This window comes from Banduia mediterranea (assembly GCF_031846245.1).
In the GTDB taxonomy this organism is placed as follows: Bacteria; Pseudomonadota; Gammaproteobacteria; order Nevskiales; family Nevskiaceae; genus Banduia; species Banduia mediterranea.
Genome location: NZ_JAVRIC010000006.1, coordinates 110,716 through 168,386, shown reverse-complemented (window position 1 = coordinate 168,386; position 57,671 = coordinate 110,716). Strand labels below are relative to the sequence as shown.

Below are 57,671 nucleotides of genomic sequence, written 5' to 3'. Positions count from 1 at the left end.
GCCCGGCTTCCTCAAATCAAGCCCGAAGGCCAGTGACGAGGCGGCTTTGCGCGATTTGCCCCGGGCTCGGCTTACAGCAGGCGAATTTCGCGCAGGCGCTGCATCAGGTAATCGTCCGCCGTGATCGGCCGGGGATAACGGTTCGGGTGCGCGGCATCGACGCACTGCGGCAGCGTCTCGATCAGCAGCTCCGGGTTCGGGTGCAGAAAGAACGGCACCGAGTAGCGCGAACGTCGCGCCGCCTCGCCCACCGGGTTCACCACGCGATGCGTCGTCGACGGAAACACATGGTTGCTCAGACGCTGCAGCATGTCGCCGATATTCACCACGATCGCGTCCGCTGGCGGCGCCACCGCCAGCCAGTCACCTTCGCGCGTCAGGATTTCGAGCCCGGCATCGCTGGCGCCGACCAGCAAGGTGATCAGATTGATGTCCTCGTGGGCGCCCGCGCGCACGTTCGGCGGGTCCGTTTCGCTGACCGGTGGATAGTGCAGCGCCCGCAGAATCGAATTGCCGTGGTCCACACGCGGCTCGAACCAGTCCGCAGTCAGCTCCAGGTGCAGTGCCAGGGCCTTGAGCACACGCCGTCCGAGCCCGTCCAGCGCCTGATACAGGGCATGACCCGTGGAACGCACCGCCGGCACTTCGGCCGGCCACAGGTTCGGCGGCAGCTTCTCCCCGTACGGGGAGCCCGGCGGCAACTCGCGGCCGATGTGCCAGAACTCCTTGAGATCGGCGTGCTGCGCGTGCCTCGCGGTTTCGGTCTTGTACGGGGTATAGCCACGCGCCCCGCCACCACCGGCCACGCGATAGCGCAGCTTGATCGCCTCGGGCAGCTCGAAGAACGTGCGAAAGGCCGCGTAGGCTTCATCGATCAGTGCATCGGGAATCCCGTGCCCCTGCAGACAGCAGAATCCGTACTCGCGATAGGCGCCGCCGAGTTCGGCCACGAAGCGCTCGCGATCATGTTCGAGGCGACCGATGTCCAGAACCGGAACGGAACGCGCGTTCATGCGTCCAGCTTGCGCTCCACGCAGGTCAGAATGCCGCGCAGAATGCTGAGTTCGTCGTCGTCCGGTGCGGCGCGCGAATACAGGCGCCGCAGGCGCAGCGGCAATCGCCGTGGATTGTCCGCGGCCATGAAACCGATGCGTATCGCCACACGGTTCAGGTGCTCGTAGAACAGCTCCATGCCGGCCTGCGGTGCCGGCCGGTGCGCCTCGGCCGGTGCCGGCCTCAGCGCCAGCGCGGCCTGCCGCAGTTCGTAGCTCATCACCTGCACGGAAGCCGCCAGGTTCAGCGAGCTGAATTCGGGATTGGCGGGAATTTCGATGGCCTCGTGGCAATAGCCGAGCTGCTGGTTGGTGAGGCCGACGCGCTCGGGACCAAACAGCAATGCGATCGGCCCGGGCACCGCTTGCGCGGCCACATCCTCGGCGAAGCGGCGCGGCGAGGTGAATGGCACCGACAGGTCGCGGCGGCGCGCCGTGGTGGCGTAGACGCGGGTGCAGTCCGCCACCGCGTCGGCAATATCCGGGTGCACGCGCGCCTGTTCGAGCACGCTGGCGGCGCTAGACGCCATGGCCACGGACTGCGCGTCCGGCAACTGGCGCGGCGCCACCAGGCGCAGGTCGGTCAAGCCCATCGTCAGCATGGCGCGCGCCGCGGCGCCGATATTGCCGGGGTGCTGCACGCCCACCAACACGATGCGGATTCGCGACAGCGCGTCGGCAATCTCCCCGGCGCGCGTGCCGTCGTCGGTTTCCATGGTCATTCTGCTATCCTACGCGGCCATTTACCGCATCTTTTCCAATGCATCCGTTGGTCAATATCGCCGTGACCGCCGCCCGTGCGGCCGGCAATTTCATACTGCGACATTCCGAGCGTGTCGAATCGCTCAATGTACAGACCAAGGGTGCCAGCGATTTCGTATCTGAAGTGGATCGCGGCGCGGAAGCGGAGATCATCCGCACGATCCGTCGCTACTATCCGGATCACGCAATTCTCGCAGAGGAGGGCGGCGGCAGCGAAGTCCACCCGGATGACGCCGAATACACCTGGATCATCGATCCGCTCGACGGCACCACCAATTTCCTGCATCGCGTACCGCAGTACTGCGTCTCGATCGGTATCGTCCGGCGCGGCGTGGTCGAACACGGCGTGATCTACGCGCCGGAACCCGGCGATCTGTACACCGCGTCCAAGGGCAGCGGCGCGCAGCTCAACAATCGCCGACTGCGCTGCAGCCGTACCAAGACGCTGGAAGAAGCGCTGATCGGCACCGGCATGCCGATCCGCAATCCGGAACGACGCGAGATCTACATGCCGATGCTGGGCAATGTGCTCGACAGCACTGCGGGGATCCGCCGCCCCGGTTCGGCCGCTCTCGATCTGGCCTACGTGGCAACGGGGCGCTTCGACGGCTTCTGGGAGCTTGGCCTCAAACCCTGGGATATCGCCGCCGGCATCCTCATGGTGCGGGAGGCAGGCGGAGTCGTCAGCGAACTGTACGGTCGCGATGACGTGCTCGCGACCGGTAATGTCGTAGCCGCCAACATCAAGCTGCACGACCCACTGGTTTCTCTGCTGCGTAGCGACGCCGCCTAGCACCGAGTCGCCGTATCCCCGATGGACAACTGGCAGCTGATGCTCGGCGCGCTGTTATTGGTGCTGCTGAACGGCTTCTTCGTCGCCGCCGAGTTCGCGATCGTCAAGCTGCGCCTGACGCAGGCCGAGGAGCTGGCCGAGGACGGCGGCATTTTTGCGCGCGTGCTGCGCAGCGTCCGCTCCAATCTGGACGCCTATCTTTCCGCATGCCAGCTCGGCATCACCCTGGCCTCGCTGGGCCTGGGCTGGATCGGCGAACCGGCGTTTGCGCGCGTGCTCGAACCGGCACTGGCCGCACTCGGCGTGACTTCGCCCGAAGCGATTCATGGCACATCGTTCGCGCTGGCGTTCAGCTTGATCTCCTTCCTGCATATCGTGCTCGGAGAGCTCGCGCCCAAGTCCATCGCGATCCGCCACCCCTCATCGATCTCGCTGTGGACGGCGACGCCATTATTTCTGTTCCACTGGCTGGCCTACCCCTTCATCCGCCTGCTCAACGGCAGCGCCAATCTGTTGTTGCGCCTGTTGGGCGTCGAGATCCTTCACGAAGGCGACGAAGCGCACTCCGCCGATGAGATCAAGAAAGTGTTGCTGGCCAGCCATCGTCACGGAGAACTCTCGCGCCAGGAAACGCACTGGCTGACCAATGCCCTGGAAATCTCCGATCTGGCGACCGGTGATCTGATGAGGCCCTGGTCCGACGCGGTGATACTCGATGTGGACATGCCGCTGCCGGACATTGCGCGCATCGCCGCCCGCTACCGCTTCTCGCGGTATCCGGTGTGCGAGGATGGACGCGAAAACCCGGTCGGCCTGCTGCTGTTCAAGGACTTGTTCGCGGCGCTACAGGAACGCCCGGAACTCACCGATGTCCGCGAAGTCATGCGCGACATCCCCGTGGTCAGCCGCGACGATTCGGCCGCCGGCCTGTTCCGCCGCTTCCTGCGCGGTCATCCGCACTTCGCGCTGGTGGTGGATCGGCGCGGCGGCCCGCTCGGCTTCGTCACCTTCGATCACGTGCTCGACGTGCTGTTCGGCCGTGTCCAGGATGAATTCCGCCGCGCACGCGACGACTGGAAGCTCGCGCCGGACGGCAGTTACGAAGGCCGGGGCACCCTGCCGATCATCACCCTGGAGCGACTGATCGGCCACGAAATCGAATCCGGCGAGGCCGACAGCGTCGGCGGCCTGGTCATGCAGCATCTGGACCGTGTGCCGCACGACGGCGACACCGCCGAGTTCGACGACATGCGCATCGAAGTCCTGGAAATGGAAGGCCCTCGGGTCGAACGCGTGCGCCTCAGAATCCAAGCCCGTAGCCGCAACGATTGAACCGTTCGGCGGTTCGGCTGGACTTTGGCGCCCAATGCGTTCACCGTAGTCGGGCATACGATTCAAGCAGTGTCGTCAGCGCAGTGTCTCGCCGCTGTCAGCGGCGGGTTCCAATCCCGGATGTGCTCTTGTTTCGTCTGTCCAGTACCGGGCTGGGTTCCCGTCTTCAATGCAATAGGATGTATTTCATGAGTAATGTTTCCAGCGGCAGTGTGAAGTGGTTCAACGACGCCAAGGGCTTTGGCTTCATCACACCGTCTGACGGTGGCGAAGATCTGTTCGCGCACTTCAAAGAGATTCAGGGTGATGGCTTCAAGAGCCTAGCCGAAGGCCAGCAGGTCGAATTCGTCGCCGCGCGTGGCCCCAAGGGCATGCAGGCAACGCAGATTCGCCCGGTCTGAGCGGAAAGCCAGAACAAAAAGAGCCGCGGCTACTGCCGCGGCTTTTTTTTCACCATGACTCCAGCACCGTACTTCGCTGGACTACGCCTAAGCTCGCTACAGCAAGTTTATCAAAAACTTAGGCTAATTCATCATATGCCGGTGCTTTCCGAAACTTGACCCGGCTTCCATTCGCTTGGCTCCTAACGGGCTCCTGGAAACGGGTCTTTCCAAGGAGTCAGCTATGGCCAAGATCAAGCTCACCAAGTCCGCAATCGATGCGGCAAAACCCCAAGCGCAGCCCGTCGAGCTGCGTGACACCCTCGTTCCCGGTTTCCTGTGCAAGATTACACCTGCCGGTCGCAAAGTCTTCATGCTCCAGTATCGGACGAACGCCGGCGAGCGGCGCAAGCCTGCATTGGGCTTGTACGGAGAATTGACCGTTGAGCAAGCCCGCTCATTGGCACAGAGTTGGTTGGCTGAGGTTCGCCGGGGTGGTGATCCGGGAGCTGCCAAGGCCGAAGCGCGCAAAGCGCCGACGGTCAAGGAACTATGTGTGAAGTTCATGGAGGACTACTCCAGGCACCGCAACAAACCCAGCACTCAGAGAGGCTACCAAGGCAATATGGTTGAGGCCCCCATGGTGTAGGCCACGTAGGAGGCCCTTTCGGGTAGCGCGGCTTCCATGTCTGCGTACACCGGATGGATGACCGGTATGAGCGCATCCCAGTCCTGTCGTATCCGCAACACTCGGGCGTGGGCGTACACCACCATGGGGTTCCGGCAGCCGAGTTGCTCGTAGAGATACCGGAAGGCTCCACCTGCGTCCCGGAATGCGTGTTTCGGCGGCTTCAAACCGAGTTCAACCGCGTCGTGCCGGCGTGGAAGTGGGTGAAGCCCACCTCGACCGCTTGCGCCGCGTGTGCGCCTTCACAAGGGGTCGAAACGTGCGTAGAGGATGCGTTCCGACGCCAGACTGGGGACGGTCAGATCCACCTTGGCGGCCTGCTCGTCGGCGCTGTTCACCAGGAAAATATAGGTGGCCGAAGCAACACTGAGCAGCACGGCACCCACTCCGATCAGTCGATTACGGTTTTCTTTGTTCAAGCGGATCTCCAGGATTCACACCTGACGCAACGGTGTGTTGAACGAAACAGCTCGCGGTAAGCCGTCAACCGGGCGCTCGCATCCGCGCCGAACGATAATCAGCCGGGCGCGACACCCTGTCCGCCCGCACCGGATTCAGTTCGATGTAGCGCTGACAGGTGAGCAGGTAGGCGTCCTCCTGCGTCAGACACGAACGGAACCGTCCTTCCCACAGGGTGCCGCTGCGCTGGTAGGTGCGATTGACGTATTGCACGTAACGCTGCCCAAGTGCCTTCATCAAGCTGTCCCGCAGCGTCGGCTCGGTCTGCCGAAAGCAACAGATGCACATGGTTTGTCATCAGCACGTAGGCATGTACCCGGCACCCGGCCTGCCGTGCATACTCGCCCAGCCACCGCAAATACCATGGGTAGTCCTCACCCGCGAAGAAGCACGGCTGGCGATTGTTGCCGCGCTGAATGATGTGCAGCGGGAGGTTGGGCAGCATGAGCCGGGCGCGGCGGGGCATAGGGAGCGACTCGGCCTAATAACGGGTGATGGAGTGTAGCGAACAACCGTGGCCTGTCCCCTATTTTACGTTGCGGCGACAGGCGGCTCAGCTTCGGCTGGTGCCGGGTGGCTCCAGAATCAGCACGGACAGCGGTGGCAGGGTGAGGTTCAGCGAGAACTTGCGTCCCATGCATTCGATGGCTTCGGCTTCCACCTCCCCGACATTGCCGAGATTGCTGCCGCCGTACATTGAGGAATCGCTGTTGATGCGCTCGCGCCAGCGGCCGGCGACGGGTACGCCGATTCGGTAGCCTTCCCGCGGCACCGGCGTGAAGTTGCAGACGATCAGCAGGCTGCGACCGTGACCGTGGTCGTGCCGCAGGAAGTTGATGATCGAGCGGTCGCGGTCATTGCAGTCGACCCATTCGAACCCGGATGGCGAAAAATCGTCGCGCCACAGCGGCGGTGAGGCGCGGTACAGACGGTTGAGGTCCGAAAGCAGGCGCTGTACGCCGGCGTGTCCCGGAAAGCGCAGCAGGTTCCAGTCCAGTTCGCGTTCCTCGTTCCACTCCAGAGTGACACCGAACTCACCGCCCATGAACAGCAGCTTCTTGCCGGGATAGGTCCATTGGTACGCCAGCAGCGCGCGCAGATTGGCGAACTGCTGCCATTCGTCGCCCGGCATCTTGTAGAGCAGCGGGCTCTTGCCGTGCACGACTTCGTCGTGTGACAGCGGCAGCACGAAGTTTTCGTCCCAGGCATAGGTGATGCCGAAGGTCAGCTTGTCGTGGTGCGCCTTGCGGTGGACCGGTTCCTGTTCGAAGTAGTCCAGGGTGTCGTGCATCCAGCCCATGTTCCATTTCATGGAGAAGCCGAGCCCGCCGAGTTCGACCGGCCGCGATACCAGGGGCCAGGCGGTGGCTTCCTCGGCGATCACCACCACGCCGGGGAAACGGCCATGCACCACGGTGTTGAGTTCGCGCAGGAAGTCGATCGCTTCCAGATGCTCGTTGCCGCCGTGTTCGTTGGGCGTCCACTCCCCGGCCTTGCGGGAATAGTCGAGCTGGATCATGGAACTCACGGCATCCACGCGCAGACCGTCGATATGGAATTCCTCGATCCAGTACAGCGCGTTGGCGAGCAGGAAGTTGCGGACCTGGGTGCGGCCGTAATCGTAGACCAGGGTGCCCCAGTCCGGATGCTCTGCGCGCCGTGGATCGGGGTGTTCGAACAGCGGCGTGCCGTCGAAACGCGCCAGTCCGTGTGCATCCTTGGGGAAGTGCGCCGGCACCCAGTCCATCAGCACGCCGATGCCGTTGTCGTGGCAATGGTCGACGAAGTAGCGGAAGTCCTCGGGCGATCCGAAACGGGAGGTCGGCGCGTACAACCCCAGTGGCTGATAACCCCAGGAACCGTCGAAGGGATATTCGGTGACCGGCATCAGCTCGATGTGGGTGAAGCCGAGTTCTCCCACGTAGTCGACCAGTTGATGCGCCAGCTCGCGGTAGCCGTACCAGCCCTGGTCGGGCCAGCGCCGCCAGGAGCCGAGTTGGACTTCGTAGACGCTCATCGGCGACACGCGCCAGTCGCGCTTGCGGCGCGCCTCGGTCCAGGCCTGGTCGCGCCACACGTAGCTGGACGGCGCTGCGACGCGGCTCGCGGTGGCGGGGCGGAATTCCTGGGCACGCGCCCAGGGATCGGCCTTGAGCACGACGCTGCCGTCGGCACCACGCACCTCGAACTTGTAGCGATCACCGGCGGCCAGACCGGGAACGAACAGCACCCAGATTTCATCCTGCGGGATCATCGGGTGGCAGCGCCCATCCCAGCCGTTGAATTCGCCGACCAGGCTGACATTGCGGGCATTCGGCGCCCACACCGCGAAGCGCACTCCGGCGATTCCATCGATGGAGATCGCATGCGCGCCCAGCCATTTCCAGGCATGCCAGTGGCGTCCCTGGCCGAACAGGTGCAGGTCGTATTCCGGCAGGCGTGCGTCGAAATGATAGGGATCACAGGTTTGCCACTGATTGCCCCCATCATCCCGGAAGTGAAGGCTGTAGGTCCGCGGCAGGCGGTCGGCCGGGCCGCGCCAGACGAACAGGTCACTGTGTTCGATGCGACTCAGCCTGTCTCCCCCGCTGAGCCGCAGCTCACGCAGGCCCGGCCGGAACACACGCAGCTCGACTTCACCGTTGTCCGTGGGGTGCACTCCCAGTACATGCTGCGGCGCCGCCTCGATCGCCGCCTCCAGCCGCGCCAAGGCCGCCGCCACTTCGCTTGTCAGCTCACTGCGTCTCATTGAACGGTTCCCTCGAACACCACAATTCCCGGACGCTCAGGCAGGCGCCTGACCCACCGGCTCACGAAATCGTTACATCGCCGCAATCGCGCCCCGCACATGGCACGAACTCCGCTAGGCTTGCCACGATCCTTCACTCGTCCAAGCGGATGTCGAACATGCCAGGAACCACCTTTTCGCTGGAACTGCGTCCCAATATCCCGCCTGCCCTGGCGCGATTGGAGCAGATCGCCTGCGATCTCATGTACAGCTGGGACCGCGACATTCGCGGTGTATTCTGGCGCCTGGACCATGAACTTTGGCGTGCCTGCGGCAACAATCCAAAATTGTTCCTGCGCCGCGTGGCGCAGTCCACGCTCGAAGCCGCATCCCGGGATCCGGACTTCCTGGAGGACTACAACCGCGCGCTGTCCGCCTACGACTCCTATCATGCCGCCGGCACGCGCCACGAGGTGCTGGAGCACCTGGACCCGGCCAAGGATCTGGTGGCCTATTTCTGCGCCGAATTCGGCCTGCATGAGTCGCTGCAGATTTACTCCGGCGGTCTCGGCATTCTCGCCGGCGATCATTGCAAGGCGGCCAGCGATCTGGGTGTACCGTTCGTGGCGATCGGCCTGCTCTACCGGCAGGGCTATTTCCAGCAGCGCATCGACAGCCTGGGCCGCCAGAACGCGCTCAATGTGCGTACCAATTTCGACGAACTGCCGGTATCGCCGGTCAAGACGGTCGACGGCAGCGAGCTGCTGATCCAGGTTTCGATCGCCGATCGCGAGGTTTGGCTGCGTGTGTGGCGCGCGCAGGTCGGCCAGATCGATCTGTACCTGCTGGATTCGGACGTGCCGGACAACAGCGAGGAAGACCGTCAGATCACCTACCAGCTTTACGGGGGCAATTCCGATACGCGCATCCAGCAGGAAATCGTGCTCGGCGTGGGCGGTGCGCGGGCGGTGCAGGCGCTGGGGCTCAAACCGACGGTCTGGCACATCAACGAAGGCCACGCCGCGTTCCTGATTCTGGAGCGCGTGCGTGAGCAGGTGCAGGCGGGTTTCGACTTCGAGACCGCCTTGGAGCTGGTGGCGTCCGGCACGGTGTTCACCACCCACACGCCGGTGCCGGCGGGCCACGACATCTTCAACCACGCGCAGCTCAAGTGGTTCTTCCAGCGCATGCTGCCGCAGCTCGGCGCCAGCGAGGACCAGCTGATGGCGCTGGGCGCCGACCCGCACGGCGCCAACCGTTTCAACATGACCTCGCTGGCGCTGCGCGGCTCGCGCTTCCACAACGGCGTGTCGCGGATTCATGGCGGCGTGGCCTCGTCGATGGAACGCTACGTCTACCCGGAGGTGCCGCCGGAGGACAATCCGATCAGCTACGTCACCAACGGCGTCCACCTGTTCAGCTTCCTCGGCCGCGCCTGGTCGCAGCTGTTCCACGATCAGTTCCGGGGCTGGCGCAAGGAAATTCTCAGCACCGAGTACTGGAACCGCATCGACGACATTCCGGACCACCTGTTCATCTCGATCCGACAACGCCTCAAGCGCGATCTGTTCGAGGATGTGCTGGAACGCGTCGAGCGGCAGCACCAGCGCAATGGCATGTCCGAGCATGTGATCGCCGAGGCCACGCGCAGTCTGCGGACCATGGACACCAGCATGCTGGTGTTCGGCTTCGCCCGGCGCTTCGCCACCTACAAGCGTGCCACGCTGATTCTCAGCGACCCGGCGCGGCTGTCGCGCATGCTCAACAATCCCGAACGGCCGGCGATCCTGATCTTTGCCGGCAAGGCGCATCCCAGCGACCAGCCGGGACAGGCGCTGATCCGCACGATCTACGAGATGTCGCTGAAGCCGGAATTCATCGGCCGCCTGTTCATGGTCGAAGGCTATGACATCGCGCTGGCGCGCAATCTGGTGCAGGGCTGTGATGTGTGGCTCAACAACCCCGAATATCCACTGGAAGCCAGCGGCACCTCGGGCCAGAAGGCCGGCATCAACGGCGCGCTCAATGTGTCGGTGCTGGACGGCTGGTGGGCCGAGGGCTACGACGGCAGCAACGGTTTCGCGGTGGAGCCGGTCTCCGATCCGAACGTTCGCGACGCCGAGGAAGCCCGCCAGATGCTGGATATCCTCGAACACCAGGTGCAGCCGCTCTACTATAGTGCGCCGGGCGTGGGCTATGCACCGAAATGGCTGCGGCTGTCGCGCAATGCGATGAAGACCCTGATCCCGCGCTTCAACTCGGGCCGTCAGGTGATGGACTACGTCAGCGGCTTCTACGGGCCGGCGGCTCGCCAGGCGGCGCGTCTGAGCGCCGACGACAGCGCGATCGCGCGTGAACTTTCGGCGTGGAAGCAACGCGTGCGCGAACGTTGGTCCGGCGTGTCGCTGCAACTGCTGGAAGTGCCGCCGAGCACGCTCAGCGCCGGACAGACGCTGCCACTGCGGATTGCCGCGCAGCTCAATGGCCTGTCGCCGGACGACGTAGCCGTGGAATGCGTGATCGGACGCCTGGATGGCAGCCAGCGCTTCCTGCCGAAGTCCAGCCTGATGATGACGGCACAGGCCGAAGGCGACCGCTACGTGTACTCGATCGACCTGGAACCCCTCGCCGGCCTGCAGCACTACCGGCTGCGCGCCTATCCCGGCCACAGCGCGCTCGCGCATCGCTTCGGCATGGGCCTGATGATCTGGCTGTAGGGTCTGTCTCTGGGTCTGGCCGGAAGGGGCGCCGGCCAATGCAATGCAATCCGTGGGCGCCGGTCTCACCGAACGAGATGGGGCTGACCGAGCATTTCCGCCGTGACCACGACCACACCGCCTGCGGACACGAAGTAGAGCCTGGCATCGGATTCGGCATCCACGCCGATCTGCATGCCATCCGGAATACGACAGCCTTCATCGAGGATCGTCTTGCGGAGCACGCAGTTCTTGCCGACGGTGGTTCTCGGCAGCAGCAGGGACTGCTCGATATGCGAACCCGGCTCAACCCGCACGTTCGAGAACAGCACGGAGCGATGCACCTCGGCGCCGGCCACGATGCTGCCGCCGGCGATCATGGAATCCACGGCGTAGCCGCGCCCCTGCGGATGGTCGAACACGAACTTGGCCGGCGGCGTCGATAGCTGGTAGGTCCAGATCGGCCACTGCTCGTCGTAGATATTGAGTTCCGGCAGCACGTCGCACAGTTCCAGATTGGCTTCCCAGAACGCGTCCACCGTGCCGACATCGCGCCAATAACTTTCCTGGGCGGGGTCGTGCACGTCGCGCAGCGGATAGGCATAGACGCCTTCGGCCTCGATCGCGTCCGGCAGTACGTCGTGTCCGAAATCGTGGCTGGAGCGCAGGGTACCGGCATCCTTGGTCAGCAACTCCAGCAGATACAGGGCGTCGAACACGTAGATGCCCATGGATGCCAGGGCGTGATCGTTCGAACCCGGCATCGGCTGTGGTTGCTTGGGCTTTTCGACGAAACGGACGACCTTGCCGACTTCGTCGACTTCCATCAGACCGAACTGGCTGGCCTCGTGCAGCGGCACTTCGACACAACCCACGGTGATCTTGGCGCCGGTTTCCACATGGCGCGCGAGCATGCGCCCGTAGTCCATCTTGTAGACATGATCGCCGGCCAGGATCAGCACATGCGAGGGCTCGTGGTCACGAATGATGTCGATGTTCTGATAGACCGCGTCAGCGGTACCGGCATACCAGGAGTTCTCGTCGATACGCTGCTGCGCCGGCAGCAGTTCGACGAACTCGCCGAACTCGCCGCGCAGGAAGCTCCAGCCCTGCTGCAGATGACGGATCAGCGAATGCGACTTGTATTGCGTCAGCACACCGACGCGGCGTATCCCGGAATTGATGCAGTTCGACAGGGCGAAGTCGATGATGCGGAACTTGCCGGCAAACGGCACGGCCGGCTTGGCGCGCCACTGCGTCAACGGCCCGAGGCGCGAACCGCGTCCGCCGGCCATGATCAGGGCAAGGGTGTTCTTGGTGAGGCGGCTGACAAAGCGCGGATCGGTTTCGGCCTGAATGCTCATCTCCTGAATGCTCATCTTGTGATCTCCGCCATGACGGTGTCGATGAAGGTCTATGGAAGTACTGAAACTCGCGTCGATAGACTATTTTTTTCAGCCTAGCGCGATGCATGCCATGTTCAGCGACACCGCACCACGTCTGATCGTATCCTTGCTTTCCATACTTGCCTTGAACGCCTGAACACTGCATGACGACTGAACGATGAGCACTGCCCTGTTCGCCGGAAGTGAGATCTGGCCGCTGGTCAAGACCGGCGGTCTCGCCGATGTCGCCCATTCACTGCCGGCGGCGATGCAGCGTGCCGGCATCGACATGCGCGTGACGATGCCGGCCTACCGCGGCACGCTGGAGCGGCTGCAGGATGCACAAGAAGTGGGGTCGCTGCAGATACGCGGTCAGCGATTCGGCGTGATCGAAGGGCGCCTTCCGGAGACCCCGGCGCCATTGTGGTTGCTGGACTGCCCGAGTCTGTACGCGCGGGAGGGCGATCCCTACCGAGACGCCGCAGGCCGGGACTGGAGTGACAATGCCTGGCGTTTCGGCTGCTTCTCGGAAGCCGTGGCCAAGCTTGCCTGCGGCGCCTTGGGCTGGCGTGCCGACGTCGTTCACGCCAACGACTGGCAAACCGGCCTGGTGCCGGCCTGGCTCAGCGTCGAGCCACAGCCGCCGCGCAGCATTTTCACGATTCACAACCTGGCCTATCAGGGCCGTTTCGCCGGTGAGCATGCGCTCTACCTCGGCCTGCCGGGCTCGCTCTGGCACGCCGATGCGATCGAGGAATTCGGCGATCTTTCGTTCATCAAGGCCGGCATCAATTGCAGCGACGCGGTGACCACGGTGAGCCCGAGCTACGCCGCCGAGATCCAGACGCCGGAGTACGGCTGCGGCCTCGACGGGCTGCTGCGCGCACATCGCGGCAAACTCAGCGGCATTCTCAATGGCATTGACGACGCGGTGTGGAATCCGGCCAGCGACGCCCTGCTGCCGCGTACCTATGGCCGGCGCGATTTCGTCTCCGGAAAACGCGTCAACAAGGCGGCGCTGCAGGCCGAATTCGGCCTGCCACTGGCGGCGGATGCGCCGCTGATGGGCTGGGTGGGTCGCGTGGCGCAGCAGAAGTCCAGCGACCTGCTGCTCGGCGCGCTGCCGCAACTGCTCGAATCGGGACTGCAATTCGTGCTGCTGGGTTCCGGTGATCGCGCGCAGGAACAGGCGCTGCTCGGCCTGACGCGGCGCTTTCCGCAGCAGATGGCGGTGCACATCGGTTTCGACGAAGGCCAGGCGCATCGCATCGAGGCCGGCGCCGATCTGTTCCTGATGCCCTCGCGCTTCGAGCCCTGCGGACTCAACCAGATGTACAGCCAGCGCTACGGCACGATTCCGGTGGTGCGCCGTACCGGCGGCCTCGCCGACACGGTGATCGATGCCAATGAAGAGACACTGGCCGAAGCTCGTGCCACCGGCGTGCACTTCGAGAACGCGGACGTTGGCGGGCTGCTCTGGGGCGTTCGGCGTGCGCTGGAACTGTGGCGCCAGCCCGCACTGTGGCGTTCGATGCAGCGCGCCGGCATGAAGCGCGATTTTTCCTGGGACAAGGTGGCGGCGGAGTACCTGGCGCTGTACGCGATTCGCTGAGCCGCGCTATTCGTCGCCGGCGGGGTCGTCGGGTCGCGTGATCTTGGTGATCACGCCGAAACGCGGACTGTCGAGGTGGTGCAGTTCTCCGGAGCGCAGCCGCCGCGATTCGCGCATGAAATAGCCGGCGACGGTGCCGTCCTGATGCTGGGCGTATTGCAGGTCCACATCCAGATGCAGGAAGCGGCCCAGCAGCAGGCTGATCGTGCCGTCCAGCGCGAACACCTGTGCCGCACCACCACCGTCTTCGCCGGGCGTGGTCGGGCCGAGCGTCGGTTCGTCGAAGGCGCGCTCGATGGGCAGCAGATCCCCGTAGTGCAGGCGGATTTTCGGTCCGCCGGACTCCGGCGGCGACTGCTGAATCCAGGCCATGCGGGTCAGCGGCTTGAAGCGCTTGGCATTGCCGAGCCGGTTCCAGACTTCGGCGAGGCGCGTATCGGCTTCCGGCAGCAGCTCGATTCCGGCGGCGGCGAGACCTGCGGTATCGTCCATGTCGATCGCCCCGGTCAGCGCCGGCAGGCGCGCTGCTTCGGTGTCCTGATTGGGCGAGCCGCGCTGATAGTTCTGGTCGAGGAACACCACCAGGTCCACGCGAAACGCCTCCGCAAACACCGCGCCCGGAATACCGGACAGCAGGACAAGCAGAACCAGCGCGCGCAGTGGGCTTCGAATCATCGGGATCACTCGGGTGATGAGAGCACCAGACGGTGCCGCTCGGTGCGACTAACGGTGGGCGACGCCGGCTCGGTCCGGTCGGGTCGATTACACAAAGCATAGATCAGCTTGGCGCACGCCATCCAGCATCACCGGTTACGGTCGGGATTCACTCAGACTCGACATGCGGCCATGATCCATCTTGACGACGTGACAGCCCGCGCCGCGAGGTGCTATATCGACCGGGCAATCACGGGGCAATCACGTATTGGGTGGTTGGGGGTAGTAAACTCGGTCATCGTGGCGCCGATCATTCCACGGCTACGCCGCTTGCCGATGTGATAACGAACCATGCGAGTCATTGCCAGCTTGCGTCGAAGCCGGCATCCGGAGAGTCAGTGAGAAAGGCCGTGCCCTGGGGATCATTGCTGATTGGCGTGTCGCTTGTGCTGGCGGCTTGCGCGACCGCGCCCGACTACGAGCTGCCGGGCCGGGTCCAGAATCGCGCAGCGGAGCCGCTTTCGGATCCGGACTTCGACGTCTACACCGCCTCGCCCGAACATCCAGCCGTTTATGTGTCGGCCCCCTCGGCGCCAGGGCAGCAAACAACGACCGCAGCACATTCTCAGCCCCGCCTTCGGTGACACAGGTGCAGACGCAGACCAGCCAGCCCGTGACACAAGCGCCGATGACGAGGCCGCCGACAACGCAGCAGCGTTACGCCGCTCCGGCGGCCGGCACGGACAGGGATTTGCTGCTGCCGCTGGGCCCTGGCGACGTGGTGACCATGACCATCGTCGGCTATCCCGAGCTGCGCAGCGTGCTCTACGTGGCCAACGACGGCAGCATGAGCGTGCCGATGGCCGGGGTGGAGCGGGCCGACAGCGCGGCTGAGTATCTGGTGAACCCGCAGGTCCGTCTGGAGGTGTCGGAATCACATAGTCAGCAGATTTCGGTACCGGGCGAGGTGCGCTCGCCAGGCTGCTTCCCGGTGCAGACGCATCTCGGCGTGTTCGACGGCCGCGATTACTTCGTGAAATTCGCATTCGTTACGGAAGGAGTCCGCTCATGGGCGCTGTAGACGTGAGCCTGCCACTGCCAGTGAACACCGCGACCATCGCCGACTACATTCGCGATTCCATCGCCGTCAAACAGAAGATCCTCGAAGACCAAGCGCTCCAGGCTGCCATCGTGCGCGTCGTGGAGGTCTGTCTCGATGCCTTCCGCAACGGCAACAAGATTCTGCTGGGTGGCAACGGCGGCAGTGCCGCCGATGCACAGCATGTGGCGGCAGAGTTCGTCAGCCGTTTCGAGTTCGACCGCCCGGGCCTGCCGGCCATCGCGTTGACCGTCGACACCTCGGCACTGACCGCGATCGGCAACGACTACGGCTACGAGCTGCTGTTCTCGCGCCAGCTCGAAGCGCTGGCGCGGCCTGGCGATGTGTTCATCGGCATCACTACCTCCGGCAACTCCAGGAACATCCTCAAGGGCTTCGAAGCCTGCGACAGGCTCGGCGTGATCAAGGTCGCGCTGTGCGGTGCCGGCGGCAAGGTGCATGAGCTGGCCGACCATGTTCTCGCCGCGCCATCCACACACACACCGCGCATTCAGGAGAGCCACCTGCTGATCGAGCACATGATCTGTGCCTTGATCGAAGAGCAGTTGTTCGCCAGCGAGTACAAAAAAGCCAAGAGCTGATGCCCCCTGTGCCAATGTGACCTGAGACAGCTACCTCTTCGCAATTACTGAAGGCTGCCTTCTCTCATGAAACCCGAAACCCAGACCTTTTCTTCCTCGGAGCAAGCCGATGTGCTGGCCGGACTGATGAGCCCTCGCTTCGTCGATCTGTCGCCGCACCAGGCCCACGCCCCAAAATCCGCGATTGCCACGAAAGCGAGGCCGAGGCCGGCCGGTCGCGCTATTTGATCGCTTGCGGGCCGATCGCGGCGCGGCGATGCGTGCGAAGAGTCACGCCGAGAAGCTCACCGACCTGGGCATCGAACCCAACCCTCCGCTCGACAAGGAGCCCATCAGCAGCCACGACAGCACCCAAAGCTCACTAAGGGCCATGCGCAAGCGGCATGGCCCTTAGGCCCCCAGCCGGCGCATCCAGTAGATCAGCGACGCGGCCGCGAACAGCAACAACGGAATCCAGGCATACAGCGTGGTACCCATGCCGAGTTCCTCGCGCCGCGCGCGCATCGTCTCATTGACCGACAGGAACACGAAGAACAGCAGGAAGATCACGGCAAAGTTGTTGTAGACATTCCAACCGTCCACCGGATACACGAAGAACGGCAGTGCGGCGCTGGCGGCCCACAGCATTGCCAGATTCTTGACCGTGACGATGTCGCGAGAGGTGTCGCGTGGTTCCTTGGGATCTCGGGTTTTCATGATGCGGAAGCCTGGCACGTTGCGAACACCTCGGCCGGACTGAGGCCGGACGAAGCTTCGAAAACATCTCGATCGCAATAAGTGGTTTGCGGAAAACAGTCACCCATGACGCTGGCCGGATCGTCTTCCGGATCGACCTGGTCGATCGACTGCGCAAAGCTGTCGGCAGCCAGCATCATGCGGTAGATCAGCAGTTCGGTGTCGCCCTTCCAGTTAAGCCAGACGAAGCCATTGTCGACGTCGGCATTGGCCGGGCGGTCCTCGTCTGTGGACACCACCACGTTGAAGAAGCCGTCCTCGTCCAGCGGCGTCGACGGGTCGACGGCATCCGGCTCGGTGGGCGCCAGTGCATACCAGTACCGGGCGGCGGTATCGCTCAGGGAATGGAACTGCTCGCCCTCGCGAAAGATTTCGCGCCAGTCGCAGCCGGTCGAGAATTCCAGATCCCCGAACTGATCGAGGCCGTCGTCGATCACCGGTTCCTCGCCGCTATCACCGCCGCAAGCGGCCAGACCCAGGCTCGCGCACAATACGAGGCACTTCAGGGGCAGATGTTTCAGGGGACTCATAGTTTTCATCATGATGCCGTTGCTCAGGCTGAGGCCGCGACGCGGTGCATACGCGATGCTCGGCCCAGCATCGACGATACGGTTCGGGCTCGCAAGCCTGATCCTGGTGCTGTGCGGCCTGGGTGCACCAAAAGCCTGGGCGCAGCAAGGTATCGAGGATCCGGACCCGGAGCTACGCCGCCAACTGATCGCGGCCGTGACCGCGGCCGACAGTTTCGAAGACCGCTTCGACGCCGAGGTCTGGTTGCTGGATATGTCGCAACGCCTGCGCCGCTTCATGCCGGAACGCGAGCAGCGCCTGGAATTCCTGCGCCAGGTGCACGCCGAGGCCACACGCGCCAAGCTGTCCCCCGAAATCGTACTGGCGGTGATCGAGGTCGAAAGTCACTTCGAACGCTTCGCCCTGTCGGTGGCCGGCGCCCAGGGCTACATGCAGGTGATGCCGTTCTGGATCCAGGAGATCGGCCGCCCCGACGACAATCTGTTTCTCGCCGCCACCAACCTGCGCTACGGCTGCACCATCCTCAAGTTTTACCTGGACCGCGAAAACGGCAACCTCGTCAACGCGCTGGCGCGTTACAACGGCAGCTACGGCCGGCCGCAATACCCGTACAAGGTGCTGGAGGCGCTCAATCGGCGCTGGTATCAGGGCTGAGTAAATGCTGGGCCTCGCGCAAAGGCGCGAAGAACGGCAACAACAAGATCAGATTCTTTGGCTTTGCCTTACTTGGCGCCTTTGCGTCCTTGCGCGAGGCAATATTCTTCTCGATCAGGCACGCACAAACAGCGCCATCGACTCGACGTGCGCGGTGTGAGGAAACATGTCGAGGATGCCGGCACGTTCCAGCCGATAGCCGTGCTCGTGCACCAGAATCGCTGCATCCCGCGCCAGCGTGGCCGGATGACAGGACACGTAGACGATACGGCGCGGCGCCTTCACCGCCACCAGCGGCAAAACCTCGCGCGCACCGGATCGTGGCGGGTCGAGCAGGCACAGGTCCACGTCGTCCTCCAGCCACGCTGCATTCGGCCGCGGCCTGAACAGGTCGGTCCTGGCGAAACGAATCTTGAGGCCAAGGCGATGCGCGTTGTCTTGCGCGCGACGCAGCAATCCGGCGTCGCCTTCGAGCGCCGTCACGCGCGCACCGGCCTGCGCCAATGGAATCGAGAAGTTGCCGAGGCCGCAAAACAGTTCCAGTACGGAATCGCCTGGCGCGGGTTCCAGCCATTCCAGCGACTGCCGCACCATGCGCTCGGCGACCGTGGAATTGACCTGGATGAAATCGGTGGGCTCGAAACGCAGACGTGCCTCGGAGCCGTCCGGCGTATAGCTCAGCGGCTCCACCCGGCCTAGCGGTCGCAGGCTGTCGAGGCCGCCAGGCTGAAGATAGATGTCGATCGCGTGGCGACGGCCGAAGGCTTCGAGCTTGAGCCGGTCCTCGCCCCCCAGGGGATCGAGCACGCGAAACACCAGGGCTACACGGTCGGTCGCGGCCACTTCGATCTGCGGAATCCGGTCGCGCAGTGACAGCTGGCTCACCAGCTGCGACAGGGGCCTGATCAGATTGCCGACCCGCGCATCCAGAACCTCGCAGCGTTCGATGTCGGCGATCAAGGCACTGTGGCGCTCGCGAAAACCCACCAGCGCCTGCTGCCTGGCCGCGACGAACTTGACGCTGAGCCGGGCGCGGCGGCGATAGCCCCAGGCCGGACCGGTGACGGCCTCGGCGATCGTGTCGGCACGGACGCGGCCGATGCGCTCCAGCGCCTCGATCAGTTGCTTCTGCTTGAACCGGACCTGCGCGGCCGTCGCCATGTGCTGCAGGGCGCAGCCGCCGCAAACGCCGAAGTGGGCACAGGCCGGCTCCACACGCTCCGGTGAGGGCCGCTCGATCACCAAGGCCTGCGCCTCATCCGCGTCGCGACCACCCCGGGTGCGCAAGAAGCGCACGCGCTCACCGGGCAGTGCATCGGCCACGAACCAGACCTTGCCGTCGACCCGCGCAACGCCGCGACCATCATGCGACAGGTCCGCAATCTCGGCGCTGTGTTCCGGCGCGAGGTCCAGCCCCGGCGGCCGCTTCAGGACGAGGCTCAAGCCTTGGCCTCCCAGGCCTCCACGAATTCCTTCCAATGGACGGCGCCGCTGTCGCGGCAGTAGGCCTTGGCGCGCTCGTGCTCGACCGCTTCCTCCTGCGCACTGATCTGACCACGCAGGCGCAGAAAACGCAGCGTCACCAGCCAGGTGTTGAGCACATCGGTTTCGCAGTACTCGCGGATTTCGCGGATTCGGCCCTCTTCAAAGGCCTGCGCCACCTTGGAACCGTCCATGCCGAGCTTGCCGGGAAAGCCGAGCAGGACCGCGATCTCCGTGAGCGGCGCGTAGTTGCGGCCGTTGTACAGCGCCAGATAGTCCATCAGGTCCAGGTGGCGCTCGTGATAGCGGCTGAGATAGTTGTTGTACTTGGACTCGCGTTCGCGCGCGCCGGTATCCCAATACGCCGGTGCGGCGATGCCGTGCAGCATCGCGCGGTAGTGCAGTACCGGCAGGTCGAATCCCGAACCGTTCCACGATACGAGCTGGGGCCGGTAGCGCTCCACGCCGTCGTAGAAACGCTGGATGATCTCGGCCTCATCGGCATCCTCGTCGCCCAGGGTCCAGCACTTGAAACGGTCCTCGCCGCTGCGCAGCGCCACCGAGATCGCGACCACGCGTTGCAGGTGCGGCGGCTGGAAATCAGTGCCGCGGCTCTGCATGCGAGCGGAGATCATCGCGGTGCGTACGTCGGCGTCATCGAAGCCGTCCAGTCCGAGGATACGGCGACCGCCGGCCACATCGGGAACCGTCTCGATGTCGAATACCAACATGGGGTCGAAGCTGGTCATCTGCTCGACGTCCTGTCCGTCCCGTTACAGCCGCACCGAGCAGCGCAAGGCGCGCAGAAAATCCCAGGATGGGCAAAGACCGCAGGCGGTGCCCACGCGTGGCCCAGTGCCTGTTTCCGCGTGGGCACGCTTCGCTTTGGCCTCCCTACGCCAGCTCCCTCGCGAGCCCGAGTCAAATCCGAACTCACGCCGGGAACACCCCGGTCGAGATATAGCGGTCGCCCCGGTCGCAGACGATGCAGACCACGGTCGCGTTCCCGACCTGCTTGCAGACCTGCAAGGCCGCCCAGATCGAACCGCCGGAAGACGGCCCGCAGAACAGGCCTTCCTTTTCGGCGACCAGCCGCATCGTGCCCTCGGCGTCCGCGGCATTGGCCTCGATGATGCGGTCCACGCGCGGACGTTCGAAGATCTTCGGCAGATAGGCTTCGGGCCATTTGCGGATGCCGGGGATGCTGGAGTCGCCGTCCGGCTGCACGCCCACGACTTCGATCTCCGGCTTGACCTCCTTGAAATAACGCGAGCAGCCCATGATCGTGCCGGTGGTGCCCATGGTCGCCACGAAATGCGTGATCGCACCGTCGGTGGCCTTCCAGATCTCCGGCGCCGTGCCCTCGTAGTGCGCGCGCGGGTTGTCCGGATTGGCGAACTGGTCGAGCACGCGGCCGCGTCCCTCGGACTGCATGCGCTGCGCCAGATCGCGCGCGCCCTCCATGCCTTCGTCCTTGGACACCTTGACGATCTCGGCGCCGAAGGCCTTCATCACCGCGCGACGCTCGGCGCTCATATGCTCCGGCATGATCAGCACCATGCGATAGCCGGCCGCGGCGGCGACCATCGCAAGGGCAATGCCGGTATTGCCGGAGGTGGCTTCGATCAGGGTGTCGCCGGGCTTGATCTCGCCGCGCTGCTCGGCGCGCCGGATCATGCTCCAGGCCGGCCGGTCCTTGACCGAGCCCGCAGGATTGTTGCCTTCGAGCTTGGCCAGCAGGCGGTTGTCGCCGATGCCCGGCAGGCGCGTCAGCGCGACCAGGGGCGTGTTGCCGATACAATCGACCAGGGACTTTGAAATCATTGCGCTTCGGGCTGTGGGCGAGACTGCGGGTTCGCCGGAACGGATGCGATCAGTACGACGCAATAGTGTATCGGACCGCGAAAACTTGAGCGCTCGTCAAACCTCTTCAGGCCGTATCCGCGGTTGGCCCTGGCTGCTGCTGGCACCGGCGCTGGCGCTGGCCGTGGGTCTGCTGCCCGCCTGGTTCGCTCCGTGGATGTATGACGATTATCCGCGATGGGTGCTGCTGTCGCTTGGCGTGGTGCTGAGCCTGATGGGCGTGGTCGCCGCCCAGCGCCGGCTCGCGGCACGGCTGCAACGGCTCGGACGGGTGCTGCGTCAGGCCATGCAGGACCGGCCCGAAAACCGTATCCAGGCGCGCGCCATGGGGGTTCCGGAGTCCGCCGCCACGGTGCTGAACGAGTTGATCGAGCAGCTTCATCAGTCCCGCAGTGCGTCCCGGGGCGAATCCGCCCGCCTGCTGGCCCATCTGCGCCAGGAGCTGTCCAATGAGCGCGCCGCGCGCGAACGCGCCCAGACCGATCTCACCGAGGCACGGGCCGCCGCGCAGTTCAAGAACGACCTGCTGTCCAACATGAGTCACGAACTGCGCACGCCGCTGACGGCGATTCTGGGCTTTTCCGAACTGCTCGAAAAAACGCCGCTCAACCGGCAGCAGGCCGAGTACGTCAGCACGCTGTCCAAGTCCGCGGAGAACCTCCTGTCGATGATCAACAGCCTGCTCGACTGGAACCGCATCGAGGCCGGGCGGCTGTCCTTGCAGCAGATCAGCTTCGTGCTCAGCGACTGCATCGAGGACGTCACCGGCCTGCTGTCGCCGCTGGCCTACGACAAGGGACTGCAGATCGCGCTGCTGATCTACCACGACGTGCCGCTGCGCGTGTCCGGAGACCCAGTGCGTCTGCAACAGATCGTGACCAATCTGCTGTCGAACGCCATCAAGTTCACCGAACGCGGCGAGATCGTGATCCGCGTGATGCGCGAGCAGGGCAAGGATGAACGCTGCTGGCTGCGCATCAGCGTGGCCGACAGCGGGCGTGGCATCAGCGAGGCGCAGATGGAGCGGCTGTTCGAGATGTTCACGCCGTCATCCACCAGCAATCGCACGCCGTCCAGCGGGCTCGGCCTGGCGATCACGCAGCGCCTGTGCGAACTGATGGATGGGCGTCTCGAGGTCGAAAGCGAGGTGGGCATCGGCACCACATTCAGCGCGGTGGTCGCGCTGCGACCGCAACTCGAACGCGACAGCGCCCTGGTGACCTGGGATGGGCTGCGCGGAGTACGCCTGTGGCTGTGCGATGCACGTTCGACCACACGCCTGGCACTGCTGCATCACCTCGAATACTGGGGTCTGGAAACACGTCTGTTCGAATCACCCCGGCGCCTCGCCACGGCACTGCTCGAAAGCGACACGCAAGGTCCGCGACTGGTGATCGCCGGCATCACCCCGGAGGCGCTCGACGATGTCCAATGGCGTGACGTGTTCGGCGCCTGTCGACAGACCCAGCGCCCTTGCGTGGCGCTGATCAGCTCCTCGGACACCGAGGTTCAGCACGCCATTACCGATGCTGGCGCCGCACGCTGCCTCCCGCAGTCGATCGGCGGCGGTCCGCTGTATCAGGCCTTGCTCGACACCCTGGCGGGGCAGCCGGCCGAACCCGGCCAAAAGCCGCTACAGGACCTCGAAGTGCTGGTAGTCGACAATACTGTCGCCAGTCGGCGCTATGTCTCGCTGCTGCTGGACAGTCTGGGGGCACAGACACAGGAAGCCGGTGATGGCCGTGAAGCCGTCCGGCTGTGGCGCGAGCGGCGTCCGCCGCTGATCCTGATGGACGTGCAGATGCCGGAACTGGATGGCCCCGGCGCAGCGCGCGAGATTCGCGCCGCCGAATCCGGCAGCGGCGCGCGCTGCGGAATCATCGGCATGTCGGCGCATCTGGAGCCGGAGGAGCGTCAGGAAGTGATCCGCGCCGGCATGGACGAAGTGCTGCTCAAACCCTTCGACGAACGTCAGCTGCTGCGGACCCTGAGACCCTGGGTTCAACAATGCAGACCGGCTGACCCGCCGCCGCAGGCAGCGGACGGGGCCGACGCGCCGGTAAGGCTGGCGCACGGTATCGCGCCGGAACTGGCGGAACTGCTGCTTGAGGAACTGCCGCTGCAGATCAAGGAGCTGGAGGAGATCTACATGCGCGGCGAACGCGATGCGATCCGCTCGGCAGCGCACCAGATCCATGGCACCGCGGCCTTCTACAAACTGGCCGAGCTGCGCGCCAGCGCGCGCCGCGTGGAACAGTCGCTGGCGGCCGTCGGCAAGGGCCTGCCGGAGAATCTGGGCGACGATATCGCCGAGATTCGCGAAGCCACCAACCGAGTATTGCGCGAGCTGCGCGGCGAATAAGCACGGCGCACGACCGCCACCCGCTCATTTCGGCATAATTTGCGCCCCCCCGAATTGGGCGCCGCCTCCGAGGCCGCACGCCACCGGTTCCGCGCGCCGAGCAACAGCCAGAGAACTACGATCAGCAACGTGAAACAACGAGGTCCGATTGCCCTGCCCCCGCTTCCGCCGTCCGGCGAACGCACACTCTGGCAGGGCCTGCCCGGCGCGGCCGCCGCTCTGGCACTGAGCGACGCTGCCGAACGGTTCGGACGCCCCGTCGTCGCGATGGTGGCCAACGAGGGTCGCGCCTACGAACTGGAATCCGAGCTGCGCTTCTTCGCCAGCGACGAAGTGCCGGTAGTGCATTTTCCGGACACCGAAGTGCTGCCGTACGACGGTTTTTCGCCACATCAGGAAATCCTGTCGGACCGCATGGCCGCGCTGTACCGCCTGCCGTCGATGACACACGGCATCGTCATTCTCACCGCCGATGCCTTGCTGGCGCGGCTGCCGCCGCGCGCCTGGCTGGACGGCCGCGCCTTCGAGCTGACGGTGGGGCAGCGCCTGGACCCGATCGCCTTCCGCGAACGCCTGGTGGCCGCCGGCTACCAGTCAGTCTCGGAAGTGCAGACCCAGGGCGAATTCGCGGTGCGCGGCGCACTGGTGGACCTGTTTCCGATGGGCTCCGCCGCGGCCTATCGCATCGATCTGTTCGACGACGAGCTCGAAACCATCCGCGTGTTCGATCCGGAAACGCAGCGTTCCACCGAGCAGGTCAAGGAAGTGCGCATGCTGCCGGCGCGCGATTTTCCGACCGACAAGTCCGGCATCGAGACCTTCCGCGCCAACTACCGCGCGTATTTCGCCGGCGACCCGAGCCGTTCGAGGATTTATACGCAGGTGTCCAAGGCGCTGATGCCGGGCGGTATCGAAGCCTATCTGCCGCTGTTCTTCGAGCACACCGAGTCGATTTTCGATTATCTGCCGGCCACGGCCTGGGTCGCCGAAGTCGGCGAACTGCACGCGGCGCTGGACGCCGACTGGCAGCAGATTGCGGAACGCCATGAACGCCTGGCCGGCGATATCGAACGACCGCTGATGAAGCCGCTGGACCTGTTTCATGCCCCCGGTGCTGCGCTGGAGCGGCTGGCGGAACACTCACGCGTCGCGATCTCGGCCGCGCCTTCAGGCTCGGCCATGTCCTGCGAGCTGCTGCCGCGCTCCCCCGACACCGTGCAGGCCTTGCTCAGCGAGGCACCACGCATCCTGTTCGTGGCCGAATCGGCGGGCCGCCGCGAAGCGCTCAACGGCTGGCTCAAACCCAAGGGCGTGGCCACGCGCGACTGCGCCGGCTGGCACGACTACCTGGCCGACAACCGGCGCTATTGCATCACGCTGGGGCCGATGCAGGACGGGCTCAAGCTGCCGGACGGCAGCCTGATCATCGCCGAGGCGCAGATCTTCGGCCTGCGCGCCGAAGTGTCACGCCGACGCAAGCCGGTACGCGACCCCGAAACCCTGCTCAAGGATCTGTCCGAGCTGTCGATCGGCAGCCCGGTGGTGCACGCCGAACACGGCGTCGGCCGCTATCAGGGCCTGACGCGGCTCGACGCCGGCGGCATCACCGCCGAATACCTGGTGATCGAATACGCAGGCGGCGACAAGATCTACGTGCCGGTGGCCTCGCTGCAACTGATTCACCGCTACACCGGCGCCGAGGAGCAGGCCGCGCCGCTGCACTCGCTGGGCTCGGACCGCTGGGCCAAGGCCCAGGAACGGGCCAGGAAACGCGCGCACGACGTCGCCGCCGAACTGCTGCAGATCCAGGCGCGCCGCGCCGCGCGGCCGGGCATGGCGATGGACGTCAACGACGAGGACTACCGGCGCTTCTGCGACGGCTTTCCGTTCGAGACCACCCCCGACCAGCAACGTTCGATCGAGGACGTGCTGGCCGACATGGCGGCCGACAAGCCGATGGATCGCGTGGTCTGCGGCGATGTCGGGTTCGGCAAGACCGAGGTCGCGCTGCGCGCCAGCTTTGCCGCGATCAACAACAATCGCCAGGTCTGCGTGCTGGTACCGACCACGCTGCTGGCGCAACAGCACTACAAGAACTTCGCGGATCGCTATTCGGGCTGGCCGGTACGCGTCGGCGTGGCCTCGCGCCTCAAGGCGGACAAGGATCTCAAGACACTGCTGGCCGAGCTGGAAGCGGGCCGGCTCGATGTGGTGATCGGCACGCACCGCCTGCTCCAGCCGGACGTGAAGTTCAGGAATCTGGGCCTGGTGATCGTCGACGAGGAACACCGCTTCGGCGTGCGCCACAAGGAGCGGCTCAAGAACCTGCGTGCCGAAGTCGATCTGCTGACGCTGACGGCCACGCCGATCCCGCGCACCCTGAACATGTCGCTGGCCGGTCTGCGTGACCTGTCGATCATCGCCACACCACCCGAGGCGCGTCTGGCGATCCGCACCTTCGTCGCCGACTGGGACCGCAATCTGGTCTACGAAGCCTGCCTGCGCGAACTCAAGCGCGGCGGCCAGGTGTTCTATCTGCACAACGAGGTCAAGGACATCGAACGCGCCGCGCAGTCGCTGGGCGAGATCGTGCCCGAGGCGCGGGTGCGTTTCGCGCACGGCCAGATGCGTGCCGCCGAACTCGAACAGGTGATGCTGGATTTCTACCATCACCGCTTCGACATCCTGGTGTCGACCACGATCATCGAATCCGGCATCGACATTCCCAACGCCAACACCATCGTCGTCAATCGCGCCGACACCCTGGGCCTGGCGCAGCTGCATCAGCTGCGCGGACGCGTCGGTCGCAGCCATCACCGCGCCTATGCCTATCTGCTGGTGCCGAGCAAGCGCGCGCTGAGCGCGGACGCCGAGAAGCGCCTGGAAGCGATTGAATCGATGGGCGAACTCGGCTCCGGCTTTCTGCTGGCCACGCACGATCTGGAAATCCGCGGCGCCGGCGAACTGCTGGGCGACGACCAGTCCGGCCAGATCGAGGAGGTCGGCTTCACGATGTACGCCGACCTGCTGGCACGCGCCGTGGCCGCGATCAAGTCCGGCAAGCTCGCGGATGCACCGTTCGAACACGGCAGCAGCGAGGTCGACCTCGGCGCCACCGCGCTGATTCCGGACGACTACGTGCCGGACATCGCCACGCGCCTGTCGCTGTACAAGCGCCTGGCCGAATCCGCCACCCAGCAGGCCCTGCTGGAACTGCGTTACGAGATGATCGACCGCTTCGGGCCGCTGCCGGAAGTGGCGTTCCGCCTGTGGCAGGCCGCGGCGCTGAAACTGGCGGCGCAGGCGCTCGGCATCACCCGGATTCGCGCCGGCAAAAGCTCATTGACCCTGGACTTCGGCGCACAGACACAACTCGACCCGGTGAAGCTGATCCAGCTGATCCAGAACCAGCCCAAGCGCTACCGGCTCGAAGGCCAGTCCAAGCTGCACTACCTGGGATCGATGGACCCGCCCGAGAATCGCCCGCAGGAAGCCGCCGCACTGCTGGAACGCCTGGGCGCGCCGCCGCTGGAGCTGGGCGCCTAGCAGCCTGTCGGACTCAGGATGATCGACTGCGACTTCGGCCCTCGCTACGACCCCCTAAGTCCGACAGGCCGCCAAGTCGTTTTCGTTTGGATACGGACCCATTGCAGTTCCGTAAGGCCTGTGTTCATCGGTTTGAAACGATGCCGGCCTTTTCGACAGAAATAGCGGGCGGCGGGTCAAATGTCCGCCTCGGCACATTGTCAGGCATACGCCTGAAAGAACGACTGTTTTGTGCTTTCCAGTCAGTAGAAAGGCTGCCGTTTCTGGTGAGCGACGGCGAGTATGCGTATGCCCTGCACCCTCGGGCTTGATGCTGAAGTGAACGGTGAATTGCCAACCTGATGTTGGCTGAACCACGATGGATCGTATATTCCCACGGGGGATTGCCTCGTAGTGAGCCACCGCCACGTCAAGCTCTTTTGCTGCGAGGGGCGGAATCGGCGGGCATGCCCAGCATCACGGTTCCAGCGGCGGCGCCGCACGGAATCATCGTCGCGCGCCGCAAGACTGCCAGACTGTGCAATTCAGAGCCCCTCTTGTATCGCCACCCGACCATATACCGAGCCCGCGCGTCCGACCGCATTCAGCCAGTGACCGTCTGCCGAAGCTGATCCAGTACCGCCTCGGCCTGTGCCGGAATCATCCGGGCGGTCTCGGCACGGCGATGGCGGTACTCGAACTGGGCCTTGGCCAGGCCTTTGTCGCCGATCACAATCCGATGCGGAATACCGATCAGCTCGGCGTCGGCAAACATCGCCCCAGGACGCAGCCCGCGATCATCCAAGGCAACATCGATGCCGGCCGCCAGCAGGTCGGCGTAGAGCGTCTCCGCAGCTTCACGCACGGACTCGGAGCGGTCCAGGCCAATCGGCGTGATGATCGCCGTGAACGGCGCGATCGCATCCGGCCAGATCATGCCCTGCGCGTCATGGCTCTGCTCGACCACGGCCGCCACCAGACGCGACACGCCGATGCCATAGCACCCCATGTGCAGCGTCACGTCCTTGCCGTTGTCGTCGAGCACGCTGACGTTCATCGCCTGAGTGTATTTCTGGCCGAGCTGGAAGATGTGCCCGCCCTCGATGCCACGCAGCAGGCGGATCGTGCCGCTGCCATCCGGCGCCGGATCGCCTTCGACGATCATGCGCAGATCGGCGGCCTCCGGCTCGGCGCAGTCACGCCCCCAGTTGGCATCACCCAGGTGATGGTCGTTCTCATTGGCGCCGCAGACGAAGTCGCTGAGCGCCAGCGCGGCATGGTCGGCAATGACTGGAATCGGACAGTTCACCGGCCCTAGATAGCCGACTTCGCAGCCGAAGGCCTGTTCCACGTCGCGAGCCGCCGCCAGTTCGAACGGACTGGCGATCTTCGGGTGATTGGCCGCCTTGATTTCGTTGAGTTGGTGGTCGCCGCGCAGGGCAATGCCGATGAGGCCACCGTCGGCCGCCTTGGCGACCAGCAGCTTGACCTTGGCATCGAGCCCGAGCTTGAGATACTCGGCCACCTGAGCGCAGGTCTTCTGTCCCGGCGTGCTGAGCCTGGCCAGCGGCTTGAGCACCGGCGGGCGCGTGACCGACACGGGCAGGGTTTCTGCCGCCTCGACATTGGCGGCGTAGCTGCCTTCGCTGGATACCGCGAGCAGATCCTCGCCGGCGCCGGCGAGGATGTGAAACTCCTCGGAACGGCTACCGCCGATGTTGCCGGAATCGGCTTTGACGATGCGGAAGTCGGCGCCGATCCGCGTGAAGATCCGCGCATAGGCGGCGCGCATGTTGTCGTACTCGGCGGCGAGCCCTTCGGCATCCAGATGAAACGAATAGGCATCCTTCATCAGGAACTCGCGGGCGCGCATGATGCCGAAGCGCGGACGCCGCTCATCGCGGAACTTGGTCTGGATCTGGTAGTAGTTGAGCGGCAACTGCTTGTAGCTCTTCACGTCCTGGCGCAGGTGATGGCAGATCACTTCCTCGTGCGTGGGGCCATAGCAGTAATCGTTGTCGTGACGGTCCTTGATGCGCAGCATCTCGTCGCCCATGAGCTGCCAGCGGCCGGACTCGCGCCACAGCTCGGCCGGATGCACCGACGGCATCAGCACTTCCAGTGCGCCGGCACGATTCATTTCCTCGCGCACGATCGCTTCGACCTTCTTCAGCGTGCGCAGGCCCACCGGCATCCAGCTGTAGAGGCCGCTGCCCAGCTTGCGAATGAAGCCGGCGCGCAGCATCAGCTGATGACTGACGATCTCGGCGTCGGCCGGCGTTTCCTTGGTGGTGGAAATCGGGAATCGGGACAGGCGCATGCGGGACGGTCGGAGCTGGGGTCGGGACGCGCGATTCTACCGGTCCGCAGCCGGGCATGGACACCGCCAAGCCCGCGAAGCGGGGCAGACTGACTGCGCGATGGCCCGGCCATTGCGTGAGGGGAAGGTCTATCCAGTCCGCGGTCCGGTCCGGGCTGATCGCACGGGCGCCGGACCTTGCCCATAACAATTTTGGAGAACACCTCGGTGGACGCAGTCATCGACGCCATCAACGGCATCATCTGGAGCCGCGCCCTGATCGTGCTGTGCCTCGGGGCCGGCCTGTACTTCTCGATACGTACGCGCTTCATGCAGGTCCGCTCGGTCGGCGAAATGCTGCGCCTGCTGTTTCGCGGGGAGAAATCGGCGGCCGGCGTGACGCCGTTCCAGGCGCTGGCGATGTCGCTGTCCGGCCGTGTCGGCACCGGCAACATTGCCGGCGTCGCCACCGCGATCGCCTTCGGCGGACCCGGCGCGGTGTTCTGGATGTGGACGGTGGCTTTCCTCGGCGCCTCCACCGCCTATGTCGAATCGGCGCTGGCGCAGATCTACAAGGAAAAGGACGATCAGGGTCTGTATCGCGGTGGCCCGGCCTATTTCATCGAAAAGGGCATGGGCCAGAAGTGGTACGCATGGATCTTTGCCATCGCCACCATCGTCGCCACCGGCCTGCTGCTGCCCGGGGTTCAGGCCAACAGCATTGCGCAGGGTCTGGAAACGGCCTGGGGCATCGCGCCGAGTGTGACCGCCGCGGGCGTGGTGGTGGCGCTGGGCTTCATCATCTTCGGCGGCGTCAAGCGCATCGCACACTTCGCCGAGATCGTGGTTCCGTTCATGGCGCTGGCCTATATCCTGGTGGCGCTGACGATCCTGTTTCTGAACATCGGCCAGCTGCCCGCCGTGGTTGCACTGATCTTCCGCAGCGCCTTCGGCGCCGAAGCCGCGTTCGGCGCAGTGCTGGGCCTGGCCGTCGAATGGGGCGTGAAACGCGGCATCTACTCGAACGAGGCCGGACAGGGCACCGGGCCGCACGCGGCGGCCGCCGCCGAAGTCTCGCACCCGGCCAAACAGGGCTACGTGCAGGCGTTCTCGATCTATGTGGATACCTTGCTGGTGTGCTCGGCCACGGCCTTCATGATCCTGTCCACCGGCATGTACAACGTGATCCGGCCGGCCGGTGGCATGATTCGCGAATCCCTGCCCGGCGTTGACCCCGGCCCCGGCTTCGCACAGAACGCGGTGGAATCGATGCTGCCGGGCTACGGCGCCGGCTTTGTCGCGGTGGCGCTGCTGTTCTTCGCCTTCACCACCATCGTGGCCTACTACTACATGGCCGAAACCAACATCGCCTACGTCAACCGCGAGGTGCACCGCCCGTGGATGACGCTGGTGCTGCGCATCGGCATTCTGGCGGTGGTGAGCTACGGCGCCGTCAACAGCGCCGGCTCGGCCTGGGCCCTGGGCGACATCGGTGTGGGGCTGATGGCCTGGCTCAACATCATCGCCATTGTGATCCTGCAGCGGCCGGCACTGGCGGCGCTACGCGACTATGAACGCCAGAAGAGGGCGGGCGTGGAACCGGTCTTCGACCCCGAGTCGCTCGGCATCCGCAACGCCGAATTCTGGAAGCAGCGCCTGCAAAAGCCCGATCCGGACTGAAACAATCACCTACTGCGGCAGCTTGAGTTCACACTCGTCGAGACGTCCGCCGTAGGCGCGCCAGCACCGCAGTTGCAGCACACCGCGAATATCCAGGGCGGCGACCAAGCGCAATCCGTCGCCGAGGCCTTGCACCTCGATGTCGGACGAACTGGCAATGCCCTGCGGGCAGGAATGAAAGCTCGCCCACAGCGTCTGACCGTGCGCCCGCAGCGCGCTGTGCTGCTGATGAACCTGCTCGGGGTCGACCGCGGCGGAGGCGATCGGGTCACTCGCGATGTTGTCCAGCGACCACAAGGCGGACGGCCCCCGCCCGTCGGCGCCGACAAGCCCGCAGACGCGCGCCTCTGGCGATTGCTGCGCGTAGGCCAGCAGACGCAGCACGAGTTCGCGCGGCAGGTATTCGGTCCGGTCGGTCGGGGTGTCAGTCATCGTGAAGTCCGCAAACGGGGCAGCCGGGATCGCGTGGCACGCGCCAGCGCTTCCAGTCCATGTTGAGCGCATCCCAGAGATGCAGGGTGCCGGCCTCGTCTGCGAGGCCTAGCAGCAATTTGATCGCGGCCAGCGCCTGCAGGTTGCCGACGCTACCGACGACCGGCCCGAGGATGCCGGCTTCCTCGCAGCGTTCGGCCGCCTCGCCGGCATCCGGGAACAGGCAGGCATAGCAGGGGCTGTCCGCGCGCCGCGCATCGAACACCGCGAGCTGGCCTTCGAAACGGATCGCGGCGCCGGACACCAGGGGTTTGCGGGCACGCACGCAGGCGCCGTTGATCGCGAAACGCGTCGGGAAGTTGTCGGTGCAATCCAGCGCCAGATCCACGCCGCGCAGCATCGTCGCCAGTCGATCCTCGTCGAGCCGGCCTTCGTGGATTTCGATCTCGACCTCGCGGTTGAACCCGGCCAGGCGCTCGGCGGCGGCCTCGGTCTTGGCTCGGCCGACATCACCCTGGCTGTACAGAATCTGCCTTTGCAGGTTCGACCGATCCACGCGATCACGGTCGGCCAGCACCAGTCGCCCGATGCCGGCGCCGGCCAGATAGAGACTGGCGGCGCAGCCCAGCCCACCCAAGCCGATCACCAGTACGCTGGAATCGCGCAATAATTGCTGGCCGTTGACGCCGACTTCACGCAGCACCACCTGACGGCTGTAGCGGGACAGATCACTCATGCGCGGATACCTCCGCTGGCGCGTTCGAGCCCGGCAAGGTCGCGGCGGGTTTCGATGGCGGTGAATCCGGCGGCTTCGAACAGCGCACGCACGGCGGCGCCCTGATCGGCGCCATGCTCGACCAGCAGTCGGCCGCCGGCCTTCAGATGCCCGGGTGCTCCGGCGATGATCGCGCGCAGCGCCGACAGGCCATCGCCTTCCGGCGTCAGCGCTTCACGCGGTTCCGCGCGCAGCGCGTCCAGATGCCGGTCATCGCCGGCGACATACGGTGGATTCGACACGACCAGCTCGAAGCGTCGGCCGGCGCAGGCCGCATACCAGTCACCGCGCTGGAATTCGACCGAGAGGTTCAGCCGGCTCGCATTGGCCCGGGCCACGGCCAGAGCACTCGCGCTGCGGTCGGTCGCCAGGATCTGCGCATCACCGCGTTCACTGGCCAGGGACAGCCCGATGGCGCCGCTGCCGGTGCCGAGATCGACCAGCGCCGGCTGCGCCACGTCGTGCACACACTGCAATGCCCATTCGACCAGCAGTTCGGTCTCGGGCCGCGGCACCAGGACGGCCGGCGTCACCTCCAGGTCCAGCGTCCAGAATCCTTTGCTGCCGCGCAGATAGGCCACCGGCTCGCCCTGACAGCGCCGCGCGACCAGAGCCTCGAACGCTTGCGCCGAGCTTGCGCTCAATACATCGGCGCCGCGAATCGGAAGCTGCGCGCGACGCAGCTTCAATATCTGCGCCAGCAGCAGTTCGGCGTCCAGCCCCGGCGAATCGGAGACCGCGGCGATACGCTTGCTCGCGCCCGTGAGCGCGTCGGCGACCGTCGTCACGCGATGACTGACTGGCGATGCCGTCACGGCGCCTCGGGACAGTTGAAATGGCAGCTGCGGACCGTCTCGATGTCACCACCGCAGTCCACGTAACAGCCGCGAAACTCGCTTTCGCAGTGGGCATCGTTGACGCCAGGATTCATGCACGGCCGGCGATAGCAGGACTTGGCATCTTCCGGCTTGGAGCGTGCGAGGCAACGCTCGTAGTCGCGTTCGGCTTCGAGTTCGCAGCGCGATTCCTGCAAGTCGGCACGCGACTCGGCAGCCTGTACGCAGTAGTTCCTGGCCGAACGGCACATCGAAACGCAGGCGCGGCCCTGATTGTCTTCCGGCGGAAAGAAATTGTAGTCGGTGCTGTAGATCGGCCCGCAGGCCACCAGCACGGTCGAGGCCAGCAGCCGCAGGAACAGGCCGCGCACGGTGGTCATGGCGCCTCCGCGGCTTCGGCCAGCAGTGCAGCCTGGTGCTCGGCCTGCAAGGGCTGGATCACCTCGTCGAGCGAGCCCTGAATCACGCGTTCGAGCTGGTACAGCGTGAGATTGATGCGGTGGTCGGTAATCCGGCCCTGCGGAAAATTGTAGGTGCGGATGCGCTCGGAACGGTCGCCGCTGCCGACCAGCTTCTTGCGCGTGGCCGCCGTTTCGCGCTCGCGCTGGCTGCGCTCCAGATCATTGAGCCGCGCCTGCAGCAGCGACATCGCACGTGCGCGATTCTTGTGCTGGCTGCGTTCCTCCTGGCATTCCACCACCAGCCCGGACGGAAGATGGGTGATGCGTATCGCCGATTCGGTCTTGTTGACGTGCTGGCCGCCGGCGCCGGACGAGCGGTAGGTGTCGACCTTGAGATCGGCCGGGTTGATGTCGATCTGCTCGGCATCCTCGACTTCGGGCATGACCGCAACGGTGGCAGCCGAGGTGTGGATGCGGCCCTGCGATTCGGTTTCGGGCACGCGCTGCACGCGATGACCGCCGGATTCAAACTTGAGCATGGAATAAGCACCCTCGCCGGCCACCCGCGCGATGACTTCCTTGTAGCCGCCGTGCTCGCCGGCACTGTCGGACAGCAGATCCACCTGCCAGCCGCGCGTCTCGGCGTAGCGCGTGTACATGCGCAACAGATCGCCGGCAAAAATCGCGGCCTCGTCGCCGCCGGTGCCGGCCCGAATTTCGAGGTAGACGTTGGCGTGGTCCAGCGGATCGCGCGGCACCAGAAAACCCATCAGCTCGCGTTCCAGGGCATCGCGCCGCTCGGTCGCGGCGGGCCATTCGGCATTGGCGAGTTCGCGCATCTCGGCGTCGCTGTCCTCACGCATCTGCGTGAGACTGGCAAGCTCCTCGCCAGCCGCGCGCCAACGGCCGAAGGTGTCGGTCAGCGACTCCAACTGCGCGTATTCCTGCGACAGGCGGCGGAAGCGGGTCTGATCACCGATCACGTCGGGGTCGGACAGTTCGCGGCCGACCTCGTCACGGCGTTCGACCAATCGTTCGAGTTTGGCAAGCAGGCTGGGCTTCATCGAAATCGGGGATCAGGGAGACTAGGGACAACACAGCGGGCACGACACGGTTGATCCCCGCTAAGGCTCTCCGACGACGACGCCGGTCGCCCTCCTGCGAAACATGCGCATCACTCGCCTCCCAAATCGAACAGCTTCTCGGCCGTGGACATCAGCATCGCCTGCTCTACCGCATCGGCCTTGCGCATCTGCGCCGATGGCGCGTGCAGCAGCTTGTTCGACAAGGTATCGGCAACGAAAGCCATCACCGCCTCGGGATCTTCGCCATTGGCGAGTCGCTTGCGCGCCCGCTCCAGCACCTCATCACGCTGCAGCCGCGCCTTGGCGCGAATCCGGCGAATGGTATCGCCGACATCACGGCTTTCGAGCCAGCGGTTGAACTCCAGCGCGTATTGCTGGACCAGCGCCTCGCCCTGTCGGGCGGCCTGCTCGCGGAACTTGAGGTTTTCGGAGATCACGGTCCGCAGGTCATCGACCGTATACAGATAGACATCCTCCAACGAACCGACACGCGGATCGATGTCGCGCGGCACCGCCAGATCGATCATGAACTGCGGCTTGTGCCGGCGGATCGACACCGCGCGCTTGACCACGGCGATGTCGAGCACCGGGTCACGGCTGCCAGTGCTCGCGATCACCAGATCGGCGCTGGCCACATAGGCCGGAAGGTCCGACAGCGGCACTGCGTAGCCGTGCAGCTCGCGCGCCAGCTTCTCGGCGCGGTCAAGGCTGCGATTGGCGACGATGATGCGCCCCACGCCCTGCCCGACCAGGTGCCGCGCGATCAGCTGCACCATCTCCCCGGCACCGATCAGCAGCGCCGTCTGTGCCGAAAGGTCCGAAAAAATGCGTTTCGCCATCGTCACCGCGGCGTAGGCCACCGACACCGGATGCGCGCCGATGTCCGTCTGGTTGCGCACCAGCTTGGCCACGGCAAACGAATGCTGGAACAGCCGCGACAGCACCGGCCCCACCGATTTCTCGGATTGCGCCACCGCGTAGGACTGCTTCATCTGCCCGAGTATCTGTGGCTCGCCGAGGATCATCGAGTCCAGCCCCGCGGCCACGCGCAGCTTGTGGATCACACTTTCGAGATCGCGATGGGTAAACGAATAGCGGCGGATCAGCTCGGCCTCGGCGTTGCGCTCGCGGCCCCACCAGGCGATCAGCTCACCCTCGACCGAGGGGTCGGCGACCGTCACCACTTCGGTGCGGTTGCAGGTGGAGACGATGGCAGCCTCGGAGACGCCCGGCAGCCGCCGCAGACGCGCCAGCGCGTCGGGCAAATCCGCATCGGTAAAGGCCAGCCGCTCGCGCACGTCCAGCGGTGCGGCGTGGTGGCTGAGCCCCAGTGTTATCAGGGCCATCGGGCTACCCGGTAAGCAATCCCGCCTAGTGTAGCGCTTTGTGCCGGGGAAACGTCGGCCGGCGCTGGCGTTGCGGGAGCCCGATCGACGGTCCCAAGGGCGAGATGCGGTATATTGAAACCTTGAATTTCCGCCCTCCTCGTCCTACTCGGTGCCACTTTTGAGACGAACTCTTTCGCTAGCCTCCCTGGCCTTGGCCGCCACCTGCGGCGGTTGCGCTCACCTGTCGGTCGACGAGCCGCCCGCAACCGAGGCCATGACGCCGCCTTCGGCGATCGAAATCGCCCAGGTCGAGCCCCGCGTCGATACCCCGTCAACGCGTCTGCTGTACCACATGATGGCCGGCGAACTGGCGGAAGGTCGCGGCATGCCGGGCGTGGCCGCACGCGAATTCAGGCAGGTGCTCGCGGCGCGGCCCGACGCTCAGCTGGCCGCACGCACCACGGCACTGTCGCTGGCGGCCAATGATATGGATCTGGCGGTCGAATCCGCCGAGACCTGGCAGTCGATCGATCCCGATGAACTCAGCGCCAACGAAGTTCTTGCCCGGCTCTATCTGCGCCAGGACCGGATCGACGACGTGCTGCGCCAGTCGCGACCGCTGATCGAGGCACATCCCGGCGGGCGCGGTGAAGGTTTCCGTGCGCTGGCGCTGCTGCTCAGCCAGGAGCCGAAAAATGCCGGCTCGGCTCTGAAAGTGCTGCAGACGCTGGCCGACGAGAACGAGCACGATCCGGCCGCCTATTACGCGGTCGGCCTGATCGCGGTGCGTTACGACGAACTCGGACTCGCCGAACAGTCCGCACGCCGCGCCCTGGAAATCGACCCCGCTCACAAGGAAGCGATCCTGCTGCTGGCCGGCGTGCAGGTCCGCCAGGGCGAAACCGAACAGGCCGACAAGACACTCAATCAAGCGCTGCGAGACAACCCCAACGCCGCCGAACTGCGTGTCGGCTACGCCAAGCTGCTGCTCGAAACCGACCAGATCGGACGCGCCCGCAAGCAGCTCGAACTGGCCTTGCAAAGTGAAAGGAACAACGCCGATGCGCTCTACGCGCTGTCGCTGATCGAACTGGATCAACGCAATATCGATGCGGCTCGCGGCCATTTGCAGCAGCTGATCAATAGCGGCCAGCGCCGCGATGAGGCCGCCTACTACCTCGGCCGTATCGCCGAAGTCGACAAGCAACCGCAGAAGGCGCTGGAGTGGTACAGCCAGGTCGAAGGTGGCCCGCAGGGTCTGGACGCGGTGATGCGCATCGCTGCCGTCGAGGCCCAGCTCGGACGGGTCGACGAGGCCCGCTCGCAGCTCGAACGCCTGCGCCGCGCCTATCCGCAGCTCAGCACCCGCCTGTACTCGGCCGAAGGCGAAATCCTCTACGCCTCCGAGGAATACCCGGCCGCGCTGGAGATGTACGAGCAGGCGCTGGACGAGCATCCGGACGATGCCGACCTGCTCTATGGCCGCTCGCTGGTCCAAGAACAGCTCGGCAATATCGGAGCGGCCGAGGCCGATCTGCGCCGGATCGTCTCACTGGACCCCGAAGATGCGCGCGCGCTCAATGCACTCGGTTACATGCTGACCACGCACACGCAGCGTTTTCAGGAAGCGCTGGGCCTGATCAAACGCGCCGCCGAACTGACACCCAACGATGCCGCCGTGATCGACAGCCTCGGCTGGGTGCACTACCGCCTGGGCGACCTGCAGCAGGCGCACGACTACCTGCAACGCGCCTTCGACCACATGCGCGATCCGGAAATCGCCGCGCACCTGGGCGAGGTGCTGTGGCAGATGGGCCGCCAGTCCGAGGCCCGCCAAGTCTGGGAAACGGCTCTGCGCGACGACCCTGACCATCCGGTGCTGCGCGAAACGGTCGGGCGTCTCGCCCGCTGATCCGCATGCGCCACGCGGCCCGCTGGATCGAGGCCCTGGCTCTCGGCGTCGCACTGCTGATCAGTGGTTGCGCAACGCTGGGCGGGCCTGCGCAAAGCGAGGCGCCGGCCGACTGGCAGGCGCGCCAGCAGGCGCTCGGCGCGATCGCCAGCTTCGGGCTCGAAGGCCGCGTCTCGGCGCGCGGCCCGGTGTCCGGAAGCGCGAACCTGCTGTGGAATCAACGTGACGCCGACTATTCGCTGCGACTCTCCGGCCCGTTCGGCGCCGGCGCGGTATTGATCGAGGGGACTCAGGAACAGGCCACGATCCGGCACAAGGACCAGACCCTGGTCACCCGCGATCCCGAAGCCACGCTGCGTAGTCAGCTCGGCTGGACGCTGCCGGTCGACAAGCTGCGTTGGTGGATACTCGGCCTGCCGGCGCCGAATGCGCCGGCGCAGACTCAATTCGATGCGCAGGCGCGCCTGCGCAATCTGACTCAGGCCGGCTGGACCGTGAACTACGAGGAATACCGCACCGCGCCGGCGCTGGCGCCGGTTTTCGACCTGCCGCGGCGCCTCAGCCTGACTCAGGGCGAACTCTCGGTGCGCGTGCTCGTGGATCAATGGGAGCCCGGCACTTGAGCTCGCGCCTGGGATTCAGTGCCTGGCCGGCACCGGCCAAGCTCAATCTGTTTCTGCATGTCACCGGTCGCCGCGCCGACGGCTATCACCAGCTGCAGACGCTGTTCCGGCTCGTCGACTGGGGCGACCGCCTGCACCTGCGAGTCCGCGACGACGATCGCATCCGCCGTACCACGCCGCTGCCCGATATCGCGGAGGCCTCCGACCTGAGCCTGCGCGCGGCCCGCGCCCTGCAGGCCGCCAGCGGCTGCCGCCTCGGCGCCGATATCGCCATCGACAAACGCCTGCCTTTCGGCGCCGGCCTTGGCGGCGGCTCCAGCGACGCCGCCACCACCCTGGTCGCCCTCAACCTGTTATGGAAACTGGGGCTGTCGGTGGACCGGCTGGCGGCGATCGGCCTGCAACTCGGTGCCGACGTGCCGGTGTTCGTCCGTGGCCACAATGCCTGGGCCGAGGGCGTCGGCGAAATCCTGCAGCCGGTGGCGCTGCCGTCGAGCTGGTACGTCATCGCCTGCCCCGAGTGCAGCGTGAATACCGGCACCGTATTCAACGACGCGTCTCTGCGCCGCGACCATCCAGTGGTGGATTTCGCCGACTTCAAGGCCGGCCGCTGCACTAACGTCTGTGAACCGGTGACGCGGCGCCTGTTCCCCCCGGTCGAGGAGACTTTCCGCCAGTTCCAAGGGCTCGGTGCCGCGCCCCGCCTCTCCGGCACCGGCGCCAGCGTGTTTGCGGAATTCTCGACTTTCGAGGCCGCCGAAACTCTGCGTTCGCGATGGTCCGGCCCCGGCCTGTGCATGGTCACGCCGGGGCTGGCCCACTCGCCGCTGCTCGATTTGGTGCAATAAGCACTCACTGCGCATTGCGCCGACGAAGGCGCTGGCGGGGAATTGTTCAGTTTGAGAAACCCGCCCGCGTCTCGGAACTGTCTGCACTTCGTTACATAAATCGATGAGAATTCGCCAATTTCCGCTGGCGGAGATGGACGGTCTTGGCTAGACTCGCGCCGTTGCAATCAGCAGATCAGCTAGTGTGTCACCGGCGATCCTGATTTCGACAAAGACCGGAAATAGGATTTTGGTTGGACCAAAAGGGAGCTGGCTATGAGGGGATTCTGGACGACGGTCGTGCTGTGCGCGGCTTTTCTTGCCGGTTGCGGCGGCGGTGTCAGCAGCCCGGATTTCACACCCAAACTCACCGGCCTCAGCGTCGACCCGCCCGTAGCGACGGTCCGCATTGGTGAAACCCAGACTTTCACGGCGACCGGGACGTTCACCACCCAGCCGGACAGCACTCCCGACAGCACCACCGAAACGGTATCCGCGAACTGGAGCGTCAGCGACGAATCGATCGCGACCATCGACGGGGAAGGCACGCTGACCGCCGTCGACGACGGCAGCGTCACCGTGACCGCGAAAAAGGGCGGTATCACCGCCACCGCCACGGTCACCGTGTCGCCACCGACTCTGAGCAGTATCACCATCACGCCCACCGACCCGACGATCACGATCGGCGACACGGTCAGCTTCACCGCCACCGGCACCTTCCAGGACAACCCGGACAACCCGGACAGCGAACCGTACGAAGACGACGTGGACGTGACCTGGGCCGGCGGCGACCCGGCCGTGGCCACCGTCGACGCCAACAGCGGCGTCGCCACCGGCGTCGGTGAGGGCTCCACATCGATCACCGCCACCAGCGGCGGCATCAGCGCCTCGGTGACCTTGACGGTCAACGGCATCCCGGTCCTGACCTCGATCGCGGTCACGCCGGAAATGGCGAGCGCGCCTCTGGGCCGCAACGTCGAATTCACCGCCACCGGCACCTTCATGACCGAAGCCGGCACCACCAACACCGGCCCGGTCGACGTGCAGTGGAGCAGCCAGAACGAAATGGTCGCCACCATCGACGAGGACAACGGCGTTGCCCATACCGTGACCCAGGGTTCGACCGAAATCCGTGCCACCAACGGCGACGTCGTCGGCACCGCCATGCTGTCCGTGACGGCGCCGGTACTGGATCAAATCGTGGTCGAACCCGACAGTGCCGACATCCCGGTCGGCGGTGAACAGGATTTCACCGCGATGGGCGTCTACAGCGACGACCCGCTGCCGCGCCTGATCGCCGACCCCGTGAGCTGGAGTTCCGAGGACACGGCCGTGGTCACCGTCGACCCCGCAAGCGGTGCCACCACCACGGCCACCGCCGTGGCCGAAGGCAGCACCGCCATCACCGCCAGCAGCGGCGACATCAGCGGCAGCGCCAGCGTCACCGTCAGCACGCCGGTGCTGACCGATCTGGTTCGCGTGGAACCGCCGGTGGGCCGCGTGGTGCCGGGAACCTCGACCGAGTTCAAGGCCATCGGCAGCTTCAACAACGGCAACGAGGCGACGATCGACGACAGCAAGATCGAATGGTCCAGCAGCAATGTCACGCTGGCCACCATCGACGACAACGGCGTCGCCACCGGCATCGCCGAGGGCGAAGTCACGATTACCGCGATCCTCACCGACTGCGACGCCGGCGCCATGTGCGAGGCCACCGCGCAACTGGTGATCGCCAACGCCGTCTGCTCGATTCCGCTGCTGGCCAGCGAGGGCGCCCAGGTCGGTTCCGATGTCACGGTCGGCTGCCTGCTGTGCTCGGTCGACGACGAGGAAAACCTCATCAACGACGACCAGACCGACGCCGCGTCGATCACCATTCCGGTCGGCCTGCTCGGCGCAGGCGGCTCCATCACCACGGCCGCCGGCTCCTCGCCGCCGTACGCGGTGCCGTTCGCCGCCGGAACCCAGCCGGGCTTCATCGTCGGCCACCCCAACGGACAGCTGCTGACCTTGGAACTGCTGTCGCAGATCCAGGTCAGCACGCTGCTCAACAGCACCGAACAGGAGTCCACCGGCGATACCACGCCGCTGCGGCTGGACCTGCTGGGTCAGAACCTGATCGGCGACGAAGCCAGCCTGCTGTCCTTCACCGCCACCAAGCCGTACAACGCGATTCGCCTCACGTTCAATTCCGGTCTGGCCACGGCATTGAGCAGCATCGATGTGTACCAGGCCTGCGGCGCCACCGAACTGCCGCCGCCGGTGTTCGATCTCGAGGCAGTGATCGGGGTCGAACCGGACACCAAATCGGTGCTCGAAGGCAGCCGCTCGGAGTTCGTGCTGATCGGCCGCTTCAGTGACGGCAGCGAAGGCCCCATCGACGACTCGCTGATCGACTGGAGCAGCGCCGACCCGGCGGTCGCCACCATCAACGCCGAAGGTTTCGCCACCGGCGTGGCGGTCGGCACGACCACCATCACCGGCACGCTGAAGATGGATGCCGCGCCGGAAGTGTCGATGCGCGACGCCAGCGCCACGCTCACCGTCATCACCGATGCCCAGGCCTGCACCACGCAGCTGATCGCCGCGAAGGGCGCCGTCGTTACCAACGACACCGGCGGCGTGTGCCTGCTGTGCAGCGTGTCCAACACCGACAATATCGTCGATGAACCGCTCGACACCTACTCCACCATGTCGGTCCCGGTGGCGCTGCTGCAGGGCGAAGCCTCGGTGACGGTGTCGCTGCAAGCGGACAACGCCTACGAACTGCCGTTCGAGGGCGGCGACGACGCCGGCTTCCTCATCAGCCGCCCGGCCGGTGTGCTGCTGACGGCGGAAATCGGTTCCCAGGTCGAAGTCTCCACGCTGCTCAACGGCATCGTGCAGGAAAGCAGCGGCGACACCCTTCCGCTGCGGCTGGACCTGCTCGGCGCCCAGCTCACCGACAACGTCGACAGCGACGCGGCGCTGGCGACGATTCCGACGACGATGCCCTACGACTCGCTGCGGCTGACTTTCCACGCCGGCCTGGCCACGGTCTTGTCGAGCGTTCAGATCAACGCCGCCTGTGCAACCGCGGCCATACCGTCGGCGCCGTAGCGGCGATCCGACGGCCCGCCGTCGGTTGGTGAAATCCGAAGGGCGCCGCGCGGCGCCCTTCGTTCATTTCGGGGTGGCGCAGGACGGCACGAGCACGGATAATGCGCACCCGCTACTGGGGCGTAGCCAAGCGGTAAGGCAACGGGTTTTGATCCCGTCATGCGATGGTTCGAATCCATCCGCCCCAGCCATTTCCAGCACCGTGGTCGATGTTTCCGGCATCCGACAAGGCCCCTGATCCATGAGCCGTCAAAAAGTCATAGCGAGTGCCACGGGAAACGCACTTTCCCATGTCAACTCGCAGTCGCTGTCGTCCACGGGCAATCCGCGCCTCGCCGATCCGGAAGTGACCGACGGTCAACTGATGCTGTTCGGCGGCAATGCCAATCCGGTCCTGGCGCAGGACATCGCCAACTATCTGAAGACGCCGCTCGGCAACGCCACCGTAAGCCGCTTTTCGGATGGCGAGGTCTATGTCGAGATTCTGGAGAACGTGCGCGGCAAGGATGTCTTCATCATCCAGCCGACCTGTACACCGACCAACGACAGCATCATGGAACTGCTGTTGATGATCGATGCGCTCAAGCGCGCTTCGGCCGGCCGCGTCACCGCGGTGATTCCCTACTTCGGCTACGCCCGTCAGGACCGGCGCACACGGTCCTCGCGCGTGCCGATCTCGGCCAAGGTGGTGGCCGACATGATCGGTGAATGTGGCGCCGACCGCGTATTGACGGTCGATCTGCATGCCGACCAGATTCAGGGCTTTTTCGACGTTCCGGTCGACAATGTCTACGCCAGTCCGGTGCTGCTTGGCGACATCTGGCGCCAGAAATACGAGAACCTGATCGTGGTGTCGCCGGATGTCGGCGGCGTAGTGCGCGCGCGCGCACTGGCCAAGCGCCTCGACGATGCCGATCTGGCGATCATCGACAAGCGCCGCCCGCGCCCCAACGAAGCCAAGGTGATGAACATCATCGGGGATGTGCGCGGCAAGTCCTGCATATTGATCGACGATCTGGTCGATACCGCCGGCACGCTCGGTCAGGCCGCTGGCGCGCTCAAGGCTGCGGGTGCGATTCGCGTGGTCGCCTACGTGACACATGCCGTGCTGTCAGGGCCGGCCGTGCACAACATCACCAACTCGCAACTCGACGAACTGGTGGTGACCGATACCATTCCGCTGACACCCTCGGCCGCCAGCTGCCCGAAGATCCGGCAGCTGCGCATCGCCGGCCTGCTTGCCGAAACCATCCGCCGGGTCAGCGCGGAAGAATCGGTTTCTTCCCTCTACGTCGACTGAGGCTGAGGCCGGAAAACGCCTGGTTTCGCGCCAAGACGCCAAGGCGAAAAAGAAAAGCCAAAGAAGTCGTTTTGCTTGATAGCCTTCAACTTGACGTGAATCACGCGCGGCGTGATGCCGAGCTACCCTCGCCCGCCTGCGGGAGAGGGAGCACCGCTCGCGACTGCGAGCGGTGGGTGAGGGCAACGGCCATGCCGCAGGCGATTCATTCTGCGGGGTGCCGCTCGCGGCATGGCTGTTAGCGTCTTCGCGTCTTGGCGCGAGAAAACGCCGTTCGATTCACGGCTTCGACCGCACGATCCGCAGATTTCCCTCGCCGTCGCGTTTGGGCGCTGGCGGCGGCATGCGGGAAACCCGTTGCGGATCGCTCAGGCGCGCTTCCAGACGCTGCAGGCAACGGTCCAGAGCCTGGCTGATCAGGATCTGGTTTCTCACCTGGGACATCCGTGACCAGGTGGCGCGTTCGCCTTCCAGGATGAACCGCTTGACGTCGTCGATCCGCGGATTGGCCGTGACCTTCATGTACCGCCACAGGCTTTGCTGCGGAACGATCGTGACGTTGCCGCGATAGTCCTGATCGAGGATCGAGGACAAACCTTCCAGCTTGCGCTGGATGCCCGGCACCGGCGTCACCGCGCGAGCGAGGTTGACCAGTCCGCGCGCCTGCGCCAGTGCGCTGGAGAACGCATATTCGCGCACGCCGCCGACCACACCAAGGCGCTCGCTCGGATCCTGTTTGCCGAGAAACGGCAGCACGTGCGGATTGGTCTGGCTGACGATGAAGTGGTTGACGTTGTGCAGGCGCCGAAGACGCAGCACCGGCAGATCGGATTTGAGCGAACCGTCATTCCACTTCAGCAAGGGCATGAACGGCTGGTGTTCGCCGTGCTCGTCCCTGCTCATCAGCATCACCGGCGGGAACAGCAAGGGCACCGAACAGGAGGCCTGTACCGCCTCGCGCACGAACAGATACGGGAAGGTCAGATAGTTGAGCAGGCGCGGCGGCTGGTTGCTGCCGGCCGGCGATACCGTGATGTTGATCGCACGCCCCGACACTTCAAAAGCCTCTTCGAAGGTGAGATCGCGCACGTTCTTGTTGATCGCCCGGCGAATCTGCACGGGGTCCATGACGGTGCGACGCTTGAGCATCTGCGCCAAACCAAGGGCGCGCCAGAACCGGTAGTACGAGGTCTCCGGATCCAGCAGCTCTTCGACCTCGGTCGGTTTGCGCGTACCCACCGCCGCCGCCACCACGGAACCCGCACTGGAGCCGCTCAGCACCAGCGGCATCGCATCCTCCAGATACAGCGCCTTGACCACGCCGACGTGGAACAGCCCCAGGGTCGCCCCGCCCGACAGCAGTAGAGCGGAACGGCCGTAGGACAAGGCCACCTCATGAAAGAATTTCAGCTTCTCGTGATACGGGAAATCCTCGAATTCATTGTCGGCCAGGTATTCGAGAACGCCGGTGACCTCGGCCACGTAGTCATGAATCAGATGCTTGGTGCCGACCCGCGAATACGAGTACAGGCGCGGATTGCCGATGTTGGCCAGATTCCAGTGCAGGCCCTGACGCAGGTGGTGAACCAGTTGGCGCACATCGCGATCACCACGCATCTGGCGCAAGTGCTTGAGCCGGCTACGCACCAGGCGCCAGTCATAGTCCTGCGAGGTCTCGTCTTCCTTCCACTCGTCGCGGCCCTCGCGCCGGTCGAGCTCGGCTGCGGCATCGCGCCAGGTGCGATAGTCCAGCGCATGACGCATGGCTTGCTCGCATTCCCGCGAAATTCGATCCATGCGGCAACTCCGAAATATTTGAACGACCGGTATGTTGACGCATGCGCAGCAACGGCCACAAGCACAGACGCAAGCCGTTCGACAGGTAAACTCAGCCCCAAATCCGATCAAATGCGTTAAATGCACCCTGAACTGAAACCGGCGCTGGACGCCATCGGCAGCATCATGCTCGGCAAGCCCGGACAGATCCGTCTCGCCCTGGCCTGCTTCCTGGCACGCGGCCATCTGCTGGTGGAAGACATTCCGGGTGTCGGCAAGACCACCTTGGCGCTCAGCCTGGCGCAGACCCTGGGCCTGCAGTTCCAACGCTTGCAGTTCACCAGCGACCTGTTGCCGGCCGACATCCTCGGTGTCTCGATCTTCGAGCCGCAACAAGGCACATTCCGCTTCCATCCGGGTCCGATCTTCTCGCAACTGGTGCTGGCCGACGAAGTCAATCGGGCCAGCCCCAAGACCCAGTCGGCCTTGCTGGAAGCGATGGAGGAGCGCCAGGTGACCGTCGAGGGTGAAACCCGCGCCCTGCCTTCACCGTTCTTCGTGGTTGCCACCCAGAACCCGCTGTTTCAGATCGGTACATTTCCCCTGCCCGAATCACAGCTTGACCGCTTCCTGATGCGGATTTCGCTGGGCTACCCGCCGCAGGCAGCGGAACGCGAGCTGCTGGCCGGCGGCGAGCGCCGCGATCTGGTCGACGACATCCGCGCCGTGCTCGACACCGAGAGCCTGCTCAAGCTGCAGGCACGCGTTCGAGAAGTCCGGACCAGCCCGGCCCTGGTCGACTATCTGCTCGCGCTGGTGCAGCACACGCGCGAACACGGCGGCCTGCGTCACGGCCTATCGCCGCGCGGCGGGCTGGCGCTGCGCCGCGCGGCGCAGGCCTGGGCGCTGCTCGACGGGCGCAATGGCGTGGTACCGGAAGACGTGCAGGCGGTATTCGCGGCCGTGGTCGAGCACCGCCTGGTGGCCAAGACCAGTGGCGTCGCGGCACCGAGCGCCGCGCAATTGCTCGCCGAAGTCGCGATTCCGTGAGGCGTGAGGCGTGAGGCGTGAGGCGTGAGGCGTGAGGCGTGAGGCGTGAGGCGAAATAGCGTATGCGAATCTGGTTGATCGGCAAGATCCTGTTGCATCCCTTGCGTTCCGTTCAGACGCGCATCGATGCCTGGGTGCTCGCACGCGTGCGCCGCGAGGCCGGGCCGGTGGTGATCTCGCGGCGCCGCGTCTACATCGTGCCCTCGCGCTACGGCTATGTGTTCGCCGTGCTGTTGCTGGCGATGCTGCTCGGTTCGATGAACTACTCCAACAGTCTCGGCTTTCTGCTGACCTTTCTGCTGTCCGGGGTCGGTCTGGTGGCCATGCACCTGACGCACGCCAATCTGGTGAATCTGCGCCTGCGCGTCGGTGAATTGGAGCCTGTGTTCGCCGGCGAGACAGCGCACTTCCCCGTATTGCTGAGCAATCGCGCGCCCAGCGCGCGCTGCGCCGTGACCCTGAGCTGGCCGCACGCGGAGCCGAGCGGCGACACCTTCGATGTACCGCAACAGACGGAAACGCGTGCCGAATTGCGAAAGTCCGCGCCTGCACGCGGGTGGATCCCGGCCGGGATCTTTGCGGTGTCCACCGAGTTTCCTCTGGGTCTTTTCCATGCCTGGACCTGGGTGGAACTGGAAATGCGCAGCCTGGTTTATCCTCAGCCCGCCCCGCCGGGCCTTCCGATGCCAGCCGGACACGGCCGCGGCGGACACGGCACCAGCACGCGCAGCGGCCAGGAGGAGTTCGCCGGCCTGCGGCCCTATCAGCGCGGCGACACCGCGCGCATGGTTCATTGGAAGAGCCTGCCCAAGCTCGCCAACCCGATGGTCAAACAGTTCGCGGACAGCAGCGACGAGCAACTGTGGCTGGACTGGGACGCGCTCGGCGCCCTGGATACCGAGGCACGACTTTCGCAGCTGACGCGCTGGGTGCTCGACGCCGATAACGGTTCGGCGACCTATGGTCTGCACCTTCCGGGCCTGCGGCTGGCTCCGGATCGCGGGCCCGCACACCGCCAGCGTTGCCTGCAGGCACTGGCCCTGTTCGGGGCGGCGTGATGGCCGCGGTTGCGGCCGACGACTACCTGAGTCGCAACGCGCTCCTGCGTCTGCTGGCGGTGATGTTTCTGGTGATCGCACCGCATGCCCCGCACCTGCCGCTGTGGGCCGGCCTGGTGTCGCTGCTGCTGCTCGTGTGGCGTGCCACGGCGACGTTCCGCCAGTGGGCACTGCCCCCACGCTGGGTGCGGTTCGTGCTGAGCTTCGCCGCGTTCGCCGGGATCTGGGCGAGCTACGGTCGGGTCAACAGCCAGACCGCGGGCACCGCATTGTTCGTGCTGATGCTGAGCCTGAAGCTGACCGAGATGCGCTCGCGACGCGACGTCACGGTCGTGGTGTTCCTCCTGTATTTCGTGCTGCTCACTCATTTCCTGTATTCACAGGAATTGTGGACGCTGCCCTACATGCTGGGCTGCGCGGTGGCGATCACGGCGGTGCTGGGTGATGCCAATCACCCGGGCGCCGCCCTGCCCTGGCGGACCAGTCTCGGTCTGGGCGCCCGCGTCATCGCCTTGGCGCTGCCGCTGATGCTGGTGCTGTTTGTACTGTTTCCGCGCATTCCGGGACCACTCTGGGGCCTGCCTTCGGACAGCGGGGCCGGCCGCACCGGTCTGTCCGACTCACTGTCGCCCGGCGACATTTCCTCGCTGATCGAATCACACGAAGTCGCATTCCGCGTCAGTTTCGACGGTGCGCCACCGCCGCCGGCACAGCGCTACTGGCGCGGACCGAGCTTCTGGAGCTTCGACGGCTATCGCTGGGAACCGGGTTACCGCGGCAACGAACACGAGCATCCGCCGCTGGAGTGGTCCGGCGATCCGGTGGATTATCTGGTCACGCTCGAACCACAGGCGCGCCCCTGGCTCATGGCCCTGGAGATGCCGGTACCGTCGGCGCTGCCGGCCACCAGCCGGCTGGGGCCGGACTACCAATTGATCGCCACCAAACCGGTCTCCGGGCGTCGCGCCTACCGCCTGCGCTCATACCCGAACTATCGCTTGCAGCCCGAGCTTCCGGACCTGGTGCGGCGCCTCAGCCTGCGCCTGCCGCGCGACGCCAACCCGAAGACCCGGGACTACGCGTTGCGGCTTCGCACACGCGGCCTGTCCGATCGCCAGATCGTCGATCAGGTGCTGAACCGGTTTCGCGAGCAGGAATACTTCTACACATTGAATCCGCCCCGACTGGGGCGCGACAGCGTCGACGACTTCCTGTTCTCGACAAAGCGTGGGTTCTGCGAGCACTACGCGAGCAGCTTCACCGCACTGATGCGCGCGACCGGCATTCCGGCTCGCGTGGTCACCGGCTATCTCGGCGGCGAAATCAACGAAATTGGCGGCTACATGGTAGTCCGTCAGTCGGACGCCCATGCCTGGAGCGAAGTCTGGTTGGAGGGGCAAGGCTGGGTGAGGGTCGACCCGACGGCGGCGGTCGCCCCATCGCGCATCGAAACTGGCGTCGAAGGCGCACTCGATGCCGTCGGAGAGCGCATGCCGGGTTCGCTGTTCAGCACCACCCGCCTGCGTTACTGGATCGAAGCGCGCTGGGATTGGGTCAATGCCAGCTGGAATGGCCTGGTGCTGGGTTATGGTCCGGAGCTACAGCGTACCCTTCTGTCGCGCTTCGGCGTGGACAGCCTGCGCAGCATGATCCTGGTGCTGACGGGAATGGTCGTCACCATCCTCGCCGTCATCAGCCTGTTCACCTTGCGACGCCTGCACCCGCCTGCGGCGAAGGATCGCGCGCAGCGTCTGTGGCGCGGCCTGCAGCGACGTCTGGCGCGCATCGGACTGGTTCAGAGACCCGACGAAGGCGCCGGCGATTTCGCGCGCCGTGTCGCAAAGGAGCGCCCGGAACTGGCCGCGTCAGTTGGCCGCATGGCGGCGCTCTACCAGTCTTTGCGTTATCTCGACGGCGAGGATGCCGCCACCGAAAAGGCGCTGCGTCTCGCCATCAGTCGGTTCCAGCCTTGAGCCTCAAACCGCTGGAGCGCTCACCGAATCGGGATCGGGAACGCGCGCCGGCAATATGGCGCCGGCCGCGAACAGGATCAGCAGGCTCAGAATCGACAGGCGCGGGCTGGCGCTGACGACAGCGGTGACTCCGATCTGCAGGAAGCAGGTCCACAAGGTGACCGCAGCGCAGATCGTGATCGCCACGAAGATCGCGCAGCGCGTCCCGATGCGCCGGCCGAGACAAGCGAAGCGGGCTACGGCGAGAGTTTGCTGATTTCCAATCTCGCCCGAATCAATTCGGACGTTTTGTATGCTGTCACCGTAATCCGAGATCACACATTACGATCCGAGGCTGGAATGCGATCCGGCGGATGTGGGCATGCGCCGCGACAACGTGGATGTCATCTGGTCCGCCACCGAAACCCTGTACCAAACCGGACTGCACCCCGGCATTTCCCTGGTGATCCGGCGCCGCGGCCGAGTCGTGCTGCGGCGCGCCATCGGCCATGCCCACGGCAATGCACACGGCAATGCACCGGGCCGCCAGGGCAGCGTGCGCAAATCACCGCTCGAAGCCGATACGCCGGGATTCCGCGCATTCCGTCTAAGCATGCCGATCCGGAACTGCTGTTCGACTGGGACCGGGCCATCCAGGCGTTGTGCGAAGCACGGCCGCTGCGCGAGGTCCTGCTGCAACGTTTCACGCGTCCGCTGGGCCTCAATCACATGAGCTACGGCCTGCCCTTGCAGCAGCACGCTCTGGCGGCCGAAAACGCCTTCACCGGGCCGCGCCTGGTGCCGCCGATCGGATATATCGCCAAACGCATACTCGGAGTGCGCTTCGAAGATGTTGCGACGATTTCCAACGAGCCAGGTTTCCTATCGGCCACGATCCCGGCCGGCAATATCTACGCCAGCGCCGACGATGCCTGTCTGTTCTTCCAGATGCTGCTCAACGGCGGCGAACTCAACGGCACCCGCGTGCTGGAACCGGAGACGATCGCGCGCGCTGTGGCACCGATCGGCTATCTCCGACTAGACAGCTCGCTGCTGCTCCCGGTGCGCTTCTCTGCAGGTATGGTTTCCGGCGAGCGCCTGCTGGGCCTCTATGGCCTGAACTGCGCGGAAGCCTATGGCCATCTCGGCTTCATCAACATCATCTGCTGGGCCGATCCGGCGCGGGACATTTCGGTGGCCTTGCTCAACACCGGCAAGAGCATGGCGGTGGACGGTGTGGCCCGGCTGGCGCAACTGGTGGGGGCGATTAGCAGGCACTGCCCGCGCACCTAACGCCCAGATCCGGCCGCAAAGGCTCTTGTTCCCCCCAATCAGGGCTGACGCAGGCGGCGCGACACCGTGACGTACCGGTACAGACCAAAGCCAGAAACCACGACGCCGCCGATCAGCAGCGCGGCCACACCCAAATGCAGCGCCGCGCTGTCCGGATAGAAATGCAGCAGCGCGGCAGCAGCCGCGAACAAGGCCAGCGCGGTGCGAATATAGGCCAGTGCCGTGCGTTCGTTGGCCAGGCGGGTTCGCTCCAGCGCCATGTCGTCCCGTAGCTGCGTATCGCTCATGCGCTCAGCTGCCTTGTACCGGACTCAGGCGTAAGGACCATTGTTCCGCCGCGGGCTGCAGGGGCGCCGGCGTTCCGTCCACCCAGTCCTGATGACCCGTCCGGTAGTACGGCGACAGCGGATGCCCGCTCTGACCGCCCGGCATCTGGAACAGGCTCTGGTTCTCGCGTCCCGGCGCCAGCGTCATGCGCTGCGAGGCGCCGAAATCCCGGCCCTGCACGCGCGGCATCCAGCTATCGCCCGGCATGCCCTGCACCGGCATGTCCAGTAACTTGGACAGCATCGGCACGAAGCGGCTCAGCGGATGCTGCATCTGCAACTGGTTGCGCTCGCCCCAGGGGTGACCGACCAGGGTTCCGCTGTCCGCAGCGATATCCGTCAGCGACTCATCCAGCATCTTCAGCAGAAAGTCTTCCCAGGATGCATAGCCGGCATCGAGCAGATTCATCGGCCGCTGACTCAGCAGGGCATAGACCGCCGCCTCGGACTGCGCGAATCCATTCCATTCGAATCCGGGGTCTCGCTCAAGGGCCGGAGCCGTGAGCCAGCCGATCACCGCGGCATCGACGCGGTCGTGCCAGGCGCGCACCACACGATAGCCCACCGAATCCACCGCTGCGCGTCCGCCCCAGGATTCGAGCGCGTCCCGGGCTTCCGCGCGCAGCCGCTGTCCGGCCAGCGCCGGCCCGTCGAGCAGTGCCAGCAGTTGCTCGCGCCAGCCCGCCAGCCAGATCGCACGATCATCCAACTGAATCGCCAGCAGGTCTTCGGGCGTGAAACGGTCCGCCGCCATCAGATCATCGCGTATCTGCCGCGCGCGCGCGCCGAACGCATAGCCACCATCACCCAGCACCGCCAGCGCCTCGCCGTCGACGGTTCTCGAATTGGCCGTCCACAAGCGTCCGGATTCAGGATCCACGACGCGCGGATAGTCGCTGCTGGGCAACCAGCCGTCCCAACCCACGCCGTCGAGCCAGGCCACCGGATGGCTGCCATCGAAACCGCTGCGGCGCGGAATCCGTCCGGCGATGGTCCAGGCGATGCGTCCCGTGCTGTCCGCGATCAGCACGTTCTGCGGCGGTATGCCGGCGCCGTTGGCGACGACGATGGCCTCGTCCACGGTCTGCGCCTGCTCCATGCGCATCAGGTCCAGATTGATCGCCTCGGCTTCATGCGCGAGCCAATGCACCGCATAGCGATGTCCGGCGCGCTCAACGACCGGGCCCCAGATACTCAGTGCGATATCCAGAGTCTGCGACTCCTCCTTGTGCACGCGCACGGTTTCCGTTTGGTATTCGAGGTTCCGCCAACCGTCCGGACCGCGATAGCGTTCCGGGTCTTGCGGGTCGAACTCCAGTGCGACGAGATCGGTCCAGTCGCCGTAGCTGTTGGTGAAGGTCCAGGCGACATGGCCATTACTGCCGGCGACCAGAGCCGGCACCCCCGGCAGCGTCACTCCCACCGCGTCGAGCCCCTGCGCGGCACCGTCCACCACCAGACGCATGCGGTACCAGATGTTCGGGACCGACAGCGACAGATGCATGTCGCCGGCCACCGCAGCACCGGCACTGCCGTGTGCCGCGTCCACGGCGAAGCTGTTGCTGCCCACCGCGTATTCGTCGAACGCGGGTATGGCCGGCTCCGCCGCCGCCAGGTGCGAGGGCTGCTGCCGCAGGTCGATGACCTCCGCGCCGGGTATCGGCGCCGGCGGCATCGCCTCGCCCAGCAGCGGAGCGTCCCATTCACTGCCCGGCGGCAGCAGGAAGGCCAGCAATTCGGGCGGCAAGGTCTCGGTCATCGTGGCCAGCGCAGATTCACGCCGTCCGTCCTCGTCATTCAGGTCAAGGAACATTGCGTACAGCACGAGCAGACTGTCCTCGGCGCGCCAGGGCTGCGGCTCGCCGCCCAGCAGGAAGTACTCGAAGGGCTTGGCCAGCATCGCGTCCAGGCCTTCGTTGACGCCGTGGGTATACGCGAACAGCACGCTCTGCTGGTTCGGCGTGGCCGTGGCCACGATGCGTTCCGCCCGGCTGCGCAACTGGTGCAGGCGGCGCCGCTTGTCCAGGGAAACCGCGCCCGCGCCGACCAGCTCGGACAACTCGCCAGCCGCCGCACGGCGCTGCAGGTCCATCTGAAAGAAGCGCTCCTGCGCATGCAGGAATCCGGTGGCGCGCACCAGATCGAGCCGCTCGCGCGCCGTCACCGTGGGCACGCCCTGGGCGTCTCGCGTCACGCGCACTTCGTGATCCAGCCCGTCCACCACAAGCTCGCCGTCCAGCCTCGGCAGACTGGCGCGCAACAACAGCCAGGCGGCCCCGAACACCACAACGACCAATATCAGCCCGAGCAGCAGCAGTCCGCGCAATGCCTTGAGCATGTCCCAACCCGTCCCTGTAGGAAGCGGCGCTAGTCTGCCGTGCGCCCGGCGCGGCCGCCACCCGCGCGGCGGCCCCAAGCTTGCTTCATATTCCGCCGCGCCCCAGCATCACCAGGCCTGTCCCTAACCCGCAATCAGCCCATGATCATCCCGACCGCCGACCCGCGCCTGCGCATCGTACTGGGCTGGCATATGCACCAGCCTGAATACCGCGACCCTGCCAGCGGCGAATTCCGCCTGCCCTGGACCTACCTGCACGCGATCAAGGACTACGCCGACATGGCCGCGCACCTTGAGCAGCATCCCCAGGCACGCGCGGTGGTCAACTTCGTGCCGCTGCTGCTCGAACAGATCGAGGATTACGCACAACGCATCGAACGCTGCTTGAACGACGGACAGCCTATCGGTGACGAAACCCTGGACCTGCTGCTGGCGGCATCCATTCCGGCGGATGCCGATGTCCGACGGCGCGCCATCGAACATTGCCTGCGCGCCCATCCCGAACGGCTGATCGGCCGTTATCCGGTCTATCGCCGGCTCGCCGCCGAAGCCCTGCGCCTGCTCGATCACGACGACGAACTTCGCGCCACGCCCGAGGTGTTCTTCACCGACCTCGCCACCTGGTATCACCTGGCCTGGACCGGCGAAGCACAGAAACGGCAGGACCGTTTCATTCAGTCCCTGATCGCCCAGAACCGCATTTACACCGTGGCGCAGCGGCGCGAACTGCTGCGCCTGTACGGCGAGTGCATGGGCGGACTGGTGCCGCGCTATCGCGCGCTGGCCGAATCCGGCCGTGTCGAACTCTCATTGACACCGTACGGTCACCCGATCGTGCCGCTGCTGCTGGACATCGGCAGCGCGCAGCAAGCGATGCCGCAGGCTCCGCTGCCCTCACCGCCCCACTATCCGGGCGGCCAGCAACGTAGCCGCTGGCATTTCGCGCAGGCGCTGGATGCCTTCAAGCAGCGCTTCGGCTTCATTCCGCAAGGCGTGTGGTGTTCCGAAGGCGGCGTCTCCGACGCCACGCTGGACCTGCTCGGGGAATTCGACTTCAGCTGGACCGTCACCGGCCAGGGCGTACTCGGCCACAGCGGCGCCGACGACCCGCACCGTCCCTACACCGTGGGCGGGCGTACCCTGGCCTGCTTCTTCCGCGACGACGGCCTGTCCGACGCGATCGGTTTCAAATATTCGAACTGGCATGCCGACGATGCCGCAGCGGACCTCGTCGCCCATCTGGAATCGATCGCCGCGCAAGCGCGTGCGGCCGGAGACGCCGAACGTGTGGTCACGATCTATCTGGATGGCGAGAACGCCTGGGAATACTTTCCGGACAACGGCTACCACTTTCTCGACGCCCTGTACGCCCGGCTCGAAGATCACCCGCAACTGCGCATGCAGACGTTCTCGGACATCGTCGCGCAGGCCGCGCCACGCGCCAGCCTGCCGCGCCTGGTCGCCGGCAGTTGGGTCTACGGCACTTTCTCCACCTGGATCGGCTCGGCCGACAAGAATCGGGGCTGGGAACGCCTGATCGAAGCCAAGCAGGCTTTCGATCAAAAGTCGCACGCACTGGATGAAGCGAGCCTCGCCCGCGCCGAACGCCAGCTCGCGGTCTGCGAAGGCTCGGACTGGTTCTGGTGGTTCGGCGACGACAACCCGGCCAGCGCCGTCGCCTCCTTCGACCGGCTCTACCGCCAGCAACTGGAGCGCCTCTACGACATTCTCGGCCTGCCTGCGCCAGCCAATCTGGAGCAAGCCCTGAGCCGGGGCGGTGGCGCCGCCGCAGCCGGCGGCACCATGAAAGCCGGCAGCGCCGACGACCAGCCGCCGCCGATTGCCCCGGACCAGATCGCGCCGGCCAAGGTGCTGATGGCCGCGCGCGGCGCCGGCGTGCTGCTGCACATCAGCTCGCTGCCGGATGCGCCCGGCAACGGCGATTTCTCGCACAGCGCCTACCGTTTCATCGAGTTCTGCGCCGAAGCCGGTTTCGACGTGTGGCAGTTGCTGCCGCTGGGCGCCACGCATGAAGACGGATCGCCCTACCTGTCCCTGTCCGCCAACGCCGGCAACCCCTTGCTGATCAGCCTGGACTGGCTGGTCGATCACGGCTGGCTGCCGGGCTACGAGGCCACGGCAGACGACGCCAAAACCATGCGCCGCGAAGCCCTGGTCGCCGCCTGGCATGGTTTTCAGGAAAAAGCGGATGCGCAATGGCGCGTGCGTTTCGACGCCTTCCGTGACGCCCAGGCCGACTGGCTGGACGACTACTGCCTGTTCGCCGCCCTCAATGCGCAACACGGCGGCCGCAGCTGGATCGAATGGCCGCAAACCCTGCGCGACCGCGAAGCCTCGGCACTGTCAGAGGCGAAAGGCCGCCTGGACGAGCAGCTGCAACGCATCGCCTTCGAACAATTCGTGTTCTTCACGCAATGGCACGAGATCCGCGACTACGCACAACGCCACGACGTACGCCTGTTCGGCGACCTGCCCTTGTTCGTGGCGCATCACAGCGCAGACGTCTGGGCGCACCGCGAACTGTTCCATGTGGACGCACACGGCCAGGCCGAACTGGTGGCCGGCGTCCCGCCCGACTACTTCGCGGAAGACGGACAGATCTGGGGAAATCCCCTGTACCGCTGGTCGAACCACGAACGCGAGGGCTACGCCTGGTGGGTCCGCCGCATGCGTACGCAATGGTCCCTGTTCGACATCGTGCGCATCGACCACTTCCGCGGCCTGTCCGCCTACTGGGAACTGAAAGCCGGCTCGCAGACCGCACGCGGTGGCCGCTGGGTGCCGGCGCCGGGCGACGCCCTGCTCACGCAACTGCACCGCAGCCTGTACCCGCTGAACCTGGTCGCCGAAGACCTCGGCGAAATCACACCGGACGTTTACGAACTAAGGGACCGACACCATCTGCCCGGCATGCGCGTCCTGCAATTCGCCTTCGACGGCGACCCGAACAATCTTCATCTTCCGCAGAACACGCACGGGCCGCTGCTGATGTACACCGGCACCCACGACAACAACACCACCTGCGCCTGGTGGGAAGAACTCGACCCAGCCACGCAGGACTACGCACGCTTCTACCTGCTGCACCCCGAAGAACCCATGCCCTGGCCGATGATCCACACCGCCCTGGCCAGCACCGCTCCCCTCGCCATCGTGCCGATGCAGGACTTGTTGGGTTTGGGCGCCGAGGCGCGTATGAATACGCCGGGAACAGTGGAGAACAATTGGAGCTGGCGATTCGAATGGTCGCAGCTGCCGGGAGATTTGCGGGCGCGTTTGCGGGAGTTGATTCAGCGGTATGGGCGCCTGGGTGATGGTGCGGCCGGTCCGGAGTGAGGCTCGCCATGCAGGACGCGGTAGAGCACCATCCGTTCTGTAATTTGGTCTGAGTCGGAAAGGCGACAGACCACCCGCTATTCTTGCGTTGGAGATTTCCGAACAGCATTTTGAACGGTCACCGCATTGGTTATGTTCGCGTCAGTAGTCTTGATCAGAATCCCTGTCCATTGCCGGCCGCAGGCATGGCGCGGCAGAGCGTGCTGGCCAGCAGGCAGACAAGCAGCAGACTGTGGACAAGGTTCCGCATTGCGGCGCGCAAGGTGCCAGGTAAGGCTGCAATCCAGCGGGCAGTAGCCAGTTCCACCGCGATTGAAACCGGCAAACCGATTGGTGCCATCGAAGCGCAGTTACGCGCCAAATCGAACAGGTTCAGCAGCTTGAAACTGGTCGGCACCCCAAGTGCTGTAGTCCAGCGGCCCCTGGCCCGCCTGTACAGACAGGACGTCAGCAAGAACACGCGCGAGGCGGCCGTTTCCCTCGAAAAATGGGTGGATGAGGATCAACTCCGCGTGAGTCACGGCGATCACTTC

44 protein-coding genes, 1 tRNA gene and 3 pseudogenes (1 of these 48 running past the window's edge) are annotated in these 57,671 nt (G+C 65.3%); 25 read left to right on the top strand and 23 right to left on the bottom strand.

All coding sequences use genetic code 11. The features are described 5' to 3' along the window. Nucleotides 1-71: 71 nt before the first annotated feature. Entirely contained in the window at nt 72-1,013 is a 942-nt protein-coding gene (locus RM530_RS06470) for an isopenicillin N synthase family dioxygenase (protein ID WP_311364402.1), read from the bottom strand. Next, nucleotides 1,010-1,774: an RNA methyltransferase gene (locus RM530_RS06465; protein ID WP_311364401.1), complete on the bottom strand. Its 765-nt coding sequence runs from the start codon at nt 1,772-1,774 to the stop codon at nt 1,010-1,012. Before RM530_RS06465 ends, RM530_RS06470 begins: the two co-directional genes overlap by 4 nt. 38 nt (nt 1,775-1,812) lie before the next feature. On the opposite strand from RM530_RS06465, the gene RM530_RS06460 reads away from it, so the two are divergent. The 4 genes and pseudogenes from RM530_RS06460 to RM530_RS06445 form a co-directional block, all read left to right on the top strand. After that, on the top strand, nt 1,813-2,607 hold the full coding sequence (locus RM530_RS06460; protein ID WP_311364400.1) for an inositol monophosphatase family protein: 795 nt from the start codon (nt 1,813-1,815) through the stop codon (nt 2,605-2,607). 21 nt (nt 2,608-2,628) lie between these two features. Continuing rightward, nucleotides 2,629-3,939: a hemolysin family protein gene (locus tag RM530_RS06455; RefSeq protein ID WP_311364399.1), complete on the top strand. Its 1,311-nt coding sequence runs from the start codon at nt 2,629-2,631 to the stop codon at nt 3,937-3,939. A gap of 188 nt (nt 3,940-4,127) precedes the next feature. Continuing rightward, nucleotides 4,128-4,340 (top strand): cold-shock protein, encoded by a 213-nt coding sequence (locus tag RM530_RS06450; RefSeq protein ID WP_311364398.1) that lies wholly within the window; start codon nt 4,128-4,130, stop codon nt 4,338-4,340. Nucleotides 4,341-4,563: 223 nt separating this feature from the next. Further along, nucleotides 4,564-4,938 (top strand): annotated as a pseudogene (locus RM530_RS06445) (Arm DNA-binding domain-containing protein); the annotation flags it as partial. 311 nt (nt 4,939-5,249) lie between these two features. Here the strand turns inward: RM530_RS06445 and RM530_RS06440 are convergent. The 3 genes and pseudogenes from RM530_RS06440 to glgB all read right to left on the bottom strand — a co-directional run bounded on the left by RM530_RS06440 (nt 5,250) and on the right by glgB (nt 8,215). Continuing rightward, the gene (locus tag RM530_RS06440; protein ID WP_311364397.1) at nt 5,250-5,426 is read right to left on the bottom strand and encodes a hypothetical protein; all 177 of its coding nucleotides are present in this window, start codon (nt 5,424-5,426) and stop codon (nt 5,250-5,252) included. Between the two features lie 73 nt (nt 5,427-5,499). Then, nucleotides 5,500-5,932: pseudogene (locus RM530_RS18660) on the bottom strand (transposase); the annotation flags it as partial. Nucleotides 5,933-6,019: 87 nt separating this feature from the next. After that, a complete protein-coding gene (gene glgB / locus RM530_RS06430) occupies nt 6,020-8,215 on the bottom strand; it encodes a 1,4-alpha-glucan branching protein GlgB (RefSeq protein WP_311364395.1) in 2,196 nt (731 codons plus the stop codon). 158 nt (nt 8,216-8,373) lie between these two features. On the opposite strand from glgB, the gene glgP reads away from it, so the two are divergent. Further along, entirely contained in the window at nt 8,374-10,911 is a 2,538-nt protein-coding gene (glgP, locus tag RM530_RS06425; protein ID WP_311364394.1) for an alpha-glucan family phosphorylase, read from the top strand. Nucleotides 10,912-10,976: 65 nt separating this feature from the next. Here glgP and glgC read toward each other — a convergent pair whose 3' ends face one another. Further along, nucleotides 10,977-12,269, bottom strand: a complete 1,293-nt coding sequence (gene glgC / locus RM530_RS06420; RefSeq protein WP_311364393.1) for a glucose-1-phosphate adenylyltransferase — start codon at nt 12,267-12,269, stop codon at nt 10,977-10,979. A 184-nt stretch (nt 12,270-12,453) separates the two neighbouring features. Here glgC and glgA point away from each other — a divergent pair, with 184 nt between their 5' ends. Further along, on the top strand, nt 12,454-13,887 hold the full coding sequence (gene glgA, locus RM530_RS06415) for a glycogen synthase GlgA (RefSeq protein ID WP_311364392.1): 1,434 nt from the start codon (nt 12,454-12,456) through the stop codon (nt 13,885-13,887). Between the two features lie 6 nt (nt 13,888-13,893). On the opposite strand, the gene RM530_RS06410 is transcribed toward glgA, so the two are convergent. Then, complete coding sequence (locus RM530_RS06410) at nt 13,894-14,562, bottom strand: CsiV family protein (RefSeq protein ID WP_311364391.1); 669 nt, start codon at nt 14,560-14,562, stop codon at nt 13,894-13,896. 667 nt (nt 14,563-15,229) lie between these two features. Between RM530_RS06410 and RM530_RS06405 the strand changes: the two genes are divergently transcribed. Both RM530_RS06405 and RM530_RS06400 read left to right on the top strand, forming a co-directional pair. Beyond that, nucleotides 15,230-15,622, top strand: coding sequence for a polysaccharide biosynthesis/export family protein (locus tag RM530_RS06405; protein ID WP_311364390.1), 393 nt, complete (start codon nt 15,230-15,232; stop codon nt 15,620-15,622). Further along, nucleotides 15,610-16,242, top strand: a complete 633-nt coding sequence (locus tag RM530_RS06400; RefSeq protein WP_311364389.1) for a D-sedoheptulose 7-phosphate isomerase — start codon at nt 15,610-15,612, stop codon at nt 16,240-16,242. The genes RM530_RS06405 and RM530_RS06400 overlap by 13 nt, the downstream gene beginning before the upstream one ends. A gap of 390 nt (nt 16,243-16,632) precedes the next feature. Here RM530_RS06400 and RM530_RS06395 read toward each other — a convergent pair whose 3' ends face one another. Continuing rightward, entirely contained in the window at nt 16,633-16,938 is a 306-nt protein-coding gene (locus tag RM530_RS06395; protein ID WP_311364388.1) for a hypothetical protein, read from the bottom strand. After that, the gene (locus tag RM530_RS06390) at nt 16,935-17,507 is read right to left on the bottom strand and encodes a hypothetical protein (RefSeq protein ID WP_311364387.1); all 573 of its coding nucleotides are present in this window, start codon (nt 17,505-17,507) and stop codon (nt 16,935-16,937) included. Before RM530_RS06390 ends, RM530_RS06395 begins: the two co-directional genes overlap by 4 nt. Nucleotides 17,508-17,562: 55 nt before the next feature. Here RM530_RS06390 and RM530_RS06385 point away from each other — a divergent pair, with 55 nt between their 5' ends. Then, entirely contained in the window at nt 17,563-18,162 is a 600-nt protein-coding gene (locus RM530_RS06385) for a lytic transglycosylase domain-containing protein (RefSeq protein WP_311364386.1), read from the top strand. Nucleotides 18,163-18,276: 114 nt separating this feature from the next. Here the strand turns inward: RM530_RS06385 and rlmD are convergent, their stop codons facing one another. From rlmD to cysM, 3 genes are all read right to left on the bottom strand, one after another. Next, complete coding sequence (gene rlmD / locus RM530_RS06380; RefSeq protein WP_311364385.1) at nt 18,277-19,605, bottom strand: 23S rRNA (uracil(1939)-C(5))-methyltransferase RlmD; 1,329 nt, start codon at nt 19,603-19,605, stop codon at nt 18,277-18,279. Beyond that, nucleotides 19,602-20,393, bottom strand: coding sequence for a 3'-5' exonuclease (locus RM530_RS06375; protein ID WP_311364384.1), 792 nt, complete (start codon nt 20,391-20,393; stop codon nt 19,602-19,604). Before RM530_RS06375 ends, rlmD begins: the two co-directional genes overlap by 4 nt. A 184-nt stretch (nt 20,394-20,577) precedes the next feature. Continuing rightward, nucleotides 20,578-21,468: a cysteine synthase CysM gene (cysM, locus tag RM530_RS06370; RefSeq protein ID WP_311364383.1), complete on the bottom strand. Its 891-nt coding sequence runs from the start codon at nt 21,466-21,468 to the stop codon at nt 20,578-20,580. A gap of 85 nt (nt 21,469-21,553) precedes the next feature. Between cysM and RM530_RS06365 the strand changes: the two genes are divergently transcribed. Both RM530_RS06365 and mfd read left to right on the top strand, forming a co-directional pair. Beyond that, nucleotides 21,554-23,869, top strand: coding sequence for an ATP-binding protein (locus tag RM530_RS06365; RefSeq protein WP_311364382.1), 2,316 nt, complete (start codon nt 21,554-21,556; stop codon nt 23,867-23,869). Nucleotides 23,870-23,998: 129 nt separating this feature from the next. Beyond that, nucleotides 23,999-27,415, top strand: a complete 3,417-nt coding sequence (mfd, locus tag RM530_RS06360; RefSeq protein WP_311364381.1) for a transcription-repair coupling factor — start codon at nt 23,999-24,001, stop codon at nt 27,413-27,415. A 583-nt stretch (nt 27,416-27,998) separates the two neighbouring features. Here mfd and RM530_RS06355 read toward each other — a convergent pair. Further along, the gene (locus RM530_RS06355; protein ID WP_311364380.1) at nt 27,999-29,714 is read right to left on the bottom strand and encodes a proline--tRNA ligase; all 1,716 of its coding nucleotides are present in this window, start codon (nt 29,712-29,714) and stop codon (nt 27,999-28,001) included. Nucleotides 29,715-29,921: 207 nt separating this feature from the next. Here RM530_RS06355 and RM530_RS06350 point away from each other — a divergent pair, with 207 nt between their 5' ends. Continuing rightward, nucleotides 29,922-31,373, top strand: coding sequence for an alanine/glycine:cation symporter family protein (locus RM530_RS06350; protein ID WP_311364379.1), 1,452 nt, complete (start codon nt 29,922-29,924; stop codon nt 31,371-31,373). 9 nt (nt 31,374-31,382) lie between these two features. Here RM530_RS06350 and RM530_RS06345 read toward each other — a convergent pair whose 3' ends face one another. The 6 genes from RM530_RS06345 to hemA form a co-directional block, all read right to left on the bottom strand. Beyond that, a complete protein-coding gene (locus RM530_RS06345; protein ID WP_311364378.1) occupies nt 31,383-31,805 on the bottom strand; it encodes a M67 family metallopeptidase in 423 nt (140 codons plus the stop codon). After that, nucleotides 31,798-32,541: a HesA/MoeB/ThiF family protein gene (locus tag RM530_RS06340; RefSeq protein ID WP_311364377.1), complete on the bottom strand. Its 744-nt coding sequence runs from the start codon at nt 32,539-32,541 to the stop codon at nt 31,798-31,800. Before RM530_RS06340 ends, RM530_RS06345 begins: the two co-directional genes overlap by 8 nt. Next, complete coding sequence (gene prmC, locus RM530_RS06335) at nt 32,538-33,395, bottom strand: peptide chain release factor N(5)-glutamine methyltransferase (RefSeq protein ID WP_311364376.1); 858 nt, start codon at nt 33,393-33,395, stop codon at nt 32,538-32,540. The genes RM530_RS06340 and prmC overlap by 4 nt, the downstream gene beginning before the upstream one ends. Next, nucleotides 33,392-33,796 (bottom strand): hypothetical protein, encoded by a 405-nt coding sequence (locus RM530_RS06330; RefSeq protein ID WP_311364375.1) that lies wholly within the window; start codon nt 33,794-33,796, stop codon nt 33,392-33,394. The genes prmC and RM530_RS06330 overlap by 4 nt, the downstream gene beginning before the upstream one ends. Beyond that, entirely contained in the window at nt 33,793-34,881 is a 1,089-nt protein-coding gene (prfA, locus tag RM530_RS06325; RefSeq protein WP_311364374.1) for a peptide chain release factor 1, read from the bottom strand. The genes RM530_RS06330 and prfA overlap by 4 nt, the downstream gene beginning before the upstream one ends. A 110-nt stretch (nt 34,882-34,991) precedes the next feature. Then, nucleotides 34,992-36,248, bottom strand: a complete 1,257-nt coding sequence (gene hemA, locus RM530_RS06320) for a glutamyl-tRNA reductase (protein WP_311364373.1) — start codon at nt 36,246-36,248, stop codon at nt 34,992-34,994. Nucleotides 36,249-36,504: 256 nt separating this feature from the next. On the opposite strand from hemA, the gene RM530_RS06315 reads away from it, so the two are divergent. The 6 genes from RM530_RS06315 to RM530_RS06290 all read left to right on the top strand — a co-directional run bounded on the left by RM530_RS06315 (nt 36,505) and on the right by RM530_RS06290 (nt 43,991). Further along, nucleotides 36,505-38,142, top strand: coding sequence for a tetratricopeptide repeat protein (locus RM530_RS06315; RefSeq protein WP_311364372.1), 1,638 nt, complete (start codon nt 36,505-36,507; stop codon nt 38,140-38,142). 5 nt (nt 38,143-38,147) lie between these two features. Further along, nucleotides 38,148-38,765: a lipoprotein insertase outer membrane protein LolB gene (gene lolB, locus RM530_RS06310; RefSeq protein ID WP_311364371.1), complete on the top strand. Its 618-nt coding sequence runs from the start codon at nt 38,148-38,150 to the stop codon at nt 38,763-38,765. Further along, nucleotides 38,747-39,613: a 4-(cytidine 5'-diphospho)-2-C-methyl-D-erythritol kinase gene (gene ispE / locus RM530_RS06305; protein ID WP_432276079.1), complete on the top strand. Its 867-nt coding sequence runs from the start codon at nt 38,747-38,749 to the stop codon at nt 39,611-39,613. The genes lolB and ispE overlap by 19 nt, the downstream gene beginning before the upstream one ends. A 255-nt stretch (nt 39,614-39,868) precedes the next feature. After that, nucleotides 39,869-42,691, top strand: a complete 2,823-nt coding sequence (locus RM530_RS06300; RefSeq protein WP_311364369.1) for an Ig-like domain-containing protein — start codon at nt 39,869-39,871, stop codon at nt 42,689-42,691. Nucleotides 42,692-42,807: 116 nt separating this feature from the next. Then, nucleotides 42,808-42,882, top strand: a tRNA-Gln gene (locus RM530_RS06295). 173 nt (nt 42,883-43,055) lie between these two features. After that, nucleotides 43,056-43,991, top strand: coding sequence for a ribose-phosphate diphosphokinase (locus tag RM530_RS06290; protein ID WP_311364411.1), 936 nt, complete (start codon nt 43,056-43,058; stop codon nt 43,989-43,991). Nucleotides 43,992-44,270: 279 nt separating this feature from the next. Here RM530_RS06290 and RM530_RS06285 read toward each other — a convergent pair whose 3' ends face one another. After that, nucleotides 44,271-45,788 (bottom strand): DUF3336 domain-containing protein, encoded by a 1,518-nt coding sequence (locus RM530_RS06285; protein ID WP_311364368.1) that lies wholly within the window; start codon nt 45,786-45,788, stop codon nt 44,271-44,273. Nucleotides 45,789-45,908: 120 nt separating this feature from the next. Between RM530_RS06285 and RM530_RS06280 the strand changes: the two genes are divergently transcribed. The 3 genes from RM530_RS06280 to RM530_RS06270 all read left to right on the top strand — a co-directional run bounded on the left by RM530_RS06280 (nt 45,909) and on the right by RM530_RS06270 (nt 49,848). Further along, a complete protein-coding gene (locus tag RM530_RS06280) occupies nt 45,909-46,817 on the top strand; it encodes an AAA family ATPase (protein WP_311364367.1) in 909 nt (302 codons plus the stop codon). A 62-nt stretch (nt 46,818-46,879) separates the two neighbouring features. Then, a complete protein-coding gene (locus RM530_RS06275; RefSeq protein ID WP_311364366.1) occupies nt 46,880-47,875 on the top strand; it encodes a DUF58 domain-containing protein in 996 nt (331 codons plus the stop codon). Continuing rightward, complete coding sequence (locus RM530_RS06270; protein WP_311364365.1) at nt 47,875-49,848, top strand: transglutaminase TgpA family protein; 1,974 nt, start codon at nt 47,875-47,877, stop codon at nt 49,846-49,848. The genes RM530_RS06275 and RM530_RS06270 overlap by 1 nt, the downstream gene beginning before the upstream one ends. A gap of 3 nt (nt 49,849-49,851) precedes the next feature. Here the strand turns inward: RM530_RS06270 and RM530_RS06265 are convergent, their stop codons facing one another. Beyond that, entirely contained in the window at nt 49,852-50,034 is a 183-nt protein-coding gene (locus RM530_RS06265) for a hypothetical protein (RefSeq protein WP_311364364.1), read from the bottom strand. Nucleotides 50,035-50,487: 453 nt separating this feature from the next. Between RM530_RS06265 and RM530_RS06260 the strand changes: the two genes are divergently transcribed. Next, nucleotides 50,488-51,120: a serine hydrolase domain-containing protein gene (locus RM530_RS06260; protein ID WP_311364363.1), complete on the top strand. Its 633-nt coding sequence runs from the start codon at nt 50,488-50,490 to the stop codon at nt 51,118-51,120. 38 nt (nt 51,121-51,158) lie between these two features. Here RM530_RS06260 and RM530_RS06255 read toward each other — a convergent pair whose 3' ends face one another. Together RM530_RS06255 and RM530_RS06250 are read right to left on the bottom strand one after the other, a co-directional pair. After that, on the bottom strand, nt 51,159-51,407 hold the full coding sequence (locus RM530_RS06255; protein ID WP_311364362.1) for a DUF202 domain-containing protein: 249 nt from the start codon (nt 51,405-51,407) through the stop codon (nt 51,159-51,161). 4 nt (nt 51,408-51,411) lie between these two features. After that, nucleotides 51,412-53,784: a penicillin acylase family protein gene (locus RM530_RS06250; RefSeq protein ID WP_311364361.1), complete on the bottom strand. Its 2,373-nt coding sequence runs from the start codon at nt 53,782-53,784 to the stop codon at nt 51,412-51,414. Nucleotides 53,785-53,901: 117 nt separating this feature from the next. On the opposite strand from RM530_RS06250, the pseudogene RM530_RS18655 reads away from it, so the two are divergent. The 3 genes and pseudogenes from RM530_RS18655 to RM530_RS06240 all read left to right on the top strand — a co-directional run. Next, a pseudogene (locus RM530_RS18655) lies at nt 53,902-55,602 on the top strand (glycoside hydrolase family 57 protein); the annotation flags it as partial. Beyond that, nucleotides 55,588-57,138 carry a 4-alpha-glucanotransferase gene (malQ, locus tag RM530_RS18650; protein ID WP_349256187.1) on the top strand — a complete coding sequence of 517 codons (1,551 nt, stop codon included), beginning with the start codon at nt 55,588-55,590 and terminating at the stop codon, nt 57,136-57,138. The pseudogene RM530_RS18655 and the gene malQ, both read left to right, overlap by 15 nt. A gap of 110 nt (nt 57,139-57,248) precedes the next feature. Further along, nucleotides 57,249-57,671 carry the 5' portion of a hypothetical protein gene (locus RM530_RS06240; RefSeq protein WP_311364359.1) on the top strand. 84 nt of this gene lie beyond the right edge of the window, so only the first 423 of its 507 coding nucleotides appear in the window; its start codon is at nt 57,249-57,251; its stop codon lies beyond the right edge, outside the window.

Bases quoted from the DNA above. Each gene is read 5' to 3' on its own strand.
- RM530_RS06340 (WP_311364377.1), bottom strand. From the start codon at position 32,541: ATGAGTGATCTGTCCCGCTACAGCCGTCAGGTGGTGCTGCGTGAAGTC.
- RM530_RS06395 (WP_311364388.1), bottom strand. From the start codon at position 16,938: ATGAAAACCCGAGATCCCAAGGAACCACGCGACACCTCTCGCGACATC.
- RM530_RS06455 (WP_311364399.1), top strand. From the start codon at position 2,629: ATGGACAACTGGCAGCTGATGCTCGGCGCGCTGTTATTGGTGCTGCTG.
- RM530_RS06275 (WP_311364366.1), top strand. From the start codon at position 46,880: ATGCGAATCTGGTTGATCGGCAAGATCCTGTTGCATCCCTTGCGTTCC.
- RM530_RS06385 (WP_311364386.1), top strand. From the start codon at position 17,563: ATGCTCGGCCCAGCATCGACGATACGGTTCGGGCTCGCAAGCCTGATC.
- RM530_RS06460 (WP_311364400.1), top strand. From the start codon at position 1,813: ATGCATCCGTTGGTCAATATCGCCGTGACCGCCGCCCGTGCGGCCGGC.
- malQ (WP_349256187.1), top strand. From the start codon at position 55,588: ATGAAAGCCGGCAGCGCCGACGACCAGCCGCCGCCGATTGCCCCGGAC.
- RM530_RS06280 (WP_311364367.1), top strand. From the start codon at position 45,909: ATGCACCCTGAACTGAAACCGGCGCTGGACGCCATCGGCAGCATCATG.
- glgC (WP_311364393.1), bottom strand. From the start codon at position 12,269: ATGAGCATTCAGGAGATGAGCATTCAGGCCGAAACCGATCCGCGCTTT.
- glgP (WP_311364394.1), top strand. From the start codon at position 8,374: ATGCCAGGAACCACCTTTTCGCTGGAACTGCGTCCCAATATCCCGCCT.
- RM530_RS06355 (WP_311364380.1), bottom strand. From the start codon at position 29,714: ATGCGCCTGTCCCGATTCCCGATTTCCACCACCAAGGAAACGCCGGCC.
- glgB (WP_311364395.1), bottom strand. From the start codon at position 8,215: ATGAGACGCAGTGAGCTGACAAGCGAAGTGGCGGCGGCCTTGGCGCGG.
- RM530_RS06330 (WP_311364375.1), bottom strand. From the start codon at position 33,796: ATGACCACCGTGCGCGGCCTGTTCCTGCGGCTGCTGGCCTCGACCGTG.
- ispE (WP_432276079.1), top strand. From the start codon at position 38,747: ATGGGAGCCCGGCACTTGAGCTCGCGCCTGGGATTCAGTGCCTGGCCG.
- RM530_RS06390 (WP_311364387.1), bottom strand. From the start codon at position 17,507: ATGAGTCCCCTGAAACATCTGCCCCTGAAGTGCCTCGTATTGTGCGCG.
- RM530_RS06285 (WP_311364368.1), bottom strand. From the start codon at position 45,788: ATGGATCGAATTTCGCGGGAATGCGAGCAAGCCATGCGTCATGCGCTG.
- RM530_RS06400 (WP_311364389.1), top strand. From the start codon at position 15,610: ATGGGCGCTGTAGACGTGAGCCTGCCACTGCCAGTGAACACCGCGACC.
- hemA (WP_311364373.1), bottom strand. From the start codon at position 36,248: ATGGCCCTGATAACACTGGGGCTCAGCCACCACGCCGCACCGCTGGAC.
- RM530_RS06300 (WP_311364369.1), top strand. From the start codon at position 39,869: ATGAGGGGATTCTGGACGACGGTCGTGCTGTGCGCGGCTTTTCTTGCC.
- glgA (WP_311364392.1), top strand. From the start codon at position 12,454: ATGAGCACTGCCCTGTTCGCCGGAAGTGAGATCTGGCCGCTGGTCAAG.
- RM530_RS06470 (WP_311364402.1), bottom strand. From the start codon at position 1,013: ATGAACGCGCGTTCCGTTCCGGTTCTGGACATCGGTCGCCTCGAACAT.
- RM530_RS06375 (WP_311364384.1), bottom strand. From the start codon at position 20,393: ATGACCAGCTTCGACCCCATGTTGGTATTCGACATCGAGACGGTTCCC.
- RM530_RS06250 (WP_311364361.1), bottom strand. From the start codon at position 53,784: ATGCTCAAGGCATTGCGCGGACTGCTGCTGCTCGGGCTGATATTGGTC.
- prfA (WP_311364374.1), bottom strand. From the start codon at position 34,881: ATGAAGCCCAGCCTGCTTGCCAAACTCGAACGATTGGTCGAACGCCGT.
- RM530_RS06405 (WP_311364390.1), top strand. From the start codon at position 15,230: ATGACGAGGCCGCCGACAACGCAGCAGCGTTACGCCGCTCCGGCGGCC.
- lolB (WP_311364371.1), top strand. From the start codon at position 38,148: ATGCGCCACGCGGCCCGCTGGATCGAGGCCCTGGCTCTCGGCGTCGCA.
- RM530_RS06315 (WP_311364372.1), top strand. From the start codon at position 36,505: ATGACGCCGCCTTCGGCGATCGAAATCGCCCAGGTCGAGCCCCGCGTC.
- RM530_RS06255 (WP_311364362.1), bottom strand. From the start codon at position 51,407: ATGAGCGATACGCAGCTACGGGACGACATGGCGCTGGAGCGAACCCGC.
- RM530_RS06345 (WP_311364378.1), bottom strand. From the start codon at position 31,805: ATGACTGACACCCCGACCGACCGGACCGAATACCTGCCGCGCGAACTC.
- RM530_RS06465 (WP_311364401.1), bottom strand. From the start codon at position 1,774: ATGACCATGGAAACCGACGACGGCACGCGCGCCGGGGAGATTGCCGAC.
- RM530_RS06290 (WP_311364411.1), top strand. From the start codon at position 43,056: ATGCTGTTCGGCGGCAATGCCAATCCGGTCCTGGCGCAGGACATCGCC.
- cysM (WP_311364383.1), bottom strand. From the start codon at position 21,468: ATGATTTCAAAGTCCCTGGTCGATTGTATCGGCAACACGCCCCTGGTC.
- RM530_RS06410 (WP_311364391.1), bottom strand. From the start codon at position 14,562: ATGATTCGAAGCCCACTGCGCGCGCTGGTTCTGCTTGTCCTGCTGTCC.
- RM530_RS06450 (WP_311364398.1), top strand. From the start codon at position 4,128: ATGAGTAATGTTTCCAGCGGCAGTGTGAAGTGGTTCAACGACGCCAAG.
- RM530_RS06270 (WP_311364365.1), top strand. From the start codon at position 47,875: ATGGCCGCGGTTGCGGCCGACGACTACCTGAGTCGCAACGCGCTCCTG.